The 57,671-nt window shown below is 70.6% G+C and carries 42 protein-coding genes, 2 rRNA genes, 1 other RNA gene and 2 pseudogenes (2 of these 47 cut by a window edge); 18 read left to right on the top strand and 29 right to left on the bottom strand.

Going from position 1 to position 57,671, the window contains the following annotated elements:
• The 6 genes from AS594_RS21325 to AS594_RS21300 all read right to left on the bottom strand — a co-directional run.
• On the bottom strand, nt 1-130 hold the 5' end (the start) of the coding sequence (locus AS594_RS21325) for a zf-HC2 domain-containing protein (protein ID WP_069928557.1). 629 nt of this gene lie to the left of the window's left edge; only the first 130 of its 759 coding nucleotides appear in the window; the start codon lies at nt 128-130; its stop codon lies off the left edge, out of view.
• Nucleotides 127-756 carry a sigma-70 family RNA polymerase sigma factor gene (locus AS594_RS21320; RefSeq protein ID WP_176733104.1) on the bottom strand — a complete coding sequence of 210 codons (630 nt, stop codon included), beginning with the start codon at nt 754-756 and terminating at the stop codon, nt 127-129. The genes AS594_RS21325 and AS594_RS21320 overlap by 4 nt, the downstream gene beginning before the upstream one ends.
• Before the next feature lie 48 nt (nt 757-804).
• The gene (locus tag AS594_RS21315) at nt 805-1,392 is read right to left on the bottom strand and encodes a CGNR zinc finger domain-containing protein (RefSeq protein ID WP_069928556.1); all 588 of its coding nucleotides are present in this window, start codon (nt 1,390-1,392) and stop codon (nt 805-807) included.
• A 126-nt stretch (nt 1,393-1,518) separates the two neighbouring features.
• Nucleotides 1,519-2,703, bottom strand: coding sequence for a uroporphyrinogen-III synthase (locus AS594_RS21310; RefSeq protein ID WP_069930666.1), 1,185 nt, complete (start codon nt 2,701-2,703; stop codon nt 1,519-1,521).
• Nucleotides 2,704-2,817: 114 nt separating this feature from the next.
• Entirely contained in the window at nt 2,818-4,149 is a 1,332-nt protein-coding gene (locus tag AS594_RS21305; RefSeq protein WP_069928555.1) for an MFS transporter, read from the bottom strand.
• A 127-nt stretch (nt 4,150-4,276) separates the two neighbouring features.
• Nucleotides 4,277-5,311 (bottom strand): LysR family transcriptional regulator, encoded by a 1,035-nt coding sequence (locus AS594_RS21300; RefSeq protein ID WP_069932360.1) that lies wholly within the window; start codon nt 5,309-5,311, stop codon nt 4,277-4,279.
• 292 nt (nt 5,312-5,603) lie between these two features.
• Between AS594_RS21300 and AS594_RS21295 the strand changes: the two genes are divergently transcribed.
• Complete coding sequence (locus AS594_RS21295; protein ID WP_420877814.1) at nt 5,604-6,734, top strand: MFS transporter; 1,131 nt, start codon at nt 5,604-5,606, stop codon at nt 6,732-6,734.
• Nucleotides 6,735-6,763: 29 nt separating this feature from the next.
• Here the strand turns inward: AS594_RS21295 and ssrA are convergent.
• The 5 genes from ssrA to ftsE form a co-directional block, all read right to left on the bottom strand.
• Nucleotides 6,764-7,134: a transfer-messenger RNA gene (ssrA, locus tag AS594_RS21290) on the bottom strand.
• Nucleotides 7,135-7,240: 106 nt separating this feature from the next.
• Entirely contained in the window at nt 7,241-7,726 is a 486-nt protein-coding gene (gene smpB, locus AS594_RS21285) for an SsrA-binding protein SmpB (protein WP_069928552.1), read from the bottom strand.
• An 18-nt stretch (nt 7,727-7,744) separates the two neighbouring features.
• Entirely contained in the window at nt 7,745-8,908 is a 1,164-nt protein-coding gene (locus AS594_RS21280; protein ID WP_069928551.1) for a S41 family peptidase, read from the bottom strand.
• Between the two features lie 68 nt (nt 8,909-8,976).
• Nucleotides 8,977-9,894, bottom strand: coding sequence for a permease-like cell division protein FtsX (gene ftsX / locus AS594_RS21275; protein WP_069928550.1), 918 nt, complete (start codon nt 9,892-9,894; stop codon nt 8,977-8,979).
• A 9-nt stretch (nt 9,895-9,903) separates the two neighbouring features.
• Nucleotides 9,904-10,593, bottom strand: a complete 690-nt coding sequence (ftsE, locus tag AS594_RS21270) for a cell division ATP-binding protein FtsE (protein ID WP_069930665.1) — start codon at nt 10,591-10,593, stop codon at nt 9,904-9,906.
• A 258-nt stretch (nt 10,594-10,851) separates the two neighbouring features.
• Between ftsE and AS594_RS21265 the strand changes: the two genes are divergently transcribed.
• On the top strand, nt 10,852-11,046 hold the full coding sequence (locus AS594_RS21265; protein WP_069928549.1) for a hypothetical protein: 195 nt from the start codon (nt 10,852-10,854) through the stop codon (nt 11,044-11,046).
• Between the two features lie 155 nt (nt 11,047-11,201).
• On the opposite strand, the gene AS594_RS46245 is transcribed toward AS594_RS21265, so the two are convergent.
• The 4 genes from AS594_RS46245 to AS594_RS21245 form a co-directional block, all read right to left on the bottom strand.
• Entirely contained in the window at nt 11,202-12,119 is a 918-nt protein-coding gene (locus AS594_RS46245; protein WP_069935228.1) for a hypothetical protein, read from the bottom strand.
• 266 nt (nt 12,120-12,385) lie between these two features.
• Nucleotides 12,386-13,492, bottom strand: a complete 1,107-nt coding sequence (gene prfB / locus AS594_RS21255; protein WP_069928547.1) for a peptide chain release factor 2 — start codon at nt 13,490-13,492, stop codon at nt 12,386-12,388.
• A 70-nt stretch (nt 13,493-13,562) separates the two neighbouring features.
• Nucleotides 13,563-14,816 (bottom strand): serine/threonine-protein kinase, encoded by a 1,254-nt coding sequence (locus tag AS594_RS21250; RefSeq protein WP_069935227.1) that lies wholly within the window; start codon nt 14,814-14,816, stop codon nt 13,563-13,565.
• A 137-nt stretch (nt 14,817-14,953) separates the two neighbouring features.
• Nucleotides 14,954-16,627, bottom strand: a complete 1,674-nt coding sequence (locus AS594_RS21245) for a serine/threonine-protein kinase (RefSeq protein WP_069935226.1) — start codon at nt 16,625-16,627, stop codon at nt 14,954-14,956.
• A gap of 396 nt (nt 16,628-17,023) precedes the next feature.
• Between AS594_RS21245 and AS594_RS21240 the strand changes: the two are divergent.
• From AS594_RS21240 to AS594_RS21225, 4 genes and pseudogenes are all read left to right on the top strand, one after another.
• Nucleotides 17,024-20,229, top strand: a pseudogene (locus AS594_RS21240) (FtsK/SpoIIIE domain-containing protein).
• 169 nt (nt 20,230-20,398) lie between these two features.
• Nucleotides 20,399-21,771: pseudogene (locus tag AS594_RS21235) on the top strand (ABC transporter substrate-binding protein).
• A gap of 84 nt (nt 21,772-21,855) precedes the next feature.
• On the top strand, nt 21,856-23,139 hold the full coding sequence (locus AS594_RS21230; RefSeq protein ID WP_069935951.1) for a carbohydrate ABC transporter permease: 1,284 nt from the start codon (nt 21,856-21,858) through the stop codon (nt 23,137-23,139).
• Nucleotides 23,136-24,038 (top strand): carbohydrate ABC transporter permease, encoded by a 903-nt coding sequence (locus AS594_RS21225; protein WP_069928542.1) that lies wholly within the window; start codon nt 23,136-23,138, stop codon nt 24,036-24,038. The genes AS594_RS21230 and AS594_RS21225 overlap by 4 nt, the downstream gene beginning before the upstream one ends.
• 170 nt (nt 24,039-24,208) lie before the next feature.
• Here the strand turns inward: AS594_RS21225 and AS594_RS21220 are convergent, their stop codons facing one another.
• A complete protein-coding gene (locus AS594_RS21220) occupies nt 24,209-24,823 on the bottom strand; it encodes a TetR/AcrR family transcriptional regulator (RefSeq protein ID WP_069935225.1) in 615 nt (204 codons plus the stop codon).
• Nucleotides 24,824-24,952: 129 nt separating this feature from the next.
• Between AS594_RS21220 and AS594_RS21215 the strand changes: the two genes are divergently transcribed.
• The 3 genes from AS594_RS21215 to AS594_RS21205 are packed head-to-tail and all read left to right on the top strand — an operon-like array spanning nt 24,953 to nt 27,919.
• Nucleotides 24,953-25,918 carry an ABC transporter permease gene (locus tag AS594_RS21215; protein WP_069935224.1) on the top strand — a complete coding sequence of 322 codons (966 nt, stop codon included), beginning with the start codon at nt 24,953-24,955 and terminating at the stop codon, nt 25,916-25,918.
• Nucleotides 25,919-25,925: 7 nt separating this feature from the next.
• Nucleotides 25,926-26,648: an ABC transporter ATP-binding protein gene (locus AS594_RS21210; protein WP_079148722.1), complete on the top strand. Its 723-nt coding sequence runs from the start codon at nt 25,926-25,928 to the stop codon at nt 26,646-26,648.
• A 26-nt stretch (nt 26,649-26,674) separates the two neighbouring features.
• A complete protein-coding gene (locus AS594_RS21205; RefSeq protein WP_069935222.1) occupies nt 26,675-27,919 on the top strand; it encodes a glycosyltransferase 87 family protein in 1,245 nt (414 codons plus the stop codon).
• Between the two features lie 61 nt (nt 27,920-27,980).
• On the opposite strand, the gene AS594_RS21200 is transcribed toward AS594_RS21205, so the two are convergent.
• Complete coding sequence (locus tag AS594_RS21200; RefSeq protein ID WP_069928538.1) at nt 27,981-32,936, bottom strand: NAD-glutamate dehydrogenase; 4,956 nt, start codon at nt 32,934-32,936, stop codon at nt 27,981-27,983.
• A gap of 441 nt (nt 32,937-33,377) precedes the next feature.
• On the opposite strand from AS594_RS21200, the gene AS594_RS21195 reads away from it, so the two are divergent.
• Nucleotides 33,378-33,944: a DJ-1/PfpI family protein gene (locus AS594_RS21195; protein WP_069928537.1), complete on the top strand. Its 567-nt coding sequence runs from the start codon at nt 33,378-33,380 to the stop codon at nt 33,942-33,944.
• Nucleotides 33,945-34,181: 237 nt separating this feature from the next.
• On the opposite strand, the gene AS594_RS21190 is transcribed toward AS594_RS21195, so the two are convergent.
• Together AS594_RS21190 and AS594_RS21185 are read right to left on the bottom strand one after the other, a co-directional pair.
• On the bottom strand, nt 34,182-34,847 hold the full coding sequence (locus AS594_RS21190) for an HAD family hydrolase (protein WP_069928536.1): 666 nt from the start codon (nt 34,845-34,847) through the stop codon (nt 34,182-34,184).
• 123 nt (nt 34,848-34,970) lie between these two features.
• Nucleotides 34,971-35,477 (bottom strand): DUF6912 family protein, encoded by a 507-nt coding sequence (locus AS594_RS21185; RefSeq protein ID WP_069928535.1) that lies wholly within the window; start codon nt 35,475-35,477, stop codon nt 34,971-34,973.
• A 276-nt stretch (nt 35,478-35,753) separates the two neighbouring features.
• Here AS594_RS21185 and AS594_RS21180 point away from each other — a divergent pair, with 276 nt between their 5' ends.
• Entirely contained in the window at nt 35,754-36,263 is a 510-nt protein-coding gene (locus tag AS594_RS21180) for an Rv3235 family protein (protein ID WP_069935221.1), read from the top strand.
• Between the two features lie 79 nt (nt 36,264-36,342).
• Here AS594_RS21180 and secA read toward each other — a convergent pair whose 3' ends face one another.
• The gene (gene secA / locus AS594_RS21175; RefSeq protein ID WP_069928533.1) at nt 36,343-39,180 is read right to left on the bottom strand and encodes a preprotein translocase subunit SecA; all 2,838 of its coding nucleotides are present in this window, start codon (nt 39,178-39,180) and stop codon (nt 36,343-36,345) included.
• A 261-nt stretch (nt 39,181-39,441) separates the two neighbouring features.
• Between secA and AS594_RS21170 the strand changes: the two genes are divergently transcribed.
• Both AS594_RS21170 and AS594_RS21165 read left to right on the top strand, forming a co-directional pair.
• Nucleotides 39,442-40,014: a GNAT family N-acetyltransferase gene (locus AS594_RS21170; RefSeq protein WP_069928532.1), complete on the top strand. Its 573-nt coding sequence runs from the start codon at nt 39,442-39,444 to the stop codon at nt 40,012-40,014.
• Between the two features lie 74 nt (nt 40,015-40,088).
• On the top strand, nt 40,089-41,261 hold the full coding sequence (locus AS594_RS21165) for a winged helix-turn-helix domain-containing protein (protein WP_069928531.1): 1,173 nt from the start codon (nt 40,089-40,091) through the stop codon (nt 41,259-41,261).
• Nucleotides 41,262-41,339: 78 nt separating this feature from the next.
• Here AS594_RS21165 and AS594_RS21160 read toward each other — a convergent pair whose 3' ends face one another.
• From AS594_RS21160 to mtnA, 7 genes are all read right to left on the bottom strand, one after another.
• Nucleotides 41,340-42,095 carry a response regulator gene (locus AS594_RS21160; protein WP_069928530.1) on the bottom strand — a complete coding sequence of 252 codons (756 nt, stop codon included), beginning with the start codon at nt 42,093-42,095 and terminating at the stop codon, nt 41,340-41,342.
• 222 nt (nt 42,096-42,317) lie between these two features.
• The gene (hpf, locus tag AS594_RS21155; protein ID WP_069928529.1) at nt 42,318-43,007 is read right to left on the bottom strand and encodes a ribosome hibernation-promoting factor, HPF/YfiA family; all 690 of its coding nucleotides are present in this window, start codon (nt 43,005-43,007) and stop codon (nt 42,318-42,320) included.
• A 315-nt stretch (nt 43,008-43,322) separates the two neighbouring features.
• On the bottom strand, nt 43,323-44,051 hold the full coding sequence (locus AS594_RS21150) for a ComF family protein (RefSeq protein ID WP_069928528.1): 729 nt from the start codon (nt 44,049-44,051) through the stop codon (nt 43,323-43,325).
• 92 nt (nt 44,052-44,143) lie between these two features.
• The gene (locus tag AS594_RS21145) at nt 44,144-46,030 is read right to left on the bottom strand and encodes an LpqB family beta-propeller domain-containing protein (RefSeq protein WP_069928527.1); all 1,887 of its coding nucleotides are present in this window, start codon (nt 46,028-46,030) and stop codon (nt 44,144-44,146) included.
• Nucleotides 46,020-48,005, bottom strand: a complete 1,986-nt coding sequence (mtrB, locus tag AS594_RS21140) for an MtrAB system histidine kinase MtrB (RefSeq protein WP_079144482.1) — start codon at nt 48,003-48,005, stop codon at nt 46,020-46,022. Before mtrB ends, AS594_RS21145 begins: the two co-directional genes overlap by 11 nt.
• A gap of 1 nt (nt 48,006) precedes the next feature.
• On the bottom strand, nt 48,007-48,696 hold the full coding sequence (mtrA, locus tag AS594_RS21135; RefSeq protein WP_187283109.1) for a two-component system response regulator MtrA: 690 nt from the start codon (nt 48,694-48,696) through the stop codon (nt 48,007-48,009).
• 4 nt (nt 48,697-48,700) lie between these two features.
• A complete protein-coding gene (mtnA, locus tag AS594_RS21130; RefSeq protein ID WP_069928526.1) occupies nt 48,701-49,855 on the bottom strand; it encodes an S-methyl-5-thioribose-1-phosphate isomerase in 1,155 nt (384 codons plus the stop codon).
• Between the two features lie 140 nt (nt 49,856-49,995).
• Between mtnA and AS594_RS21125 the strand changes: the two genes are divergently transcribed.
• Genes AS594_RS21125 through AS594_RS21105 form a run of 5 tightly spaced genes read left to right on the top strand, consistent with a single transcriptional unit; the run spans nt 49,996 to nt 55,392 of the window.
• On the top strand, nt 49,996-51,222 hold the full coding sequence (locus AS594_RS21125; protein ID WP_069928525.1) for a DUF7847 domain-containing protein: 1,227 nt from the start codon (nt 49,996-49,998) through the stop codon (nt 51,220-51,222).
• A 40-nt stretch (nt 51,223-51,262) separates the two neighbouring features.
• Nucleotides 51,263-51,919, top strand: coding sequence for a DUF4129 domain-containing protein (locus tag AS594_RS21120; protein ID WP_069928524.1), 657 nt, complete (start codon nt 51,263-51,265; stop codon nt 51,917-51,919).
• On the top strand, nt 51,916-53,100 hold the full coding sequence (locus AS594_RS21115) for a DUF4350 domain-containing protein (RefSeq protein ID WP_069935220.1): 1,185 nt from the start codon (nt 51,916-51,918) through the stop codon (nt 53,098-53,100). The genes AS594_RS21120 and AS594_RS21115 overlap by 4 nt, the downstream gene beginning before the upstream one ends.
• Nucleotides 53,097-54,071 carry an AAA family ATPase gene (locus AS594_RS21110; protein WP_069928522.1) on the top strand — a complete coding sequence of 325 codons (975 nt, stop codon included), beginning with the start codon at nt 53,097-53,099 and terminating at the stop codon, nt 54,069-54,071. Before AS594_RS21115 ends, AS594_RS21110 begins: the two co-directional genes overlap by 4 nt.
• Before the next feature lie 10 nt (nt 54,072-54,081).
• Complete coding sequence (locus tag AS594_RS21105; protein WP_069928521.1) at nt 54,082-55,392, top strand: DUF58 domain-containing protein; 1,311 nt, start codon at nt 54,082-54,084, stop codon at nt 55,390-55,392.
• A gap of 126 nt (nt 55,393-55,518) precedes the next feature.
• Here the strand turns inward: AS594_RS21105 and rrf are convergent.
• Nucleotides 55,519-55,635 (bottom strand): 5S ribosomal RNA (gene rrf, locus AS594_RS21100).
• Nucleotides 55,636-55,709: 74 nt separating this feature from the next.
• Nucleotides 55,710-57,671: ribosomal RNA gene (locus AS594_RS21095) — 23S ribosomal RNA — on the bottom strand; it runs 1,162 nt beyond the window's last position.

Here is a 57,671-nt window from a genome sequence, read left to right as displayed (position 1 = left end):
CCAACTGGGCGGCGCAGTGCTCGCAGTACGCCAGGTGGGCCTCGAAGGCGGTGGCGTCCGCGTCGTCCAGGATGCCGAGCACGTAGGCGCCGACGGCGTCGTGCTCGGAGTGCCGGTCGTGCGTCGTCATGCCGTCACCCCTCGTTCCTCCAGCGCGAGCTTCATGGAGCGCAGTGCGTAGAAGACCCGGGACCTGACGGTGCCACTGGGTATGCCGAGCACTTCGGCCGCCTCATTGACCGTACGCCCTCTGAAATACGTCTCGACAAGTGCTTCCCGGTGGGCGGGAGTCAAATCGTCGAGCGCGTCGGAGAGCGTCATCAGCCACAACGCCTTGTCGATCTCGTCCTCCGCGGGCATGACCTCCAGCGGTGACGGATCGACCTCCTGCGGCCGGGACTGCCGGCTGCGATGGTTGTCGATGACGATGCGTCGTGCGACCGTCACCAGCCAGGGGCGGACAGAGCCGGTCGCCCGGTTGAGCTGACCGGCGTTCTTCCAGGCACGGATGAGCGTCTCCTGCACGACGTCCTCGGCCCGCTGGCGGTCGCCGGCGACGAGGCGCAGTACGTAGGCGAGCAGCGGCCCGGCGTGTTCGCGGTAGAGGGCCCGCATCAACTCCTCGTCCGGTGTCGGTTTTTCGGCGCGCGGGCGCTCGCTTCTATGTCGCGCCCTGTGCTGACGGCTATCGGCCACGGCCGCATCCTCGCGCACCCGAACCTCCCGGTCGAGACCCTGTCTGGCTCCCTCCCCCATCACTACGCAGGCGTTCGTCGATCGACTCAACGTGATCCGAAAAACTTTTCAGCCGCCGGACCCGGCCGTCGTTCGGCGCCGGTGCCGGGCCACTCGTTCCCGGTTGCCGCACACCTCGCTGGAGCACCAGCGCCTGCGGCGGCCCCTGGACGTGTCGAGGTACAGGCGGCGGCAGTTGTCGCCCTCGCACTGGCGCAGCAGGGCGCGGGCGGCCGGGTCGGTCAGGAGGTCCACCGTGTCGCGGGCGACGGCGGCGAGCAGCGGGGCGCAGGCGGGGGCGTCGCTCAGGGTCCTGCGCCAGGTGCCGTCGGGGGTGCGTACCGCTCGGATGCCGGGAGGTGGGGCGGTGGCGAGGGTGTTGATGTGGCGCAGGGCCCGGAGGGCGGGGCGGCGGGCGAGTTCCGCGTGGGCCAACTCCGTGACGTACGCGCGTACTTCGGTGAACCGGTGGAGCCACTCGTCGTCGACCGCGTCCAGTCGCGTCCCGGCGGGTACGAGACCGGAGCCCACGAGCCACTCCCGCAGGCGCGCGGGGTGGCTGAGCTGCTCGGTGGGGTACGCGCCTGTCGCCACCAGGTCCAGACATGGCCGTCCGGAATCGAACCGCATCTCGCACGAGCCTGTGCCCGCTGCCATGCGCCTGTCACCGCCTCGGGGTTACCGGTGGGTGTCGTCCCCCCAGAGTGCCCGGCGGCGGGGCCGGCCGGAAGGGGAGCGCCCCGAACACGTCCCCTTCCGCACCGTGGACTCGTTCGGGGGCGGCTACGTGTCCGCGTACTTCGTGTCCGCCGACGGGTCCAGCGCCAGGCGGTATCCGCGCTTGACCACCGTCTGGATCAGGTTGGGCGTGCCGAGGGAGGTACGGAGGCGGGCCATCGCCGTTTCCACGGCGTGCTCGTCGCGGCCGGAACCCGGCAGCGCGCGCAGGAGGTCCGCCCGGGAGACGACCCAGCCGGGGCGGCGGACCAGGGTCCGCAGCAAGGACATGCCCGCCGGCGGCACCGGGCGCAGTTCGCCGTCGACCACGACCGCATGGCCCCGGATCTCGATGCTGCGGCCGGCGACCGGCAGGGTGCGGGCGCGGCCCGGCAGTTCGCGGCAGATCAGCTGGACCAGCGGGCCCAGGCGGAACCGGTCCGGCTGGACCGTGTCGATGCCGTGCGCCTGGAGGGGCAGGGCGGTGACGGGGCCCACGCAGGCCGACAGTACGTCGTGGCTCAGCGCCGCGAGGAGGTCCGGCAGCAGACCCCGGTCCTCGGCCCGGGAGAGCAGCGACGCCGCCGCCGGGGCGCTGGTGAAGGCGAGGGCGTCCACGCCGCGGGAGAGCGTCGCGTCGATGAGGCGGTCCAGCGGCGCGATGTCCTCGGGCGGCATCCAGCGGTAGACGGGAACGCCCACCACCTCCGCGCCGCCGGCCCGCAGCGCCTCCACGAAGCCGGGCAGCGGTTCGCCGTGCAGCTGGATCGCGACGCGGCGGCCCGCCACGCCTTCGGCGAGGAGCCGGTCGAGGACCTCCGCCATGGACTCGGAGGTGGGTGACCACTCCTCGGTGAGACCCGCCGCCCGGATCGCGCCCTTGACCTTGGGGCCGCGCGCGAGGAGTTCGACGCCCTGGAGCCGGGCGAGCAGTGCCTCGCCCAGGCCCCAGCCGTCCGCCGCCTCCACCCAGCCCCGGAAGCCGATCGCCGTCGTCGCGATCACGACGTCCGGCGCGTGGTCGATGAGCTGCTTCGTGGTGGCGAGCAGCTCGCTGTCGTCGGCCAGCGGCACGATCCGCAGCGCGGGCGCGTGCAGGACCGCCGCGCCGCGCCGCGTCAGCAGCGTGCCCAGCTCGTCGGCGCGCCGGGCGGCGGTGACGCCCACGGTGAAGCCCGCCAGCGGGCCGTGCTGGGGATCCGGCTGGGGCTCCGGCTGTGCTTCGTCTTGCTTGGCGTTGTTCACGGACATCGCGTACCCGGCTCTCAGTACCGCTGTGCTGGTGATGCGGAGGGCCGAGCCTGTCAACATCACATGACAGACTCGGTTCTTCCGTATTTCCCGGCCGTTACGGACCTGCGCGGCTCACACCTCGGCATACGTGAGCTGCGGCTTCGCCGGTACGGCCACCGGACGCCGAAGGTATACCGCCCAGGTGACGGTGAAGCACGCGGCATAGAAGGCGAGGAAGGCCGCGAAGGCCGCCGTGCCCGTGCCGGCCGTCTGGAAGGACTGGCGGAAGGCGAGGTTGATCGCGAGTCCGCCCAGCGCGCCGACCGCGCCGATGAGCCCCATGGAGGCTCCGGAGAGCCGTCGTCCGTACGCCGCCGCGGCCTCGCCCTCCATGCCCTTGGCCAGCGCCTTGGCCTGGAAGATCGCCGGGATCATCTTGTACGTCGAACCGTTGCCGAGGCCCGACAGGACGAACAGCGCGGTGAAGCCCGTCAGGAAGACCGGCAGGGACTTGGTGGTGGAGGCGTAGACGACCACCGAGGTGGCCGCCGCCATCGCCGCGAAGTTCCACAGGGTGATGCGGGCGCCGCCGAAGCGGTCGGCGAGGGAGCCGCCGAGGGGGCGGATCAGCGAGCCGAGGAGCGGGCCGATGAAGGTGAGCGAGGCCGCCTGGAGCGGCGTACGGCCGAACTGGGTCTGGAGGACCAGGCCGAAGGCGAAGCTGTAGCCGATGAAGGAGCCGAACGTCCCGATGTAGAGGAAGGCCATGATCCAGGTGTGCCGGTCGCGCACCGCCGCCTTCGCCGCCCCCGTGTCGTTGCGTACGGGTGCCAGGTTGTCCATGTAGAGCGCCGCGCACACCGCCGCGACGACGATGAGCGGGATGTACGTGGCCAGCAGGACGCGGGGGTGGGTCGCGCCGGCCACCGCGATGACCAGCAGGCCCATGAGCTGGACCACGGGTACGCCGATGTTGCCGCCGCCCGCGTTCAGGCCCAGCGCCCAGCCCTTCTTACGGAGCGGGAAGAAGGAGTTGATGTTGGTCATGGAGGAGGCGAAGTTCCCACCGCCGACGCCGGTGAGCGCGGCCACCACCATGAAGGTGGTGTACGACGTGCCGGGCTCCATGACGGCGTACGCCGCGCCCGTGGGCAGCAGCAGCATCAGCGCGCTGAACACGGTCCAGTTCCGGCCGCCGAAGCGGGCCACGGCGAAGGTGTAGGGCACGCGGACGACGGCGCCGACGAGGGTGGCGGTGGCGATCAGGAAGAACTTGCCCGCCGGGTCGATGCCGTACTCCGGGCCCATGAAGAGCACCATGACGGACCAGAGGGTCCAGATGGAGAAGCCGATGTGCTCGGAGAGTACGGAGAAGATGAGGTTGCGGCGGGCGATCCGCTCTCCTGATTCCTTCCAGAAGGTCTCGTCCTCGGGGTCCCACTGTTCGATCCACCGGCCTGCCATCACGCGCCTCCACGAGTATTCGGGTCGTGGGGCCGACGCTAGGGACAGCAAATTTCAACCCCGTGCCGTGAGGTGACCGGCGCGCAACCTTGCTCTCACCCCGCCGCGGCGGGTGGTGTGAGCGTTTTCAACTTCTGGACGCCCCGCCGCCCGGCTCCACGCCGGTGGCCGTCCGGCTGCCGGGCCGCGTGCCGGGTCGGGTGCCGGCGAGCATCAGCGACATATCGGCCTCGGGAAGCCAGCCGTCCGCGGGCACGTCCAGCCAGCCGTGCCGCTCCGCCAGGCCGTCGGCGGTCTCGCGCAGCGCGTCGAGCCCCTTGTGACGGAGACCCTTTCGCCAGACGAGCGAGATGGGCGACAGCGGTACGGGGTCCACGATCGGCCGCAGCTCCATACCGGGAACCGCGACGAATTCGGTACTCGCCAGGACCGACCAGCGCCGCTTGCGGACCACCCGGACGAACTCCTCGACGCCCTCGATCTCCGGGAACGGCGCGGCCACCTCGATGCCCCGCCCGGCGAAGAGCCGTTCCGCCAGATCGGTCCACTCGGCGGTGGCCGCGTTGCCGGCCGCCGCGTAGAGGGTCTCCCCCGCGAGCGCGTCCAGCGGCACCTCGTCCAGCGCGGCCAGCGGATGGCCCTCGCAGAGCAGTACGGCCATCCGCTCGAACCGCACCGGCCGGTGCTCCAGCTGGTCGAGCACGGCGGGATCGAGCCCCGCCACCCGCCCCGAGGACACGTCCAGCCGGCCGGCGACGATCGCGGCGGACGCGCCCGTGAGACCGCTGTGGAAGCGGGCCACGAACTCGATGTCGGGCGCGGCCGCCCGCGTCGCCTCCAGCACCTGGTAGGCGGTGCCGACCGACGCGCCGACGTCCACGACCAGCGGCCGCTCGTCGGCGGCCCAGGCCGCGCCCAGCTCGTCGTACGCCGCCAGCACCCGCCGTGCGTACGGCAGGAACCGCTCGCCCTCCGCCGTCAGCGACACGCTCCGGGTGGACCGTACGAACAGCTCCGAGCCCAACTCCCGCTCAAGGCGCCGGACGTCGCGGCTCAGCGCCTGCTGGGCGACGTACAGCCTGGCCGCGGCGCGGGTGAAGTGAAGATCCGCGGCGACCGCCTCGAAGGCGCGCAGCAGGCGGGGCTCGATGTCATGGGGCACGCCGTGAACCTACAACGGGACTGCGTCAATCCGCTCCCAGCAGGTGTTGGACCGCCGACGACCGCCGACGGGAAGCTTGATCCATGCCCCTCCACGAACCCCCTTCCCCTTTCCTGGCCGTGTCCGGCGACGTACTGATCGCCGCGCCTCGCCCCGGCCACCACGTCGGCGCACCGCGACGCCTTGCCCCCGGCCGCCTCTCCCGCCGGTTCTCCCCCTACCGGCGCCTCTTCGCCACCCCGGCGCCCGCGCCTTCACGGCGGGCAATCTCCTGGCCCGCCTCCCGATGGGCATGTTCAGCGTGAGCGCGGTCATGATGATCGCCGGTTCGCGCGGCTCGTACGCCCTGGCGGGGGCCGTCACCGCGGTCGGTCTGGCCGTCACCGCGCTCGTCGCGCCCTGGACGGCCCGGCTCGTCGACCGGCACGGCCAGGCCCGCGTCGCGGTGCCCGCCACCGCCGTCGCGGTACTCGGCTCGCTCGCCCTGCTCCTGTGCGTCCGCCACGGGGCGCCGGACTGGACGCTCTTCGCCGCGTACGCCGCCACCGCCACCACCCCCAACACGGGCGGCATGTCCCGCGCCCGCTGGGCCCACCTGTACCGGGACGATCCGGCGGCCCGGCACACCGCCAACTCCTTCGAGCAGGCCGCCGACGAGCTGTGCTTCATGCTCGGCCCGGTCGCCGCCGCCTTCCTCTGTACGGCGCTCTTCCCCGAGGCCGGCACCCTGACCGGAGCGGTCCTGCTGATGACCGGCGTCGTGATCTTCGCCGCCCAGCGCGCCACGGAACCGCCCGTCGCACCCCGCGCGACGGACACCCGCTCGCCGCTGCGGCTGCCCGGCATGCCCGCACTGCTCGCGGTCTTCCTCGCCACCGGAGCGGTGTTCGGCTCCATGGAGGTCGTCACCCTGGCCTTCGCCGACGGTCTCGGCCACGGCGCCGCGGCGGGCCCGGTGCTCGCCCTCCAGGCAGCCGGGTCCTGTGCGGCGGGGCTGCTGTACGGCTCGGCCCGCCCGGCGGCGAACCCGCACCGCCGACTGCTCGCGTGCGTCGGGGCCATGACCCTGCTGATGTCCCTGCCCCTGCTGGCGGCCTCCACGGGCTCGCTGGCCGCCGTCGCGGGCGCCCTGCTCCTGGCCGGAGCGGCCACCGCCCCCACCATGGTCACCGGCATGACCCTGCTGCAACGCGTCGTCCCGCAGGCCCAGTTGAACGAGGGCATGACGCTGGCCGTCACCGCGCTCCTGGGCGGCATAGCCGCGGGTTCGGCGACGGGCGGCTGGCTGGCGGAACACACGGCCCCGGCCTCCGGCTACGCGGCGCCCGTGGCGGCCGCGGCCCTCGCGCTGCTGCTGTGCGCGGCGGGGCGGCCCACGGCGCAGGGCCGGACGGAACGTACGACAAAGGCCCCGCCGTCCTAGGACAGCGGGGCCTCGGCCTCACATGGGAATTGTGGAGATGGCGGGAATCGAACCCGCGTCCAACGGTGCAGAACCAGGGCTTCTCCGAGTGCAGTCCGCTACGCTTTTCTCGGCCCCGGAGATCACACGGACAAGTCTCCGACGGGCTCAGTCACTGTTTGATTTCCCACCCGATCCCGTGACCGGACCGAGTGGTTTAGTTCCCTTGATGATGCCAGGATCCGGGTCGGGAACACCCCCGGGCTGACACTTCGCTAAGTCGCTACTTAGGCAGCGAGGGCGAAGGAATCGCGCTTGGAATCGGCGATTATTGGTTGCGACATATGGTTAACGAGATCATTGCCGCTTCCTCGACTCGCTTCCCCTGCCTCGACATCCGCTGTCGAAACCGATCATCCCCATGTTTTTTTATCAAGGTGGTGCCGCACCCCGAGGGGCACAAGCGCCATCGTACGTGAACAACGCACGACCGTGCCAGCCTATTCCTGCCGGCCGGCGGCGCGCCCTCAGATCCGCCCGCGCTCCTTGCGCTTGACCGCCGAGATCGCCCGGTTCGTCTCCCGCAGGTCCTGCTTCTCGCGCAGCGTCTGCCGCTTGTCGTACTCCTTCTTGCCCTTGGCCAGCGCGATCTCGATCTTCGCCCGGCCGTCCTTGAAGTACATCGCGAGCGGCACGATCGTGTGGCCCGTCTCCTGCGACTTGCTCGCGAGCTTGTCGATCTCCACCCGGTTCAGCAGCAGCTTGCGCTTGCGGCGCGCGGAGTGGTTGGTCCATGTGCCCTGCGTGTACTCGGGCACGTGGACGTTGTGCAGCCACGCCTCGCCCCCGTCGAGCTGTACGAAGCCGTCCACCAGCGAGGCGCGTCCCTGGCGCAGGGACTTCACCTCGGTGCCGGTCAGGACCATGCCGGCCTCGTAGGTGTCGATGATGAGGTAGTCGTGTCGCGCCTTCTTGTTCTGCGCGATCATCTTGCGCCCTTTTTCCTTAGCCATAGTGCGGCCATTTTCGCACTATGACCCTCCCCCGAGGCCACTCAATACTGTGCGGGCCCGTTCTTCGGCCCGTTCGCTCACCGCGAGGTCCGGGCTGATGCCCCTGCCGTCGACCCTGTGACCGGCGGGAGTGCGGTAGTGACCGACGGTGAGCTCGGCCACGGAGCCGTCCGGCAGGCGGCTCGGCATCTGCACCGAGCCCTTGCCGAACGTGCGCGAACCGACCGTGACCGCCCGGCCGCGGTCCTGGAGCGCGCCCGTGACCAGCTCCGCCGCGCTCATGGTGCCGCCGTCGACGAGCGCCACGACGGGCCGGTCGGTGTCCCCGCCCTGCTCCGCGTACAGCGCGCGCTCCTCGCCCTCCACGTCGTACGTCGCGACCAGCCCGCCGTCGAGGAAGGCCGAAGCGGCGGTGACGGCCTCGGTGACGAGCCCGCCGCCGTTGCCGCGCAGGTCGAGCAGTACGCCGTGGTCCTTCGGTACGGCGCGGACGGCCTCCCGGACCCGCTTCCCCGAACCCCTGGTGAAGGACGCCACCCTGATCATCGTGGCTCTGTCCGCGAGGCGCCGGACGGTGACGGCCTCGGTGGTCAGCCGCGCACGCCGCAGCCGCTCGCTCCACCGGTGCGTACCGCGCTCCAGACCGAGCACGACCGTGCTTCCGGCCTCCTGCCCGCCGTCGCCGCGCAGGAGCTGGACGACCTCGGTGACGGGGCGGTTCTCCACCGGCCGCCCGTCGATCGTGCGCAGCCGGTCGCCGGGCCTGATCCCGGACCGTTCGGCGGGGCCGCCGCGCTGCACCCTGGACACCTCGACGCGGCCGTCCGCGGCGCGCTCGGCCCACAGTCCGACGCCCGTGTACTCGCCGTCGAGCGCCTGCTCGAACTCCTCGTACTCGGACGGGTCGTAGACCGCGCCCCAGCGGTCTCCGCTGCGGCTGACGACCTCTTCGGCCGCCTCCTTGCCGGACTTGCCGTCGGCCATCGCCTGGGCCGCGGCGGCTGCCACCGCTTCCCGGTCGGCCGTGGCCGCGACGGAACGGGCGGACAGCGCCGGGGACTTCTCGTCCTCGCGCCAGCAGTCGGTGGCGGCAGCGGTGACGAGTACGGTCGCGAAAACCAGTGTCAGGGCCGCCCCGCGGCGGACACCGCGGGGCCGAAGAGTGACTTCAGGGCCGGACATGGCGCCGAGTCTAGGACAAACGAAGGGCGCCGCACGGTCGGTTGACCGTACGGCGCCAGGGGCTCATGTCACACCTTGAGGTACTTGCGCAGCGCCACGAAGCCCGCGAGCGCCGGCATCAGCAGGCCGATCGCGATCACCAGCGGCAGCTTGGCCAGCACCGCGTCCCAGCCGATGAAGTTCACGAGGGTCAGCTTCTCGGACAGCGCCAGGCCGTGGTCGATGAGGAAGTACCGTCCCACGAGCAGCATTCCGCAGGCCGCCACGCCGCCGATCAGGCCGGCGAACGCGGCCTCCATGATGAACGGCATCTGGATGTAGAAGCTGGACGCGCCGACGAGCCGCATGATGCCGGTCTCACGCCGACGGCTGAAGGCGGAGACGCGCACGGTGTTGACGATCAGCATCAGCGCGATGACGAGCATCAGGGCCATCACGCAGAGCGCGGCCACGTTCATGCCGTTCATCAGCTCGAAGAGGTTGTCGAGGATGCCGCGTTGGTCCTGGACCGACTGCACGCCGTCCCGGCCGGCGAACGCGGTCGCCACCACCTTGTACTTCTCCGGGTCCTTGAGCTTGACCCGGTACGACTCCTGCATCTGGTCCGGGGTGATGGTGTCGGCCATCGAGGAGTCCCCGAACTGCTCCTTGTAGTGCTTGAACGCCTGGTCTGCCGACTCGTAATCGATCTTCTTGACGATGTCCATCTTGTCGAGGTCGGCGTAGACCTGCTTCTTCTGCTCGGCGGTGACCGCCCCCTTGGCGCACTTGGGGATGGTCTCCGCGTCGTTCTTGTTGCAGAAGAAGATGGAGACGTTGACCTTGTCGTACCAGTAGCCCTTCATCGTGCTCACCTGCTCGCGCATGAGCAGCGCCCCGCCGAAGAGCGCGAGGGAGAGAGCGACGGAGATGACCACCGCGAAGGTCATGGTGAGGTTCCGGCGGAGACCGACGCCGATCTCCGACAGGACGAACTGGGCGCGCATGGCGTCCTTTCAGTGCTGGTAGCCGTAGACGCCGCGAGACTGGTCGCGCACGAGGCGGCCACCCTCGAGTTCGATGACGCGCTTGCGCATCTGGTCGACGATCTGCTGGTCGTGGGTCGCCATCACCACAGTGGTGCCGGTGCGGTTGATGCGGTCCAGCAGCTTCATGATGCCGACGGAGGTCTGCGGGTCGAGGTTTCCGGTCGGCTCGTCCGCGATCAGCAGCATCGGGCGGTTGACGAACGCCCTCGCGATCGCCACGCGCTGCTGCTCACCACCGGAGAGCTCACCGGGCATCCGGTCCTCCTTGCCGCCGAGGCCGACGAGATCGAGGACCTGGGGCACGGACTTGCGGATCTCTCCACGCGACTTGCCGATGACTTCCTGCGCGAACGCGACGTTCTCCCCGACGGTCTTGTTGGGGAGAAGGCGGAAGTCCTGGAAGACGGTGCCGAGCTGGCGCCGCATCTGCGGCACCTTCCAGTTGGACAGGCGCGCGAGGTCCTTGCCCAGGACGTGCACCTGGCCGTGGCTGGCGCGCTCCTCACGCAGCAGCAGCCGCAGGAAGGTTGACTTACCGGAGCCGGAAGAGCCCACGAGGAAGACGAATTCGCCCTTCTCTACCTCCAGGGAAACATCCCTGAGGGCGGGGCGGCTCTGCTTCGGGTAGGTCTTGGAGACGTTGTCGAATCGGATCACGGTGCACCACGGTCGCCGGGAGTAGGTGAGCGTGACCATACGCGACGCGGACGGGGCCGCGCAGTCGGCGTCCTGCGATGGGCGATTTATCACGGATCGGTGCTGCATTACGACCGGATCGGAGCGGCCGTAACCCGGCGGGGCGCGCCGGAACCTGTGGGAGCTGGCACAGTGGTAGGGGGAACGGTCACGTTCCCTTGAGCGTTGGGCGAGAGAGCGCGTGCAGGCGGCTCCCGCCGCGCGGGAGGAGGAAAGCGCATGACCTATGACCGACTGGTGTGCGCGAACTGCGCGGCCCCGGTGAATCAGGGCCGCTGCCCGGTCTGCCGGGCCAACAGGGCGAGGATGCAGCAGGAGGGCGGCCCGCTGGGCGGGCTGAGCCCCGCGATGCTGCTGGCGATCGTGGCGCTGCTGGTAGCGGCGGTGGCCCTGCTGGTGCACCAGACCGCGTAGGACCGTCCTGACCGGCCCGTCCCGCAACCTACCGCTGGGTACGCTGGCTTTTGCCGCCCGTAACGCTGCCCCGGCCCCTCTGAGGGCCGGCGGAGACAGGAGAGGGGCCCGGGAGCGCTGAGCGCTCCCGGGCCCCTCCTGTGCGTCTAGCCGGTTCAGGCGACCGTACGGCCGCTGACCAGGCGCGGGAGCATACGGAAGCCGATGCCACCGGCGATCATCGTCGCGGCACCGACCAGCAGGAACGAGGTCTGGGCGGCGCCCGTCGCGGCGAGCTCCTCCTTGGCCTTGCCCTGCTCGACCGGCTTGGAGCCGGCGCTGTCGGTGTCGGTGTTGTCCTCGCACTCGGCGCCCTCGAGGTCGAGGGTGCAGGTACCGGCGTCACCGTCGGAACCGCCGTCGGTACCACCGGTCACGGTGCCGGCGTCGTCGCCGCCGCCGTTCCCGCCGTTCCCGCCGTTCCCGCCGTTCCCGCCGTTGCCACCGTTCCCGCCGTTGCCGCCGTTCCCGTTGCCGCCGTTCCCGTTACCGCCGTTGCCGCCGGTGCCGTTCCCGCCATTGCCGCCCGGGTCGGTCGGGTCAGAGGGGTCCGTCGGGTCCGTGGGGTCGGTCGGGTCCGTGGGGTCGGTCGGGTCGACCGGGTCCGTCGGGTCCGTGGGGTCCGTCGGGTCGACCGGGTCCGTCGGGTCCGTGGGGTCCGTCGGGTCGACCGGGTCCGTCGGGTCCGTGGGGTCGGTCGGGTCCGTGGGGTCCGTCGGGTCGGTCGGGTCGACCGGGTCCGTCGGGTCGACCGGGTCCGTGGGGTCCGTCGGGTCAACCGGGTCCGTCGGGTCCGCGGGGTCGGCCGGGTCGGCAGGGTCTGCCGGGTCCGCGGGATCGGCCGGGTCCGCCGGGTCGGCGGCGATGGAGACGTCGACGCCCTCCTTGTCGACGCTGGCGTCGGCGCTGAGGCCGGCCACGTCGACGCCGATGCCGACGGCCGAAGCGGCGCCCGCGGCGGTCAGCGAAGCACCGGCGGCGATCACCGCACCGGCTGCTATACGCGCAACGCGGATCCGCGTCTTCTTGGTCATCTGCTTGCTACCCCCAGTAGCTGAATTCGTCAGTGGAGCAGCGCAAGGGGCGACAGACACTGGGGGTTGTAACTTCCCCCGGTCACACACGCCCCAGAGATACGCATGCCGCGCGTCAGCTTTGCCACTTTTAAAGGGAGCGTCAAGCGCGTTGCGTACGCGATGTCCGTATTGCAGCTACTTGACCGCCGTACGAGCATACGACTGTGACACAAACGGCAACTGCCGCCTCAAGGGCGGCAGTTACTGTGTCGACAAAGCGAGTATTACTTCTCCTGCTGCTTGCGCCAGCGAATACCGGCTTCCAGGAAGCCGTCGATCTCGCCGTCGAGCACCGCCTGCGGATTGCCGACCTCGAACTCCGTACGCAGGTCCTTGACCATCTGGTACGGGTGCAGGACGTACGAACGCATCTGGTTGCCCCAGGAGTTGCCGCCGTCGCCCTTGAGCGAGTCCATCAGCGCCTGCTCCTCCTGGCGGCGGCGCTCGAGGAGCTTCGCCTGGAGGACGTTCATGGCGCTCGCCTTGTTCTGGATCTGGGAGCGCTCGTTCTGGCAGGAGACGACGATGCCGGTCGGAACGTGCGTCAGACGGACGGCGGAGTCGGTCGTGTTCACGCCCTGACCACCGGGACCGGACGCGCGGTAGACGTCGACCCGCAGCTCGGACTCGTCGATCTCGATGTGGTCGGTCTTCTCGACCACCGGCAGCACCTCGACGCCCGCGAAGGACGTCTGGCGGCGGCCCTGGTTGTCGAAGGGGGAGATCCGGACCAGGCGGTGCGTGCCCTGCTCCACGGAGAGCGTTCCGTAGGCGTACGGCGCCTTGACCACGAAGGTGGCGGACTTGATGCCGGCCTCTTCCGCGTACGACGTCTCGTAGACCTCGGTGGCGTAGTTGTGGCGCTCGGCCCAGCGCAGGTACATGCGCATCAGCCGCTCGGCGAAGTCGGACGCGTCGACGCCACCGGCCTCGGCGCGGATGTTGACGAGAGCCTCGCGCTCGTCGTACTTGCCGGACAGGAGCGTCCGTACTTCCATCTCGTCAAGCGCCTTGCGGACGGAGATCAGCTCGGCCTCCGCCTCCACGAGGGTGTCGGCGTCGTCCTCCATCTCGGCGAGCTCGAAGAGCACCGAGAGATCGTCGATGCGGCTCCGGAGCGCCTCGGTCTTGCGCAGCTCGGCCTGGAGGTGGGAGAGCTTGCTCGTGATCTTCTGCGCGGCCTCCGGGTCGTCCCACAGGGACGGGGCCGCGGCCTGCTCCTCGAGCACGGCGATATCGGCCCTCATCCTGTCGAGGTCCAGGACGGCCTCGATCGACCCCATGGTCGAGGAGAGGGACTTGAGCTCTTCGGATACATCGACGACTGCCACGGGTCCAGCGTAACGGCTGGGCGGCCGTACGTTCCCCTCCCCCGGGAGAGCGCCTTGTCACTCCCCCGGGCTACGGCTGGGAGGGAGCGGACTGCTCCGTGTCCTGCGGGGCCGGCTCCTGCCCCTCCCCCGTCGCCGCCAGCCAGCCGCCCACTCCTATCGCGGCGGCCACCAGGACGGCGGCGCCGCCGAGGACCAGGCGCCGCCTGCGCACGGCCTCCGGCTTGTTCCGGGCCGAGCCGGGGCGGCGCTGGCCCGGGGCCCGGGGGGCGCGCGCCGTGCCGTGTGCGCCGCCGGCCAGCTCGTCGGGGCCGGGGACGCGCATGCTCGTGTGGGTGTCGCGGTTGGAGTCGGGGGCGGAGCCCGGCACCAGGGGTACGGCGCCGCGGCGGCGCGGCGCGTCGGCCGCGGCCTGCTGGGTTTCGTCGTACGACGGGTACGCCGGGTACTCCGCCTCCTCGTCCTCGGCGCCCGGCTCGTCCACGTCCAGCGGCGGCATTCCCGCCAGGAGCGGGAGCTGGTCGCGCAGCCGGGCGGAGAGCTCGGAGGCACGCAGCCGGGAGGCCGGGGCCTTGGCCAGGCACTGGACGAGGAGCTGCCACAGCTCCTCGGGGATGCCGGGCAGCGGCACGACCGTCTCGGTGACATGGCGGCGCAGTACGGCGCCGGGGTGGCCGCCGCCGAAGGGGGTGAAGCCGGCGAGCAGCTCGTACAGGACGGTCGCCAGGGCGTAGATGTCGACGGCGGCGCGGGGCGGCAGGCCCTCGACGATCTCGGGGGCGAGGTAGTCGGGCGTACCGATGATCTTCGTCGCACGGGTGCGGCGCGGGGTGTCGATGAGCTTGGCGACGCCGAAGTCGGTCAGCAGCGCGGGGTGCGCGCCGCCGGGGCCGAGCGGCCCCTCCATGTCCAGCAGGATGTTCTCGGGCTTCACGTCGCGGTGCACGACACCGGCCGCGTGCGCGGCGGCGAGCCCGTCGGCGACGTCGGCGGCGATCGCGACGGCCGCCTCGGGCGCCAGGCGCCGCTCGCGGTCGAGCCGCGTGCGCAGATCCGTACCCCGGACGAGATCCATCACGAGCGCGAGGTCGTTGCCGTCCACGACGAGATCGCGCACGGCGACGACGCGGGGGTGGTCGAGTCCGAGCAGCGCGGTGCGCTCCTGGACGAAGCGTCCGACGAGCTCCTGGTCGGACGCGAGGTCCTGGCGCAGGAGCTTGATGGCGACGGGCCCCTCGGGTCCCTCACCGAGCCACACCGTGCCGGCACTGCCCCGCCCCAGGATCTGGTGGGCCGTGTACCGGCTGCCGATTTTCCGTGCCAAGACTGCTCCCTCAGCGGCTGACGGTCGCCCTGAGGCTACGCGGCTGACGGGGCGTCCGGTGCCGCGTATGGCGTCAACCTCGACTTCTGGGGGCGAAATCAGCCCCCAGAAGTCGACAAATCAACGAACTCGCGCACTTACGCGCCGGTGGAACCGCCAAGATCCTTCACAAACTTCGTCACGCTGTCGATCACGTCACCGATCTGGGCGAAGAATCCCTTGGTGGTGCCGATCCACTCCTGGAGCCCGGAGAACTCCCAGATCAGCCAGGACCCCACGAACAGCAGCAGGAGCGTGAACAAGCACCCCTTCAGGCAGCCGAGACCGGGGATCCGCATGGGGTTGGCGCTGCGCCTGCGCGGCTCACGGGGCTCGCGCGGCGGACGCGGGGCCGGCTGGGCGGGCTGCTGCGGCGGCGCGTACCGCTGCTGCGGGGGCGGCGCCTGGGGCTGCTGGTGCTGCGGCGGCGGCGCGTACCTCTGCGGCTGCGGCTGCGGGCGGCGCTGCTGCTGGCGCTGAGGGGACTGCTGCTGCGGCGGCTGCTGCTGCTGCTGCTGCGGCTGGCGCTGGGGGCGGCGGCGCAGCGGGTCCTGGCTGGGGTCGAGGTACTGGACCTGCGTCTGCTCGTTGCGGTCGCGTGCGGCCCGCAGCTGGTTCTGCCAGGGGTGCGGGTCCTCGGGTCCCGGGCCACCGGGTGCGCCGTCGGGGCGCGGCGGTACGGGCGGCATGACGGCGGTCGGGTCGGCGGCTCCGGGGCCGCCGTACTGTCCCGCGCCGTACTGCGGCGCGCCGGTCGACGGCAGGACGCTGGTCGCGGCGGACGGGTCGTACGATCCGGCGTTGCTCGGCAGGACCTGGGTCGGGTCGGCGGCGCCGGGGGCCTCGGGGACCGGTGCGGGCGCCGGGTCGGGGGCGAGCAGCGCGCCGACGCCCATGGCCGCTTCGACCTGGGCGGACGACGAGTGCACGCCGACACCGGCCGCGACGGTGCGCAGGGCGCGGGCGAGGTTCTCGGCGCTGGGACGCTCGTCCGGTTCCTTGCGCAGGCAGCGCTCGATGACCGTCCACAGGGGCTCGGGGACGGTGGTGGGCCGGCGCGGCTCCTCGCTCAGATGCCGGTGCAGCACCTCCAGCGCCGTACCCCCCGCGAACGGCGGGCGGCCGGTGACCAGCTCGTACAGCAGGATGCCCGCGCCGTAGATGTCGACGGCGGACGTCTGCGGACGTCCTTCCGCCGACTCCGGGGCGACGTAGGCCGGCGTCCCGACGAACTCGTGCGTCCGGGTCAGCCCCGGAGAGTCCGCGAGGCGCGCGATGCCGAAGTCGGTGAGCATCGGGTGCATCTGCCCGTCGCGCTCGTCCAGCAGCACGTTGGCGGGCTTGAGGTCGCGGTGCACGACGCCGTCGGCGTGGCTGGCGGCCAGCGCGTCCGCGATCTGCGCGGTGAGCAAGGAGGCGGCGACCGGCGAGAAGGGGCCGTTCTCCCGCAGGTAGCGATGCAGATCGGGCCCGTCCACCAGATCCATCACCAGGGCGAGCAGGTCGCCCTCCACGACGAGGTCGCGGGTCCGCACGATGTTGGGGTGCGTCAGCCGCAGAAGCACGGAGCGCTCGCGCAGGAACCGCATCACCACATCGGCGTCGTTGGCGAGCTCCTCCTTGAGGACCTTGATCGCGACGGTCTCGCCGGGCTGGCCGGCCACGGCCGCCTCGGCGCCCGCGGTCTCACGCTGGCGGGCTCGCCAGACGGTGCCCGTGGCGCCGCGCCCGAGCGGCTCCTCGAGCAGGTATTTACTGCCGACCGGCCGCACGTCATGCGCTCCCTGCTGCTCGTGTCCTCGTGGTCCTGCCCCGTTGCGGGCGCTCGGCCCGTAGTTCCGACCCACTGTAGTGCCGCCCGGCCGCCTCCGACCGGGGCGCGTACCGAGGGTAGACGCGCTCCCCGCGCGGATGGTTGCCGCAGGTGCGTGCCGCATATGTCAAAGCCTGCACTTTTACGCCCACAGCCGACCATTCAAGATCACTTGGAGGTGGCCGCCGGGCGTGTTGTCGTTGGCAGGTGCGAGGATGCCTCCAGCACGGACTGTGGGGTCGGGAGCCCCTCGTCGCGTGCCGACCTGTACCGGACGACGCGTCCGTGCCGGGTGGGGGGAATCACAGGGCGGCACCCCTGCCGGGCATCGCGCGCAGAAGGGACCGCTGACGCGATGCAGATCCGGCTGACCGTCCTCGCGCCGCGCGCGCACAGTACGCGCGGCACCGAGGCCCCCGAGGGACGTGTGTGCGACGTGCTCGTCACCGCGCCCGCGGGAACCGCGCTGGCGGCGGTCGCCTCCGGCCTGGCCGCCGCTGTCTCCGGTCCCGGCTCCCCTCCGGAGACGACGGGCGCCGTAGTGGTCTACGCGGGGCGGGAGCGCCTCGACGCCCAGCGCTGCGCCCTGGGCGAGCCCCCGCTGGTGGACGGCGCGGTCCTCTCCCTCCACGCCCCCGCGCCCGAGCCGGAGAACGCGCCGGACTCCCCGGCCCGGCTGCACGTGACAGCGGGACCGGACGCGGGCGGCGTGCACCTCCTGCACCACGGCCAAATCCGCGTCGGACGCTCCGCCGAGGCGGACGTACCGCTCGACGACCCGGACGTGTCACGGCTGCACTGTGCGGTGACCCTGACGCAGGACGGTCAGGTCACGGTCGCGGACCTCGGCTCCACGAACGGCACGTCACTCGACGGCGAGGACGTCACCGAACACCCGGTCCCGCTGCCCCCCGGCGCGCTGCTGCGGGTGGGCGAGTCGGCCCTGCGCCTGCTCACCGGCCACCGCCCCGCCCCGCTCCCGACCACGCCCGACGGCGAGGGCCACCTGCGCCTGTCCGGCTCGACGGAGCCCCGCCCCGCGCCCGTGCAGCACCAGCCCACCCCGCCGACGTACACCGACCGCCGCCAGACGCCGGCGGGCCGCAGGGTCTCGGCCCACCCGTCGCAGCCCGTCCCCCCTTCCCCCGGAGCACGTCCCGCGATGCCGGGAGGGGACGGGCCGGGGAGCTCCCCGCGGGGTGCCGGACACAACGCGCCCGAAGAAACCACCCCCCAGGACGTTCGGCACCCGGGGGACGCCCCGGCGCGGCACCGGCCCCGGAGCCCTCGCCGAGCCCCGGCAGCGCCACGGCGGCCCCGGCCCCCGAGCCCCCGCCGAACCGTCGTGGCGGCATAGGGGCCTGGGCCCGCCGCCTCACCGGCGGCAGGCCGGGCCCCGTCGACGAGTACGCCCCCGCCGAGGCCACCCCCCTCGGCATGCCCCCGGCCGGCGCCGGAACCGCACCCGGCGCGGCCACCACGCCCCTGCCCGACGCCTGGCCGGACCCCGCCGCTCTCCTGCTGACCGCGCTGGGCCCCGGCCCCCGCCTGTGGGAGCGCGACCCGTCCCACCCCGAAGCACTCGTACTGCGCCTGGGCACGGCCGACCGGCCCGCTCCCGACGGAGGACGTCCGCTGCCGGCCGTGCCGGTGACCGTAAGCCTGCGCGAGGTGGGCTCGCTGGGCCTGGCGGGCCCCCGCGCCCGCCTCGCCGGGCTGGCCCGGTCGGTCGTCGCGCAGCTCTCGGCGCTGCACTCCCCCACCGACCTGGAAATCGTGCTGATCGCCACCGACCGGGCCAGGCCACCGCGGGACCGCACCGCCGAGTGGGCCTGGCTGGGCTGGCTGCCGCACCTGCGCCCCGCCCGCGGCCAGGACTGCCGGCTGCTCCTGGCGTACGACCGCGACCAGGCCACGGCCCGGCTGGCGGAGCTGCTGCGCCGTACGGAAGAGGGGCACGCGCCGGAAGGCCACACGGTCGTGATCGTCGACGGCGATCCGGGTTCCGCCGCGCTGCGCGAGTCCACCGCCCGGCTGGCCGCGACCGGCGCGGCCCACGGCATCCACCTCGTCTGCCTGGCGGAGACACCCGCCGCCTCCCCCCTTTCCCCGGTCGCGGCGACGTACGAGGCCGCCTGCACCGCTTCGCCCGCGTTCCGCGAGTGCGGAGCGGCGGGCCTGCTCAGCGGCGACGTGGCCACTGCCCTGCGGCTGCTGCGTACGGCGGGCGGGGAACCGGCCGGTCACGGCACGCTGGCGGCGGTGGACGCGGTGTCCGCGCCCTGGGCGGAGCGATTCGCGCGGGCGCTCGCCCCGCTCCGGCCGGACGGACACGCGGCGGGGACCCCGGACCGCGCCACCCGCCCCGGTCGCGCCACGGCCCTGCCCCCGTCCGCCCGCCTCCTGGACGAGCTGGGACTGGCCAGAGCCACCCCCGCCTCCCTGATGGCCCGCTGGGCGGCGGCGGCCGACGACGGCCAGGCACCCGGCGCCACCCGCGCCTGGGCGGTGCTCGGCGCGGGCCCGCGCGGCCCGCTGTGCGTGGACCTGACCGCCGAAGGCCCGCACCTCCTGATCGAGGGCCCGGCGGGCAGCGGCCGCACGGAGCTGCTGCGTTCCGTCGCGGCGTCGCTCGCGGCAGCGGCCCGTCCCGACCGTCTGGGCCTCGTCCTGGTCGACGGCGCCGGCGGCGAGCGGGGCGAGGGTCTGCGCGCCTGCACCGAGCTGCCGCACGTCTCCACCCACCTGGTGGCGTCCGATCCCGTCCGCATGAGGGAGTTCGCCCAGGCGCTGGGCGCGGAGCTGAAACGCCGCCACGAGCTGCTGGGCAGCCTGGGGTTCGCCGAGTGGCACACGCGGCGTGAGGTCTCGGGCCGGATGATCGGCCAGCGCGCGCCCAGCGCCGCCGAGCAGAACGGCGACCTGGACTCGGCGCCCAGCGGCACCCTGCGCCTGCGCACCACGACGTCCCGGGAGCGCCAGGCCCGCGCCGACACCGAACCCTCACCGCTCCCCCGCCTCGTCGTCCTGGTCGACGACCTCGACGCGCTGGTCGCCCCCGCCCTCGGGAGTACGGGCAGGCCCGCGGCCGGTTCGGTGGTACGAGCCCTGGAAGCGGTGGCCAGGGAGGGCGAGCGGCTCGGCGTACATCTGGTGGCCACGTCCGCCAGGCCCGACCGTACGGCGGACACCGAGCTGGCGCGCGGTGCGCGGCTGCGGGTGGTCCTGGACCCGCCGCCCCCGGCGCCGTCACCCGACGAGCCCGCCCCCGGCCGGGGCCGGCTGCTCCGTCACCACAGCGGCGACGCGGCCGAGAGCCCCGCGGCGACCCCGTTCCAGTCCGGCCGGGTGACCGGCCGCATCCCCCGTACGGCAACACTGCGCCCCACCGTCGTCCCCCTGGAGTGGGAGCGGATGGGCGACCCGCCGACCCGCCGCCCGGTTCGCGAACTGGGCAACGGGCCGACGGACCTCGCGCTGCTGGCCAGTGCCCTGGACCGGGCCGCCCGCACGGTCAACGCGACCCCGCTGCCGCCCCTCGGCGCTCCCCACGAGGGCTGACTCAACGTCACGAGCCGATCACGATCACCCGGTTGACACGGAAGGCACTATTGCCCGGGCCGACCGCCGGGCGTAGGACTGAGCCACGGGACAGCTAGACCGGCATCGGCGCCAGTGGTTCTCCGAGGGCTGCGCCGGTCCGTACGCGCACAGGAGAGACGGGGCAGGCATGCGCACAACTCTTCGCACACACCGGGGTCGCAGGGCTCGAAGGGCCGCGCTGGCGATGATCGCGGCGAGCACCCTCGCCCTCACCGCCTGCGGCGGCGACAACGACAAGGACAAAGGCAACGAGGGAAGCGGGGCCACGACACCACCCGCGTCCTCCGTCGAGCTCCCCGAACTGAACGGCGAGGAGGTCCAGGTCGCCGCGGTCTGGACGGGGCCTGAGCAGGAGAACTTCACCAAGGTCCTCGACGAGTTCGAGAAGCGCACGGGCGCGAAGGTCACCTTCGTCCCGGCGCAGGACCCCATCGTCAACTTCCTCGGCACCAAGATCGCGGGAGGCTCGCCCCCGACGTGGCGATGCTCCCGCAGGTCGGCGCGCTCCAGCAGGCCGTCGAGCGCAAGTGGGCGAAGCCGGTCGACGCGGCGACCCAGGCGCAGCTGGACAAGAACTACTCGCAGGGCTGGAAGGACATCGGCGCTGTCGGCGGCAAGCAGTACGGCGTGTACTTCAAGGCCGCCAACAAGTCGCTGGTCTGGTACAACGCCCAGGCGTTCGAGGACGCGGGCGCCGAGGAGCCGAAGACCTGGAAGGACTTCCTGGCCACCGCCGAGACGATCTCCGCCTCCGGCGTCCCCCCGGTGTCCATCGGCGGCGCGGACGGCTGGACCCTCACCGACTGGTTCGAGAACATCTACCTCTCCCAGGCGGGCCCCGAGAAGTACGACCAGCTGGCCAAGCACGAGATCAAGTGGACGGACCCGTCCGTGAAGGACGCGCTGACCACGCTCGCGCAGCTGTTCGGGAAGAAGGAGCTCATCGCGGGCGGCCAGGACGGCGCGCTGCAAACCGAGTTCCCCGCGTCCGTCACCCAGACGTTCGCCGAGGACCCGAAGGCCGCGATGGTCTTCGAGGGCGACTTCGTCGCGGTCAACATCGCGCAGACGAAGGCGAAGATCGGCACCGACGCCAAGGTGTTCCCGTTCCCGGCCGTCGACGGTGAGTCGCCCGTCGTGACCGGCGGCGACGCGGCCGTGGCGCTCAAGGACTCCAAGGGGGCCAAGGCGCTGCTGACCTTCCTGGCGTCGACCGACGCCGCGAAGATCTGGGCCGGGGAGGGCGGGTTCGTATCGCCGAACAAGTCCCTGGACGTGGCGGCGTACCCCAACGACGTGCAGCGCGACATCGCGAAGGCGCTGATCGCGGCGGGCGACGACTTCCGCTTCGACATGTCGGACCAGGCCCCGCAGTCGTTCGGCGGCACGCCGGGCAAGGGCGAGTGGAAGGCGCTCCAGGACTTCCTGAAGAACCCGAAGGACATCGCGGGGACCCAGCAGCGGCTGGAGTCCGACGCGGCCAAGGCGTACAAGAGCTGACGGGTTGACGCGATGACGTCAGCGACCGCGGGGGGCGCCGCGAAGGTCACGCCGCCCCCCGCAGACAACGGCAAACGCAAGAGCGTGACGGGCACACGCAAGACCATCGCGGTCGGCTTCCTGCTGCCCGCGCTCGTGCTGCTCGGCGCGCTCGTGGTCTACCCGATCGGGTACTCGGTCTACCGGTCCTTCTTCGACAAGTCGGGCGACAGCTTCGCCGGGCTCGACAACTTCGTCGAGATCTTCACCGACGACACCATCCTGACCGCCGTCAAGAACAACGCGATCTGGGTGGTCGTCGCACCGGCCGTCTCGACCGCGCTGGGGCTCATATTCGCCGTACTCACCGAACGCATCCGGTGGGGTACGGCGTTCAAACTGCTGGTCTTCATGCCGATGGCGATCTCGATGCTGGCCGCCGGCATCATCTTCCGTCTGGTGTACGAGCAGAATCCGGAGCGCGGGGTCGCCAACGCCGTCGCGGTGAGCGTCCACGACATGTTCTCCGAGTCGGCGGGCTTCCCGAAGGCCCGCCCGCTGCCGGTCCATCCGCTGGAGGCGGGCGGCGGCGGCTCCTTCGTCACCAAGCAGCCGGTCAGGGCGGGTGAGCCGGTCCTGCTGCCGCTGATCGGCGTCCCGCCCGCCAAGATGCCGGGCGACGCGGAGACCGCCGCGCCGGCCGGGACCGAGCCGGACAAGGTCACCGGCACCGCCTGGCTGGACTTCACCAGGGGCGGCGGCGGCAAGCCGAACGCCATCGACCCCAAGGAACTCGGCCTCAAGGGCATCAAGGTCGAGGCGGTCAAGGACGGCAAGGTCGTGGACTCGGCCACGGCCGGCGCCGACGGCACCTTCACCCTCTCCTCCGAGGCGGACGGAGCCGAACTCCGCTTCCCGGCCTCCAATTTCCGTGAGCCCTACAACGGCGTCGACTGGCTCGGCCCGAGTCTGGTGACACCCGCCATCATCGGCAGCTACGTGTGGATGTGGGCGGGCTTCGCGATGGTGCTGATCGCGGCCGGCCTCGCGGGCCTGCCGCGCGAACTGCTTGAGGCGGCCCGCGTCGACGGCGCCAACGAGTGGCAGGTCTTCCGCCGCGTCACGGTCCCGCTGCTGGCGCCCGTCCTCGCGGTGGTGCTGGTCACCCTCATGATCAACGTACTGAAGATCTTCGACCTCGTGTTCATCATCGCGCCGGGGTCGTCCCAGGACGACGCGAACGTACTGGCGCTCCAGCTCTACCGCTCGTCGTTCGGCACGGACGCGGACCCGGGCATCGGCAGCGCCATCGCCGTACTCCTCCTCCTGCTGGTCGTCCCGGTGATGCTCTTCAACATCCGCAGGATGCGAAAGGAGAGCCGCCGATGACCACCACGGCCCCCACGACCGGCACCGGCCAGGGCCCCGCCCGGCCCAAGCAGTCCCTCGCCGGGCGGATCGCGGCGCGCGCGAGCGGCGGCGCGGTGAGCGTCTTCCTCGTCCTGGTCGCGCTGTTCTGGCTGATGCCGACGATCGGGCTGCTGTTCTCGTCGCTGCGCAGCCCCACGGACATCGCGGAGACGGGCTGGTGGAAGGTCTTCACCGCCCCCTCCGAACTCACCCTCGACAACTACGCCAATCTCCTCGACAACAACACGATCGTCGACTCCCTGTTCAGCACGATCATGATCACCGTTCCGTCGACCCTGCTGGTCGTGGTGATCGGCTCGCTGGCCGGCTACGCCTTCGCGTGGATGGACTTCCCGGGACGCGACTGGTGGTTCCTGGTGGTCGTCGGCCTGCTGGTGGTTCCGGTGCAGGTCGCGCTCGTACCCGTCTCGGAGCTGTTCGGCAAGATCGGAATCTTCGAGACGACGGCGGGCGTGGTCCTCTTCCACGTCGCCTTCGGCCTGCCCTTCGCCATCTTCCTCCTCCGCAACTTCTTCGCGGAGATCCCCAAGGAACTCCTGGAGGCGGCGCGGCTCGACGGCGCGGGTGAGATCCGGCTCTTCACGCGCGTGGTGCTGCCGCTCGGCGGCCCCGCCATCGCCTCGCTCGGCATCTTCCAGTTCCTGTGGGTCTGGAACGACATGCTGGTCGCGCTGATCTTCGCCGACTCGGCGAACCCGCCGATCACGGTGGCGCTCCAGCGCCAGGTCCGGCAGTTCGGCAACAACATCGACATCCTGGCGCCCGGCGCCTTCATCTCGATGGTCATCCCGCTGATCGTCTTCTTCGCGTTCCAGCGGCAGTTCGTGTCCGGTGTGATGGCCGGCGCGGTGAAGTAGGCGCGCCGCACCGCCCACGACGCGCGCCCCACCGCCCACGACGGCGGCCCGGTCCCCGCGACCGGGCCGCCGTCCGGCTGTCCGGCCGTCCTGACCGGCAGGCGCCGTACGGCCGTCCGGCGGGCGGTCCCGCCGCCCGCGCGTCGCCCGGAGCTCCGCCCCGGGACGCGTCAGGCTTTGAGCGCGGCGACCGCCGACGCCGCGAGGTCGTCGAGATATCCGGCGGGCAGCGGGGTGCGGACCACCACGAGCCGCCAGTACAGCGGCCCGACGATCAGGTCCAGCGCCCGGTCCACGTCCGCCCCCTCGGGCAGCTCGCCGCGCGCGACCGCCTCCCGTACGACACCGGCGGCGACGCCGTGCTGTCCGTCGAGGAGCGCCGACTTGACCGCGTCGGCGATCTCCGGGTGCCGAGCCGCCTCGACCAGCAGATCCGGGACCACCTGTGAGGCGACGGGGTGCCGCAGCGCGTGCGCGGCCACTTCGAGCAGGGCCCGTACGTCGCCGTACAGCGAACCGGTCGCGGGCGCGGGCAGCCCCTCGGCCGCGACGGCGGAGACGAGGTCCAGGACGAGGGCGAGCTTGGACTTCCAGCGGCGGTAGACGGCCGTCTTGCCGACGCCGGCCCGGCGGGCGATGCCCTCGATCGACATACGGGCGTACCCGACGGCGGCCAGTTCCCCGAAGACGGCGGTGCGGATGGCGTCGGTGACGTCCTCCCGGAGCACGGCGGCTCCGGCGGGGGCGCGGCGGGGCTGCGTGGTCGGTCGCGGGTCGGCGCTCATGCGGTACAGCTTAGCGGCGCGACGCAACGGTTGCGTTTCGACGTACGAGCGCCCTACTGTCACCGTAGCGACGATACGGACCCGTCCCGTCGTCAGCGCCACTTCCGCCGCCGACCGAAGGCCGCCGACATGCCCCTGCGCACGAAACCTCCCGTACGCCCCCCGACGCCCGCCGCCGCATCCGCGGGACCCGCCGGACCCGCCGCCACCCGACCCGGCCCGTCCTCGGCCGACCTCGCCGCGCTCGCCGCCCGTCACGGCCTCACCGAGAGCGGCGCCCGCCCCTCACTGCCCGCCTACACGCGCCTTTTGTGGGGCCGCCGCCACTTCGTCACCGCGTTCGCCACCGCGCGGCTGACCGCGCAGTACAGCGGGGCCAGGCTCGGCCAGGGCTGGCAGATCATGACCCCGCTGCTCAACGCGGCGGTCTACTACTTCGTCTTCGGCGTCCTGCTCCGCACCAAGGACGGGGTCACCGACTTCGTCCCGTTCCTGGTCACCGGCGTCTTCGTCTGGACCTTCACCAGCAGCACCGTCCTGGCCGGCACCCGCGCCCTCACCGGAAACCTCGGCCTGGTCCGCGCCCTGCACTTCCCGCGCGCCTCCCTGCCCGTCGCGTACGCCGTCCAGCAGCTCCAGCAGCTGCTCTTCTCGATGGCCGCGCTGGCGGTGATCCTGTGCTGCTTCGGCCAGTTCCCCCGGCCGGCCTGGCTGCTGGCGCTGCCCGCTCTCATCCTCCAGTCGCTGTTCAACACGGGTCTGGCGCTGGTCATGGCCCGGCTCGCGTCCCGGACCCCGGACATCGCCCAGCTGATGCCCTTCGTCCTGCGCACCTGGATGTACGTCTCGGGCGTCATGTGGAGCGTCGGCCACCTCCTGCGGAGCGACCGGCTGCCGCACCTGGCGGCCGTGGCACTGGAGTGCAATCCGGCCGCCGTCTACATCGACCTGATGCGCTTCGCCCTCATCGACAGCTTCCCCGCCGCCCAACTTCCCCCGCACGTCTGGGCCGTCGCGACGGGCTGGGCGCTCCTCGCGGGCGTGGGCGGTTTCCTCTACTTCTGGCAGGCGGAGGCGACGTACGGCCGTGGCTGAAAATCACATGGGACCGGCGCCCACCGTCATCGCGGACGACGTCCACATCACCTACACGGTCCAGGGCGCGAGCGGCTCCCGGGAAGTGCATGCCGTCAAAGGCGTCACCTTCGTCGCACACAAGGGTGAGGCCATCGGCCTGATCGGCTCCAACGGGTCCGGCAAGTCGACCCTCCTCAAGGCGGTCGCCGGCCTGCTTCCGCCCGCGCGCGGCCGCCTCTGGACCCGGGGCCGGCCGTCCCTGCTCGGCGTCGACGCCGCCCTGATGAACGACCTGACCGGCGAACGCAACGTGGTCCTCGGCGGCCTGGCGATGGGCATGACGCGCCGCCAGATCCGTGAGCGCTACCAGCAGATCGTCGACTTCTCCGGCATCGACGACAAGGGCGACTTCATCACGCTGCCGATGCGCACGTACTCCTCCGGCATGGCCGCCCGTCTGCGTTTCTCGATCGCCGCCGCCAGGACCCACGACGTACTGATGATCGACGAGGCGCTCGCCACCGGTGACGCGGCCTTCCAGCGCCGCAGCAGGGCCCGCGTCGCCGAACTCCGTGCGGAGGCGGGCACCGTCTTCCTGGTCAGCCACAACAACCGGACCGTCACCGAGACCTGCGACCGGGCCCTGTGGCTGGAGGCCGGCGTCCTGCGGATGGACGGCCCCGCGAAGGAGGTCGTCGCCGCCTACGACGACGAACAGACAAGGAAAGGAAGAAAGTCGAAGAAATAGGGCATAGATGGCTAAAGTGCGCGGTGATGACGACCGACCAGATCGCGGCCTCCGACGCGAACACCGCCCCCGGCTCCCCCACTTCCGACGCCGCCGCTCGCCGTTTCGCCTGCGCACTCGCCGCCGTCTGGCTCACCACCCGCCTCGTCATGCTCGCGCTGCTCGCCCAGCCCCTGGCCGCCTTCGACGTGGGAACGATCAGCGGCGAGGTCCACCGCATCTACTACGGCTGGTACGGGCAGCTCGCCCGCGGCGACTTCCCCCTCGACGACGTCATGTGGCAGTACCCGCCCGGCGCGGCCCTGGTGATCCTCGGACCGGGCGCGCTGCCCTGGCTCACGTACTTCCAGGCGTTCCTCGTCCTCACCCTGGCCGCCGACGCGCTCGTCGCCCTCGCCCTGGCGCGCGCCGGACGGCGGCCCGGCCGCAGCACGGCCGGTGCGTGGCTGTGGGTGTGCGCGCTGCCGCTGCTCCTGCATCTGCCCCTGGTCCGGTACGACGTCCAGGTCACCGCACTCGCCGTACTGGCCCTGCTCGCCCTGCGCCGCCACCCGCCCGTCGGCGGCGCGCTGGCCGGGCTCGGCGCCCTGGTAAAGGTCTGGCCGGCCCTCACGCTCCTGGGCGCGCCCCGTGGACGTACCACCAGGAACGCCTGGCTGTCGGCCGCCGCCGCGGCGGCGGCGCTGCTCGCCGTGCTCGCCTTCGGCTTCTCGCACACGCTCGGTTTCGTGCGCCAGCAGGGCAGCCGGGGCGTGCAGATCGAGTCGATGGCCGGAACCGTGCTGTCCCTGGGCCGGCTCGCCGGCTGGCCGGGTACGGTCGCATACCGTTACGGAGCCATGGAGCTGACCGGGCCGTACGTCTCGGCCCTCGCCCACGCGTCCCTCCTCCTCACGGCCGCCGCCTTCGGCTGGCTGCTGGTGTGGCGGATCAGGGCGCGGCGCTGGACCCCGGCCACCCCCTTCGACGCCGCGCTGGCCGCCGTGCTGCTGTTCACCGTCACCAGCCGTGTGATCAGCCCGCAGTACCTGGTCTGGCTGCTCGGCCTGGCCGCTGTCTGCCTCACCTCGCGCGCCACCACCCAGCGGCCCGTCGCTGCGCTGCTACTGCCGGCCGCCGCCGTGACCGCGCTCGCCTACCCGGTGCTGTACGACGACGTCGTGTCGGGTACGCCGCTGGGGTGCGCGGTCATGGTCGTACGCAACCTCCTGCTGATCGCCGCCGCCCTCCTGTCCTGCCGCAGGCTGTGGACGTCTTCCCGGGGCGCGTGACGAAGGGGCGCCCCGCACCGTTTCGTTCCGGTGCGGGGCGCCCCTCGTGCTCAGGTGCGGGTCAGACGCGCGTACGCAGCATCGTGCGCATGGTGCGCATGGCCACGGACAGGTTCGCCAGGTCGAACGCGTCCGAACCCTGGATCTCCTCCAGCGTCGTGCGCGCCCGGGTCAGGATCGCCGCGTTCTTCTCCTCCCACGCCTTGAAGCGCTCCTCCGGTGCGGAGGCCCCGTTGCCCACGGACAGCACGTCCTGCGTCAGGCCGGCGTGCGCCGCGTAGAGGTCCTCGCGGATGGAGGCACGGGCCATGGACTGCCAGCGGTCGGCCCGCGGCAGCTCGATGATCCGGTCCATCAGCTGGGTGATGGACAGCCGGTCGGCCAGGTCGTAGTACACCTCGGCGACCTGCATCGGCGTCTTGCCGGTGCGCTCCGCGATGGCCACGATGTCCAGCGCCGGGAAGGCCGACGAGAACCCGGCCACCCGCAGCGCCAGCTCCTCCGGGACCCCCGCGTCCGTCAGCTCGTCGAGGATGCCCTGGTACCACTCCAGGTCCGCGCCGCGCAGCAGCTTCGGCAGCTCGTCCCAGACCCGCGCGACACCGTCGCTGAAGAACTCGATGGTCTCGGCGAGCTGGAGCGGCTGCGGCCGGTTGCCCAGCAGCCAGCGCGTACCGCGCTCGACGAGCCGGCGCGAGTGCAGCCGGATCCGGGTCTGGACGTCCGCCCCGACCTTGTTGTCGAGCGCCTCCACGGCGTCCCAGACGTCGCTGAGCCCGAAGATCGCGCGGGCCGCGAACTGCGCCCGTACGACCTCCTCGATCGACGCCCCGGTCTCCTCCCGCAGGCGGTGCAGGAACGTCGAGCCACCGGTGTTCACGGTGTCGTTGACCAGCACCGTCGTGATGATCTCGCGGCGCAGCGCGTGCGCGTCGATCTGCTCGCCGAACTGGTCGCGCAGCGCCTTGGGGAAGTACGCGTGCAGCAGGGTCCGCAGGTGCGGGTCGTCCGGCAGGCCGGTGTGGATCAGCTCGTCCGCCACCGTGATCTTGGTGTACGCCATGAGGACGGCGAGCTCCGGCTGGCTCAGGCCGCGGCCCGCGCTCAGCAGTTCCCGGATCTGGCGGTCGGTGGGCAGGAACTCCAGCGGGCGGTTCAGGTGCCCGTCGCGCTCCAGCCGGCGCATGAAGCGCTGGTGGGCGTGGAGCAGGGAGGGCGCCTGGGTGACGGCGTTGGCCAGCGCCGTGTTCTGCGCGTAGTTGTTGCGCAGGACCAGCGAGCCGACCTCGTCGGTCATCGTGGCGAGCAGCTGGTTGCGCTGCTTGACGGTCATGTCGCCGTCCGCGACGAGCCCGTTCAGCAGGATCTTGATGTTCACCTCGTGGTCGGAGGTGTCCACGCCCGCGCTGTTGTCGATGGCGTCGGTGTTGATCCGGCCGCCCTCGCCGCCGGCGCCGCGCCGGGCGAACTCGATGCGGCCGAGCTGGGTCGCGCCCAGGTTGCCGCCCTCGCCGACGACCTTGACCCGCAGGTCCTCGCCGTTGACGCGGATCGCGTCGTTCGCCTTGTCGCCGACGTCGGCGTTGGACTCCGCCGAGGACTTGACGTACGTACCGATGCCGCCGTTCCACAGCAGGTCGACCGGCGCCTGGAGGATCGCCTTCATCAGGTCGGCCGGGGTCATCTTCGTGATGCCCCGCTCGATGCCGAGCGCCTCGCGGATGTGCGAGTTGACCGGGATCGCCTTGGCGCTGCGCGGGTGGACGCCGCCGCCCGCGGACAGCAGGTCGGTGTTGTAGTCGGCCCACGAGGAGCGCGGCAGCTCGAACAGACGGCGGCGCTCGGCGTACGACGTGGCCGCGTCCGGGTTCGGGTCGATGAAGATGTGCCGGTGGTCGAAGGCGGCGACCAGGCGGATGTGCTCGGAGAGCAGCATGCCGTTGCCGAAGACGTCGCCGGACATGTCACCGACGCCGACGACCGTGAAGTCCTCGTTCTGCGTGTCGTGGCCGAGCTCGCGGAAGTGCCGCTTGACGGACTCCCACGCGCCGCGGGCGGTGATGCCCATGCCCTTGTGGTCGTAACCGACCGAGCCGCCGGAGGCGAAGGCGTCACCGAGCCAGAAGTTGTACGCGACCGCGATCTCGTTGGCGATGTCGGAGAAGGTCGCCGTGCCCTTGTCGGCGGCGACGACGAGGTACGTGTCGTCCTCGTCGTGGCGCACGACGTCCCTCGGCGGCACGACCTCGCCCGCCACCATGTTGTCGGTGATGTCGAGCAGCGCCGAGATGAAGGTCTTGTACGAGGCGATGCCCTCGGCCATCCACGCGTCACGGTCGACGGACGGGTCCGGGAGGTTCTTCGCGACGAAGCCGCCCTTGGCGCCGACCGGCACGATGACGGTGTTCTTCACCATCTGCGCCTTGACCAGGCCGAGCACCTCGGTACGGAAGTCCTCACGCCGGTCGGACCAGCGCAGACCACCGCGGGCGACCTTGCCGAAGCGCAGGTGGACGCCCTCGACGCGCGGCGAGTACACCCAGATCTCGTACGCCGGGCGGGGCGCCGGGAGGTCCGGGATGGCCTGCGGGTCGAACTTCATCGACACGTAGCCGTGCGGCTCACCGGTCGCGGCCTTCTGGAAGAAGCTGGTCCGCAGCGTCGCCTTGATGACCGTCAGGAAGGACCGCAGGATCCGGTCCTCGTCGAGGGAGGCGACCTGGTCGAGCGCACCGTCGAGCTCTTCGAGGAGCCCGTCGATCAGCTCGGTGCCGGCGATCTGCCTCTCCGGCGACATCCGCGCCTCGAAGAGCGAGATCAGCAGCCGGGTGGTGTGGACGTTGTTGCGGAGGGTGTCCTCCATGTAGTCCTGGCTGAAGGTGGAACCGGCCTGACGCAGGTACTTGGCGTACGCGCGCAGCACCATCGCCTGCCGCCAGTCCAGGCCGGCGCTCAGGACGAGGGCGTTGAAGCCGTCGTTCTCGGCCTGCCCGGTCCAGACAGCGGAGAACGCCTCTTGGAAACGCTCACGCGCGTCGTCGGCGAGGTGGCCGTCATTGCCGTTCGACTTGGGCATGCGCAGGCCGAAGTCGTAGATCCAGGCGTGCGTGCGGTCGGCGCAGCGCAGCTCGTACGGGCGCTCGTCGACGACCTCGACGCCGAGCCGCTGGAGCACGGGCAGCACGGCCGACAGGGAGACCTGCTCGCCGATCCGGTAGATCTTGAAGCGTCGCTCGTTGGGACCGGCGCCCACCGGCTCGTACAGGGAGAGCGAGAAGCTGTTGCGGCCGTGCGTCAGCTGTTCGAGGTGGACGAGGTCGGCGACGGCGGCACGCGGCGAGTGGTCGGCCTTGTAGCCCTCGGGGAAGGCGTGACCGTACCGGCGCAGCAGCTCGGCGGCGCGCTCCTCGCCCAGCTCCGCGTTCATGGCCTCGGAGAAGCCGTCGGCCCAGGAGCGGGCGGCCTCGACGAGCCGGCCCTCGATGCGCTCGGTGTCGGCGTCGGTGAGGCCGGGCAGTTCGGTGCCCGGCGGAACGCGGACGACGAAGTGCAGGCGCGAGAGGATCGACTCCGTGTTCCAGGCGGTGAAGTCGACGCTGATGCCGCCGAGCTCCTCCTTGAGGATGTCGATGAGCCGCAGCCGCACGGCGGTGGTGTACCGGTCGCGGGGCAGGTAGACGAGGGCCGAGTAGTAGCGCCCGTACTCGTCCTGGCGCAGGTAGAGCCGCAGCCGGCGCCGCTCCTGGAGGTACAGCACGCTCGTCACGATGGACGTCAGCTGGTCGACGGGCGTCTGGAAGAGCTCGTCGCGCGGGTACGTCTCCAGGATCTGGAGCAGGTCGCGGCCGTCGTGGCTGTTGGGCGAGAAGCCGGCGGTCTCCAGCACCTCCGCGACCTTGCGGCGGACGACGGGGACGCGGCGTACGGACTCGGTGTACGCGGCCGAGGAGAACAGACCGAGGAAGCGCCGCTCCCCGACCACGTTGCCGTCGGCGTCGAACTTCTTCACACCGACGTAGTCGAGGTAGCTGGGCCGGTGCACGGTCGAGCGGCTGTTGGCCTTCGTCAGTACGAGCAGCTTGTGCTCGCGGGCCTTGGCGCGGACGTCGGCGGGCAGGCGGCTGAAGGACGGGCTGACCGGGTGGTCCTCGGTGCCGCTGTGGTGCGGGTCGGAGCGCAGGATGCCGAGGCCGGTGCCGGGGACGGCGGACAGCGCGTCGTCGGCCGTCAGCTCGTACTCGCGGTAGCCGAGGAACGTGAAGTGGTCGGCGGCCAGCCAGCGCAGCAGCTCGCGCGCCTCCTCGACCTCCTGGTCGCGCAGGTCGTCGGCGGTGGGCTCGCTCGGCAGCTCTTCGGCGATGCGCAGCGCCGAGTCGCGCATCTTCTCCCAGTCCTCGACGGCCTCGCGGACGTCGTTCAGGACGCGCAGCAGGTCGGCGGTGATCTGCTTGAGGTCGGAGCGGTCGGTCTCGCGGTCGATCTCGACGTGGATCCAGGACTCGACGCACGCGTCGTGCGGCAGCTTCTCGTCCCTGCGCCTGCCGTCGGCGGAGATGACCTCGATCAGCCGTCCGGTGAGATCGCGGCGCACGGTGACCTGCGGGTGGATCACGACATGAATGCCGCGGCCCTGGCGGGACAGCTCATTGGTGACGGAGTCGACGAGGAAGGGCATGTCGTCGGTGACCACCTCGACGACGGAGTGGCTGCACGTCCAGCCGTTCTCCTCGACGGTCGGGGTGTGCACCCGGACGTTGGCGGTGCCCTGCGGGCGGTTCTCCGCCAGCCGGTAGTGCGAGAGCGCCGCACCGAACACGTCGACCGGGTCGCGGTCGGCGAGGTCTTCGGGGGCCGTGTGCAGGTAGTAGCGCTGGAGGTACGCGAGGAGGGTGTCCCGGTCGGGAGTGCCTGCACTCGTGGACCCAGTCGAAGGTTGCCCCCCGGCCGGGCTGTTCTCAGCTACCCGGGCCGCCCGTACGAGCAGCTCGGCCTTGGCTTCGTCCAGCTTGGTCTGCATGTCCTCTGGCTCCTGTCGCGCGCCGTTGCGTGACGTAGGGGGTGAAGAAAGATGGCACAACGCCACGACGCGGGGTATCCGGTCGGTTCGACGTTATGCCGCGATGAGAGATACCCGTGACGTTATTGGCCATTTTTGACGGCCGACCGGGGTTTCGGGGACCAGCGATCGCCCGGGCACGGTGGTGCTCCGGGCGCATGCCGGGGGCCTCACTGCCCCGAGGGCTATCGCGCTGATCACGGCACCAGGCTATCCCCCCGCACGGGGGGCCCGTCATGTCCGATCGGTGTACAAAACCAGCCGAGAAGTTTGACACTCTGGACAGCGACGGCACGGCGTGGGCCTGGCAGCGGATCGGCGGGGCGCCTTGGCAAAGGGCGTCGGCGGGTGCACGTTGAACCGGACGGCACGGCACGGCCCGCCCGAGGGGAGCACACAGCCATGGCACCCAAGATCCTCATCGTGACCGGCGACGCAGCGGAATCGCTGGAGGTCCTCTACCCGTACCAGCGCCTGCGCGAGGAGGGGTACGAGGTCCACATCGCGGCCCCGGCCCGCAAGAAGCTCCAGTTCGTGGTCCACGACTTCGAGCCGGGCTTCGACACGTACACCGAGAAGCCCGGTTATACCTGGCCCGCCGACCTGGCGTTCTCGGAGGTCGAGCCCAGTCAGTACGCCGCCCTGGTGATCCCCGGCGGACGGGCGCCGGAGTACCTGCGCAACGACCTGGAGCTGCGCAAGATCCTCAAGTCGTTCTTCGACTCGGACAAACCGGTGGCACAGATCTGCCACGGTCCGCTCCTGACGGCCGCGGTCGACGGCCTGGCGGGCCGCAGGGTCACGGCGTACCCGGCCCTGGAACTGGACATGCAGGCGGCGGGGGCGACGTTCCAGGACGCGGAGGCGGTGGTGGACGGCACCCTGGTCTCTGCCCGCGCCTGGCCGGACCACTCGGCCTGGATGCGCGACTTCCTGAAGATCCTCCGCACGAAATCCCCGGCGACGTAGAACACCGCCCGGTCTGCCTCGCCCCCCGGTCTACCTCACCCCCCCGCCACCTGCCCACCCCCGGCACACCTCAGCCCGTCCGGCGCTTGAGGACCGGGGGACGGGGCGGAGCCCCGGTTGGGGAAGGGGCGGCTCGGGTCGGGTCGGGTCAGGGCGGGTCGGATCAGGGCGGGTCGGGTCGGGTCGGGGCGGTGGAGAGTGCCGCAGGCACGCATCGCGCAGCGGGGGCGGCGGATGTCACGCCGTCCACCGCTCGGCCAGCTCCACCGCCTCGGCAAGCGTGTCCACCACCGGCACCCCGGCCGGCTCCAGGCTGGCCCGGCTGTGCGAGCCCCCGGTGTAGAGCACCGCCCGCGCCCCCACGTGCGCCGCCGCCACCGCGTCGTCGACCGCGTCGCCGATGACCACGACGTGTTCCGGCGCGACACCGCCGAGCGCCGCGATGTGGCGGGCCATGTGCGCCGCCTTGCTGCCGCCGGAAGGCCCGGTGCGCCCGTCCACCCGCACGAAGTGACGCTCGATGCCGTACTGCCGCACCACCGGCAGCAACTGGTCATGCCCGTACATGCTCAGCAGCGACTGACTGCGCCCGGCGGACCGCCACTCCACGAGCAGCTCCTCCACGCCCTGGGCAAGCGCACACACCACCCGCAGCTCGGTGTAGTGCCGGTGGAACGCCTCGTCCATGGCCAGCCACTCGGCGTCCGTCGGCAGCCGCCCCATCAGCCGCTCGTAGAAGCGGGGAATGGGTACGCAGTACAGCTCCCGGTACCGCGCCAGCGTGATCGGCTCGATGCCGATCTCCGCGAAGGCCGCGTTCGTCGCCCCGATGACCGCACTGATGTCGTCGAGCAGCGTGCCGTTCCAGTCCCAGACGAGATGCGTCGTCGTGTACTTCCCCATTCCAAGAAGGTACCCACCGGGTACGACAACGCAGACACGCCGACCAGGACCAAAAACCGGCACCGGCCCACCGGGCCCGCCGACTCACCCGGCTCCCGGCTCACCCGGCGCCCGGCGACTCGATCAGCCGATCAGATGGGGGATCTCCTGCACCCCGAACCAGAGCAGCTCGTGGTCCTCCGCCCCGTCCACCGTGAACTGGGCGTCGTCGTCCCCGTGGTCCGCCGCCCCCAGCGCCGCGGCCGCCGCCGTCACGTCGGCCTCCGCGTCGTCCGCGTCGACGTGCACGGCGGCCGCCTTCTTGAGCGGCACGGCGGAAGCGATCCGCACCTCGCCGACGCCGGCGGAGTCCAGCCCCCGGTCCGGGTCGGCGACCGCGTCACCGTCCGGTACGTCGACGGCCACGACGACCCGCCGCCGCGCGGCATCCGGATCTCCGGCCAGCAACCGCAGGGACGCCGCCGCCGCCCGGTTGAGCGCGGCGTACTCGAGCTCCTCGATGTCGTCCGACACGTACCACTCACGCAGCCCCGGCGTCACGGCGTAGGCCGTCAGCGGCCCGGGGCCGAGCTGTCCCGCCTTGTGCGCCTCAGCGAGACCGGAAAGGGTCAGGGGGACGTAGACGCGCATTGGCAGGCCGCTTTCGTAGTCGGGACGGCCTCAAGGATACGTACGGAGTCCCCCTTCGGGGTGGTGGTCCCCGCCCTCCGCGACGTCCACCCGATGAACCGCCCGTCGGCCGTCGGCCGCCCCAGGACTGCCTCTCGTCACCCGGATAGGTGATTCTGTCGGCCGCCGTCTCCCACGGCCACCTCGCCTTGCTGCCGCCTCCCATGCCCCGTAAAAGATCAACAGCGGAAGTTACTGCCCGGTATCCCGCCGGGCCGCCAGAGCGGGGGCACAGAGATGCACAAGGACAGGACCCGGCCGCAGGGACGCCGCGACCCGCGCAGGCCCGGCGCACCGGGCTCCAGGGCGGCCACGGCCCGCCCCACCGCCGCACCCACCCCCAGGCCGGCGACGACGGCGGCGGCTGCTGTTGCCGCGCCCACGGCACTCCGCCACCCGCACCGCCCGACCCCGCACGAACAGTTCGCGGAGCGCCTCCTGGCGGTGCTCAGCGGCCGCCGCCCCGTCCACTGGATGCTCGGCCACACCATCGGTGAGGCGTACGAGCAGCTCGTCCAGCTCGCTCCCCGGACCCCGCTGCGCACCCGCGGCACCCTCCCCGTCGTCCGCACCTGCGGCGGCTTCCACCCGCGCCCCGGCGTGGTCGAGGCGTTCGCGAGCATCGCGGCGGGCGAGCAGGTGCGGGCGATGGCGTTCCGCCTGGAACAGGGCCGCGACCTGCGCTGGCGCTGTGCGGCCGTCGAACTGGGCACCGCTCCGACGTCCCCCGCCTGCACCCCGGCGTGAACGCACGCGCGACACAGCCGGGGCCGGACACCGCATCGGTGTCCGGCCCCGGCCGAGAAAGCGGTTCGTACCCGCGCGCCTACTTCTTACGGCGGCGGCTGCCGCCCTTCTGCGCCTTGCGCCGCTCGGCACGCGTCATGCCGTCCGACTCGGACCGCGCGGGCCCGTCACCGTTGTCGAAGTCGCCCTCGATCACGCCGCCCTCGCCGTCCACCGTGGGAGCGGAGAAGTGCAGCCGGTCGGGCCGCTGCGGGGCGTCGAGCCCCTTCGCCCGGATCTCCGGACGGCCGGCGCCCGCGGGCACCGCGTCTTCCTTCCGCAGCGACGGCTTGCCGCCGACCGCCTGATCCGGCACGGCCGCCTGCACCGGAACCTCCTCGACCTGCTGCTCGACCTGGACCTCCAGGTTGAACAGGTAGCCGACGGACTCTTCCTTGATGCCGTCCATCATGGCGTTGAACATGTCGAAGCCCTCGCGCTGGTACTCGACCAGCGGGTCCTTCTGAGCCATCGCGCGCAGGCCGATGCCCTCCTGGAGATAGTCCATCTCGTAGAGGTGCTCGCGCCACTTGCGGTCCAGGACCGACAGCACGACGCGCCGCTCCAGCTCACGCATGATGTCGGAGCCGAGCTGCGCCTCCCGCTCGGCGTACTGCTCGTAGATGTCGTCCTTGATGGACTCGGCGATGAACTCGGCGGTGATGCCCGCGCGGTCGCCCGCCGCCTCCTCCAGCTCCTCCACGGTGACCTTCACCGGGTAGAGCTGCTTGAAGGCGCCCCACAGCCGGTCGAGGTCCCACTCCTCGGCGAAGCCCTCGACGGTCTCCGCCTGGATGTACGCGTCGATGGTGTCGTCCATGAAGTGCCGGATCTGCTCCTGGAGGTCCTCGCCCTCCAGGACCCGGCGGCGCTCGCCGTAGATGACCTCGCGCTGCCGGTTGAGCACCTCGTCGTACTTCAGGACGTTCTTGCGGGTCTCGAAGTTCTGCTGCTCGACCTGCGACTGGGCGGAGGCGATCGCCCGCGTCACCATCTTGTTCTCGATCGGTACATCGTCCGGCACGTTCGCCATCGACATCACGCGCTCGACCATGGCCGCCTTGAACAGACGCATCAGGTCGTCGCCCAGCGACAGGTAGAACCGGGACTCGCCCGGGTCTCCCTGACGGCCGGAGCGGCCGCGCAGCTGGTTGTCGATACGACGCGACTCGTGCCGCTCGGTGCCCAGCACGTACAGCCCGCCGAGCGCCTTGACCTCTTCGAACTCGGCCTTGACGGCCTGCTCGGCCTTCTCCAGGGCTGCGGGCAGCGCCGCGGCCCACTCCTCGATGTGCTCCTCCGGGTCGAGGCCGCGCTGGCGCAGCTCCGCCTCGGCGAGGTCGTCCGGGTTGCCGCCGAGCTTGATGTCCGTACCACGGCCGGCCATGTTCGTTGCAACGGTGACGGCGCCCCTGCGGCCGGCCTGGGCGACGATCGACGCCTCACGGTCGTGCTGCTTGGCGTTGAGGACCTCGTGCTGCACGCCGCGCTTGGAGAGCTGCTGCGAGAGGTACTCCGACTTCTCCACGGAGGTCGTGCCGACCAGGATCGGCTGGCCCTTCTCGTGCTTCTCCGCGATGTCGTCGACGACGGCGGCGAACTTCGCGACCTCGGTGCGGTAGATCAGGTCGGACTGGTCGGCGCGGACCATCGGCCGGTTCGTCGGGATCGGCACGACGCCCAGCTTGTAGATCTGGTGGAACTCGGCGGCCTCGGTCATGGCCGTACCGGTCATGCCGGAGAGCTTGTCGTAGAGGCGGAAGAAGTTCTGGAGGGTGATCGTGGCGAGCGTCTGGTTCTCGTCCTTGATGTCCACCCCTTCCTTCGCCTCGATCGCCTGGTGCATGCCCTCGTTGTAGCGGCGGCCGGCGAGGATACGGCCGGTGTGCTCGTCGACGATCATGACTTCGCCGTCGATGACGACGTAGTCCTTGTCCTTCTTGAACAGTTCCTTGGCCTTGATGGCGTTGTTCAGGTACCCGACGAGCGGCGTGTTGACCGACTCGTAGAGGTTGTCGATGCCCAGCCAGTCCTCGACCTTGGCGACGCCGGGCTCGTGGATGGCGACGGTGCGCTTCTTCTCGTCGACCTCGTAGTCGCCGGTCTCCTCGATGCCCTTGAGCGGGTTCCCCGGCTCGCCCCGCTTCAGGCGGACGACCAGCTTGGCGAAGTCGCCGTACCACTTGGTGGCCTGGTCGGCCGGGCCCGAAATGATCAGCGGCGTACGGGCCTCGTCGACCAGGATCGAGTCGACCTCGTCGACGATCGCGAAGTTGTGGCCGCGCTGGACGAGCTCGTCCTTGGACCACGCCATGTTGTCGCGCAGGTAATCGAAGCCGAACTCGTTGTTCGTGCCGTACGTGATGTCGCAGTTGTACATGTCACGGCGCTGGGCCGGCGACATGTTGGCAAGGATGCAGCCGACCTCGAGGCCGAGGAACTTGTGGACCCGGCCCATCATCTCGGAGTCGCGCTCGGCCAGGTAGTCGTTCACCGTGATCAGGTGGACGCCCTTGCCGGACAGCGCGTTCAGATAAGCGGGCAGCGTGCCGACGAGGGTCTTGCCCTCACCGGTCTTCATCTCGGCGACAAATCCGAGATGAAGGGCGGCGCCACCCATCATCTGGACGTCGTAATGGCGCTGGCCGAGAACGCGCTTGGCTGCCTCGCGGACGGTCGCGAAAGCCTCGGGGAGCAGGTCGTCCAGGCTCTCACCGTCGGCGTACCGCTGCTTGTACTCATCGGTGAGCGCACGCAACTCGGCGTCGGAGAGGTTGACGAAGTCCTCTTCGATGGAGTTGACCTGGTCCGCGATGCGGTGCAGTTTGCGCAGGATCTTGCCTTCGCCTGCACGCATGAGCTTGTTGAAGACGGACACTGAGGCTGGTCTCCTTGCCGGTCGGGCCTGTGCACTGGGTCATGTAGGGACTCTGGCGCGGGCACGGCAGGTGGTCCCCACCGCATCGGCCATCGTAAGCGAGGACCCCGCCACGCCGGGAGGTCCGCCCGCAGGAAGGCCCACTGTTACCCGCAAAGAGAACGGACAGGGGGCCCGGAAGGTGCCGGGCCATCCCGAAAACGTACGGCGCACCCGCCGGAAGCTCTGGCGCGCCCCGGCCGCCGAGCCGAGAATCAGCCGATGGAGCCCATCATCCTCACCACCGAGCGTCTCCTGCTGCGCCCCTTCGAGCCCGCTGACACGGAAGCCGTCTTCCAGGCGTGTCAGGACCCCGGCATCCAGCGCTGGACAACGGTCCCCTCGCCGTACGAACGCGAACACGCGGAGGGCTTCGTCGGCCGGATCGTGCCCGACGGCTGGCGCCTGGGATCCCTGTACGCCTTCGCCGTGCTCACCAGGGACAGCGGCGAGCTGGCCGCGGCCGTCTCCTCGATCATCCGTGACGAGGGCGTGGCAGAGATCGGGTACTGGGCGGCGAAGCCGCACCGCGGCCGCGGCTACGTCACGGAGGCCGTTCGGGCGGTCGCCCACTGGGCCTTCACGACGGTGGGGGTGGAGCGCCTGGAGTGGCGCGCCGAGGTCGGCAACAACGCGTCTCGCGCGGTGGCCGAGAAGGCCGGCTTCGTCGTCGAGGGCATCCAGCGCTCCGGGATCGTGAACAAGGGCGTACGCCGCGACAGCTGGACCGGCGCGCTGCTCCCGTGCGACCTCGGGCTCCCGTCGGCAGGCCCGTACCTGCCCGCGAGGATCTGAAGCCACCGTCCGGACGGACAGCCCGTGACCACGGGCCAGGGCCTGTTGTCAGTGTCGGCCCCTAGGCTGCCGCCATGACCAGTCTGCTGCCGCCCGCCGCCTCCCTGTCCGCCGACGAAGCCCGGAGGATCGCCCTGCGCGCCCAGGGCTTCCTGGGTGCGCCGGACCGGCGCGGCGGGGTGCGCGGCGTGCTGCGCCACCTGGGCGCGGTGCAGCTCGACACGATCTCCGTGCTGGCCCGGTCGCACGAGCTGATTCCGTACGCCCGGCTGGGCGCCGTGGGCCGCACCGCCGTCGAGACCGCCTACTGGACCGGCGCTCACGCCTTCGAGTACTGGTCGCATGCCGCCTGCATCCTGCCCATCGAGGAATGGCCGCACTTCGCCTTCCGCCGCCGTGCCTACCGCGACCGCCCGCAATGGCACCACGACCTCCCGGACAGCGCGTACGAAGCGGTGATCAAGCAGCTGCGGGCCGAAGGACCGCTGACCGCAACGCAATTGGGCGGCGCGAAGAACGGCGGGGAATGGTGGGACTGGTCGGCGTCGAAGGTCGCCGTCGAGCGGGCGCTGATGTACGGCGAAGTGGTGTGCACCGAACGGCGCGGCTGGAAGCGCGTCTACGACCTGGCGGAGCGCGCCGTCCCGGACACCGTCTACCACGACGACCTGGATGACACCGAGTGCCTTCGGCGGCTGGTCCGGCTGGCCGGCCAGTCGCTCGGCGTCGGCACGCGCGCCGACATCGCGGACTACCACCGTCTCAAGGGCGAGCAGGTCGAGGCCGTGATCGCCGACTCGGGGCTCGTCCCGGTCGAGGTCGAGGGCTGGGCCAAGCCCGCCTGGGCCGACCCCGAGGCGCTGGCGAGCGTCCCGCGCGGCCGCCACCGCACGACGCTGCTGTCGCCGTTCGACTCCCTGATCTGGGACCGCCCCCGCACCGAGCGGATCTTCGGTTTCACCCACCGCCTGGAGGCGTACGTCCCCAAGCCCAAGCGGATACACGGGTACTTCGCTATGCCGCTGCTCGCGGGCGGCCGGCTGCTGGGCCGGGTGGACCCGGCGCGCGAGGGGAAGACGCTGGTGGCGCGCCAGGTCTCGCTGATGGGCTCCAAGGCGGTCCGGCCGATGGCCGAGGCCCTGGTCGAGGCGGCGGAGTGGGTCGGCTGCACGAACGTACGACTGGAGCGCGTCGACGGACCGGACCTGCGCGAGCCGCTGACCGCCGAACTGGCCCGCCTCGTCTGACTCCGAGCCGCGGACCGGCCGCCGCTACCTGGCCTCGGGCGGGCCCGGGCCCCACCCGTTCCGGCCCTCGACCCCCGCCTATCTGATCTCCAGGATCTTCTCCCGCATCGCGTAGACCACCGCCTCCATCCTGGAGTGCAGCTGAAGCTTCTCCAGGATGTTGCGCACGTGGTTCTTCACGGTGTTCTCGGAGATGAACAACTCCTTCGCGATGTCGCGGTTGTTCATACCGGTGGCGACCAGCTTGAGGACCTCGAGCTCCCGCTCGGTCAGCCGCGGCGCCGGGACCAGCCGGCGCTCGTCGGTGCGCTGGATCATGGACTTGAACTCGGTGAGGAGCTTGGACGCCATCGACGGACTGATCTGGGACTGCCCGTCGGCCACGGCGCGGATCGCGGTGGCCACCTCGTCCGTGGAGATCTCCTTGAGGAGATACCCGGTCGCACCCGCCTTGATCGCGTCGTAGAGGTCCGCCTCCTCATCGCTGATCGTCAGCATGATGATCTTCGCGCTCGGAGCCACCTCCTTGATCGAGGTGCACGCCTCGATGCCGCCGCGCTTGGGCATCCGTACGTCCATCAGCACGATGTCGGGCAGCAGATCGGCCGCCTTGTCCACGGCCTCCGCGCCGTCCGCGGCCTCGCCGACGACCTGGATGTCCTCCTCCTGCGCGAGGACGATCTCCAGCCCCCGGCGGAACAGGGCGTGATCGTCCACGACCAGCACCCTGATGGGCTCCTTGCGCGCCCTCCCGCCATCCGTACCGGGACCGCCGGAACCGTCGGCGTCCTCCCTGTCGGACTCGTCGTGCACCGGACCGAAGCTGTCCGCCATCGTTCCTCCCCCTGAAGGCCGTGGCCCGAAATTCATGAGCTGCCCCAACCACAGTGTGCAGAGCACCGATTGGCTTGCGACGCCATGATTTCATGCCCTGACGACGGGGCGGTGATCCTGCGGGCGCACGGTGGTGCCCCTGGGGGGCGCACAGGCGCTCCAGGGACACCACCAAAGAGGGATACGGCGCGCTGCCCCGGTTGGTTCAGCGTGCCTGGCGAATCACCCGCCGAGTGCACCGCCGGCGCCGCCCGCCTCGGATTCGGCCAAGGGGTCGGTCGTCAAGTGGATGACACCGTAGTCGTAGGCGTGCCGCCGGTAGACGACACTGGGCTCCTTCGTCTCGGAGTCGACGAAGAGGTAGAAGTCGTGCCCGACCAGCTCCATTTCGTAGAGCGCCTGGTCGAGCGTCATCGCTGCCGCGACATGTGTCTTCTCGCGGACCACCAGCGGCCCTTCGCCCTGCACTTCGAGCGATCCGATCCTGGTGGTGGGGATGGTCGGCGCGGGTTCGTCCGCGACCAGTACCCCGTTGCCGTTGATGGCCGCGGCGCCCTGCACCGTGGTACCGACCTCGGCTGCCGACAGCCTGCCGCTGCCACGACGTGTGTGTCGCTTGTCGTGCTGCTTGCGCAGCCGCGCCTCCAGCTTTCCCGTGGCGAGGTCGAGTGCCGCGTACGGGTCGCCGGCCGACGCCTCCGCCCGGATGACCGGGCCACGGGAGTGAAGCGTGATCTCCACACGGTCGGAACGGTCGGCCTGCCGCGGATTGGGCTCCTTGGACACCTCAACGTCCAGGCTGATCACCTTGCCGTCGAGCTTCTGGATCTTGTCCAGCTTCAGCTTCTCGGCCACGTGCTTGCGGAACCTCTCGGGCACCTCGGTCTTGCGGCCCTTGACGACGATGTCCACGCAGAACTCCGTTCCTGGATAGCCCCGCTACAACGGCGGAGCGTCTCCCTTTCGCACCAGGTTCCGGTGTTCACCGGAACCTCGGACTTGGTGACTTTCACCTCCTCCTCCCCAGTCGACAAGGTCCCCACCCCATCGACTTCGGGTCGAAGGAAAAACCCGAAGCGCAGCCGTTCCAACAAGTGAGGCACAGGCTCTGCCTTTCCTCACAACCGAACATAGCTCGCCCGGACGGGTGTCGGCACCCGCTACCGGCGCGTACCTCCATTCAAGTGCTTTTCCCCTCTCTCTACCTGCAACGTTCCGAGTTCCCCGTCAGTTCCGGTTTATTACGAACGACAGCGACGGTGCGGCGACCACAGCCGCTCTCACCTGTCCGGATGCGAAAATCGGCCGTTCTGCGACGGCACTCAGTGCCCGGGCCGCCTCCGCGAGTGAAGCCCCCGTTGTCATGACATCGTCCACCAGCACCGCCCTGCCGCCCTCCAGGAGCCGTCCGCCGCCGACGACGACCTCCAGGGCCCCCGCCAGGTTCGCCGCCCGCTCAGGGGCGCTCAGGCCCGCCTGATCGCTCACCGCACGCCACTGCCGGAGCACCGCCGACACCCGGGCCGGCACCCCGGCGCTCCGCAGCCGGCTCGCGGCGGCCCGTGCGATCCTGCGCACCGGATCGTGCCCGCGGGCCCGGACGGCACTGCGCGCGGACGGCACCGGTACGAGCAGCAGCGGACCCGCAGCCCCGCCCGGCGAGGCGGCCGCCGAGGACCGCACCGCGCCCGCCAGTGCGCCCCCGAGCGCCCACGCGAGCTCCAGTGCGCCCCGCTCCTTGTGCCCGAGCAGCACGGCCCGTACCGCGTCCTCGTAAGGAGCGGCGGCGTGGACGAGCGGCAGACCCGGCGGCTCCGGCCAGGGACGCGCACGGCGCGGCCCGGCTCCGTACAGCGCCTGCTCGCACTCCGCGCACAGCAGCGCGCGCGGCCTGCCGCAGCCGCCGCACGCGACCGGCAGCACCAGACCGGCGACCTCCCGCCACCATCCGCGCATGGGCTCCACTGTGCCCGGCGGCGCCCACAGCAACCACCCCTGTGGACAAGGGTGGACAACTGGTGAACAACTCGATCAGGAGTGACAGGAAGCTATCCGGGATAGACCGGGTACGACCCCTTGCTGACCACGGTCTTCCAGTTCGCGCCGGGCGGCAGCCGCACGATGCCGTCCTCCAGCGAGTGCGCCAGCAGCGGCAGCCGGTCGTCGTCCGCCGAGGCGACCGCCGTCACCCGGTTCGCGCCCGGCACCGACTGGGCGTCCGACGTCGAACCGTCCGTCTGGAGATAGCGCAGCTGCTGCACACCGCCGGACTCACGGCCGACCACCACGAGGCGGCTGCGGCCGGCCCAGGACACGGCCGTCACTTCCTCCATCTGCGGCGCGATGGGCCGCAGATCGGCGACGGACACCTCCGGCTTGCCCTCCGGTCCGTGCCGCTCGATCCGGCCGAGCTTCAAGGTCGTCCGGCCGTTCTCAGACACCAGCAGCGCTATCCGGACACCGTCCGCCGACACCTTCAGCGCCTCGATGCGAGCACCGTCCAGGCCGTCGACGACCTTGACATCCCGGGCCTCGCCCTCACCGCCGGCCAGCCGCAGCAGCCGGGGCTGGCGCGGGTCCCGGTCCGCCACCCACAGGTCGCCCCGGCCGTCCCAGCTCGGCGCCGAGAGCCGGTCCTTCTCCTGCTTGGCGCTGCTGGTCAGCACGGGCTCCACCGGCTCGCTGTCCGAGACCACGGAGGCCACATACATCGAGCGCGCGTCCTGCGAGATCCCCGCCGCGTGCCGTTCCATGCGCGACACCGCGACCGCGCCGAGGCGCCGCTCACCGCTGCCGAGCGGCCCCGGCACGGGCTCGGCCTCCTCCTCGGCGCCGGTGTTGTCCTCGCTTCCCACCATCCGTACGAGACGGTGTTTCGTGTCGAGGAAGTACTGGTAGTCCGGGCTCCCCGAGGCACGTTCCGGAGCGAAATCCTCCGCCTGGTCCCCGCCGAGGACGCACAGGGTCGAGCCGTCCGACCGCTGCAACTCCACCTGTCCGACCCGGTACGACGTCAGGTCCCGCAGCGTGAAGAGCAGTTGGGCGGCCATCTCCCGGCACCGCTTCTGCCCGACGTTGGACGCCTTCCCGTTGAGCGGCACCTTGAGCACGTTGCGGTCGTCGAACGCCAGCGACTTGGCACCGTCCTCCAGCTTCAGCGCCGTACCGGTGGGGAAGCTCGAACCCACCACCGGCTTCAGCCAGTTCGTCGGGCCGCTCAGCAGCGCCTCGACCGTCTGCGTCACCTGGTCCATCTGCGTCTGCGGGTCCGTGCGCTTGCGCACGTACACCGGGTCGGCGACCAGCCACGGGTGGGCGGCGCCGGTCCGCTCCGACGACGTACCGGAAGCGAAGTAGTACTTGTTGACGGAGTGATAGATGCGCTCGAAGTCCGACTCACCGAGGACGAGGCCCTGCGGCAGGCCGTCGATGCGCCATTCCTTGCCGTCCGGCCCGTTCTGCCTGCTGAGATAGACCGTCTCGTGGTACGAGCGATTGACCGGCTGGTACGCGCGCTGCTCGTTCACCTCGGCGATCTTCGTGCCGGTCAGCGCGTACGCGTACGTTCCGTCCTCGCGGTCGTTGACCCGCTGGTCCTGGGGCACCGGGCCGTTGTCGAGCACGGTGACCTGGGTGGGGTCCCACTGCTCGGAAGCCTTCTTGGTCAGGTACTTCCGAGCGGTGGCGAACTGCGGGTCGTCCCCCGTCATCGCCTCCAGGAAACCCTCGACGATCTCATTGGGCTGCGCCCCCTTGCGCGGCGCCATCCCGTACACCCGCACCTGGGAGTCACCGCGCGGGGAAGCCTCCACGGCCTCCACGTCGCCGCTGTCCGGCATCGACGCACAGCCGGCCAGGAGCAATCCACCGCACCCCAGCAGCACCGTCGTCCGCGGCACCCGCCACCGGTCGCCACGCCTACGCTCAGTGCCCACGGGTGATGTCCTTCCGATCCGCCTGCGATGCGCCGTCCGCGTCGCCCGTCGGGCGCGCCACCACCCGGGCACCGTTGCCGGGCAGCGCCGTCGGGTCGGCCGCCGGCGCCGCACGCGGCGGCACGGGCAGCGGCGAGCGGTCGGCGCCCGGCTGGGCCGGCACCGTCGCGAGCCGGTTGGCTCCGCCGCCCGGCCGATCCCCGGTCACCCGGCTGTCGGCCTGCGCGCGCTCGCGCGCACGCCGTGAATCCTCGGGCTCCAGCGGAATCGGGGAACCGCGCAGCGACTCGTCCGCCGTACGCGGCAGAGTCATCCGGAACTGCGATCCGCCGCCCGGCTCCCCCCACGCCTGCAACCAGCCACCGTGCAGCCGCGCGTCCTCCACGGCGATGGACAGACCGAGGCCCGTACCGCCGGTGTGGCGCGCACGCGCCGGATCGGCCCGCCAGAACCGGTTGAACACCCGGGTCGCCTCACCCGGCTTCAGTCCGACGCCGTAGTCACGGACCGCGACGGCGACCGCGCCGCCCGCGGCACCCAGCCGGACCACGACGTCCCGGCCCTCACCGTGCTCGACGGCGTTGACGACGAGGTTGCGCAGGACGCGCTCCACCCGCCGCGCATCGGCCTCCGCGACCACGGGCTGCTCGTCACCGGTCACCCGTATCCGGGTGCCCTTGCGCTCCGCCAGCGGCTCGGCGCCCTCGATGACCCTGCGTACGACCTCACGCAGGTCTATCGGCTCCGCCTCCAGAGCCGCCGCCCCCGCGTCGAACCGGCTGATCTCCAGCAGGTCGGCGAGCAGCGACTCGAAGCGGTCCAGCTGCCCGGCGAGCAGCTCGGCGGACCGAGCCGTCACGGGGTCGAAGTCGGAACGCGCCTCGTGGATGACGTCGGCGGCCATCCGTACGGTCGTCAGCGGCGTGCGCAGCTCGTGCGAGACGTCGGAGACGAAGCGCCGCTGGAGCCGGGACAGCTCCTCCAGCTGCTGGATCTTGACCTGCAAGTTCTGGGCCATCTTGTTGAAGGCTTCACCGAGCCGCGCGATGTCGTCCTCGCCCGTGACCTTCATACGTTCCTGGAGCCGGCCCGCGGACAGCCGCTCGGCGACCCCGGCGGCCATGCGCACGGGCGTGACGACCTGCCGTACGACCAGCCAGGCGATGCCGCCGAACAGGACGACGACGAACACGCCCGCGGTGGCGAGCGTGGTCTTCACCAGGCTCAGCGACTCCTCCTCCTGCGTCAGCGGGAAGAGGTAGTAGAGCTGGTACGGCTGGCCGCTGTTGTCGTTCAGCTGCTTGCCGATGACCAGACCGGGCTCGGGTTCCTGCTCGTCGGTGTAGGTGATCCGTACGAAGGCCTTGTGCGCCTTCCCCGTCCCCTGGTCGATCTCGTCCCGCAGCTTCTGCGGCACGCTCGCACTCTGGTTCACACCACCCGAGACGCGCGGCCCGCGATTGCTGGAACTCTCGTCGTCCGAGTTGGCACTCAGCGCCACCACATGGAACGCCTGACGGCCGCCGCTGGCCAGCTGCTCGACCAGCTCGGTCCTCCAGTTCGTGGAGTTCCGCGCGGTGGCCCTGGCCTCGGCGCTGTCGCTCGCACCGGTTCCCGCGACGGTACGGGCCTTCTCCTCCGCCACGTCGAAGCCACCGGCCGCCTGACTCTGCGCGGCCTCCTGCTTCGCGTCGAGCAGACCGTTGCGCACCTGCCACATCACGACGAACCCGAGCAGCAGCACCACGCCGAGCGACATCACCAGCGAGCCGACGACCACCCGCAGCTGGATGTTGCGACGCCACAGCCGCAACGACGGCAGCAGCGGCCGGCGCACCCAGCGCGCGAAGAGCCGCAGGGCCGGACCACTCTGCAGAAAGCGTCCGGCCCTGGACGTCCTTCGCCGAGGAACGGCAGCCCGCTCCGTACGGACTCCCGGCCCCCCCGGCATCGGAGCAGCGCTGCCTAGGGTCATATCAGCTGGGTCCGGCCTTGTAGCCGACCCCGCGGACGGTCACGACGATCTCCGGCCGCTCCGGGTCCTTCTCGACCTTGGAGCGCAACCGCTGGACATGGACATTGACCAGCCGGGTGTCCGCGGCGTGGCGATAGCCCCACACCTGCTCCAGCAGCACCTCGCGGGTGAACACCTGCCAGGGCTTACGGGCGAGCGCGACCAGCAGGTCGAACTCGAGCGGGGTCAGGGCGATGGACTGCCCGTCCCGCTTCACGGAATGACCGGCCACATCAATGACCAGATCCCCGATTGCCAGCTGTTCCGGCGCCGGCTCCTCCGACCTCCTCAGTCGCGCCCTGATACGGGCGACGAGCTCCTTGGGCTTGAACGGCTTGACGATGTAGTCGTCAGCACCGGACTCCAGCCCGACCACCACATCTACGGTGTCGCTCTTGGCGGTGAGCATGACGATCGGCACCCCGGACTCGGCCCGGATGAGCCGGCAGACTTCGATGCCGTCCCGTCCGGGCAGCATGAGATCCAGCAGCACCAGGTCAGGCTTGGCCTCCCTGAAAGCGGCCAGTGCCTTGTCGCCATCCGCTACGAACGACGGCTCAAAACCTTCACCACGCAGCACAATGCCGAGCATCTCGGCCAGTGCGGTGTCGTCGTCGACGACAAGGACGCGTCCCTTCATAAACGACATCATCCCATTAGCTAATCGTTACCTGGCGTGACCTGGCACACAGCTCCGCCAGTGCGGCCCCCGTGACCGGGGAAATTGCACCCTGCTCCGTGACGATCGCGGTCACCAGTTCTGGCGGCGTGACGTCGAAGGCCGGGTTGTACGCCTGGGTCCCCAGTGGCGCCACAGGCATCCCGACCCCGATTCCGGCATCAGATCCAGCCACCGAAACCGACGGCACCGTGAACTCTGTCACCTCCTGGCCCGACCGCTGCTCCACCTCGATGGAGGCACCGTCCGGAGTACCGAGATCCACCGTGGTCACAGGCGCGACCACGATGAACGGAACGTGGTGGTACTTGGCCAGTACCGCGAGCGGATAGCTCCCCACCTTGTTCGCCACCGAACCGTCGGCCGCGATCCGGTCCGCCCCGATGAGGACGGCGTCCACCTCACCCGCGGCGAAGAGCGAACCCGCGGCGTTGTCCGTGAGCAAGGTGTACGCCATGCCGTGCCGGGCCGCCTCGTAGGTCGTGAGCCGGGCCCCCTGGAGCAGCGGGCGCGTCTCGTCGACCCACAGCCTGCGCAGCCGGCCCGTCCGGTGCGCGGCCAGCGCCACGGCGAACGCCGTGCCCTCGCCGCCCGAGACCAGAGCCCCGGTGTTGCAGTGAGTGAGGATGCGGTGCCCGCCTCCGGGCAGCAGCTCCTCCAGGAGAGCCAGCCCGTGCGCCGCCATCCGCACACTGGCCTCGGCGTCGGCCCGGTGCAGCTCCCGCGCCGCGGCCAGCGCCGCAGCGGCGGCCCGCCCACTGTCCGCACCCTTCTCGACCGCCGCCCGGTACGCCGCCGCAGCGTGCCGCACCCCGGAGCCGAGGTTCACGGCGGTGGGCCGCGCCCGCTCAAGCAGCCCCACGGCCTCGTCCACGTCGTAGCCCCGCGCGGCGGCCAGAGCCACCCCGTAGGCGCCCGCGAGCCCCAGCACAGGCGCGCCGCGGACGGCGAGCGACTGGATGGCCTGCACCAGGGCAGGCACGTCCGTACAGACCAGCTCGACTTCCTGGGCGGGGAGCCGCGTCTGGTCGAGCAGCACCAGCACGGGCCCCTCGGGCGGCTCCTCCCAGCGCAGCGTAGGGAGCGCGGGCGGCTCGGCGCCCGCTGGGAATTGCGCGTCCTGATCAGCCATCTGCCCAGTCTGCCCGCTGAGACCCCGACAATTGAAGGTGCGCACGAGATACGGGGCCCCGTTCGCCGACAGGTGCCCCATGACACGATAGCTGCCAACCTGCCGCCGCGACCGCGGACGGGCACCGTGAAGGAGCGACCATGAACGAGTCTCCGGGCTGGGCCTCGCCCGGATCCGCCCCCTCCGACGGCCAGGAACCGGGCGTTCCCCGGCCGGCCGAGCCCACCGACCACAGCGACGCCTCGTCGAAGTGGTCGAAGGAGCAGCCGCCGGCAGGCCAGTGGTCCGCGCCCAGCGGCTCCGGCACGCCCTCGGGCCCCCCGCGGCAGCCCACGCCGAACTGGGGCGGCAGCCCGCAAGGAGGCCACTGGGGCGGTCCTCCGCCGGCTGCCAAGCCCGGGGTGATTCCCCTGCGGCCGCTCAGCGTCGGCGAAATCCTCGACGGAGCGGTGTCGACCCTGCGCGCCCACTGGCGCACCGTCCTCGGCATCACGGTCACCGTCGCGGTGATCACTCAGATCTGCGACATCCTGATCCAGCGCTACCTGCTCCCCGCACCGGCCGAGGTCGACCCGAACGCCACGCCGTCCGAGGCCCTCAGTCAGTCGTTCGACGTCGTGCGGAGCACTCTGGTCAATTCGGCCCCCACCTTCGCGATCACGCTCGTCGCCACCCTCTTCACCACGGCGCTGCTCACCATGGTGATCAGCCGCTCCATCCTCGGCCGCCCGGTGACGCTCGCCGACGCCTGGCGCGAGGCCAAGCCCCAGCTGGCACGACTGCTCGGTCTGACCCTGCTGCTCCCTGCCATCGCCTTCGCGATCATGACGGTCGGCGTTCTGCCGGGCATGCTCCTCGGCGGCCCGGCAGGCATCGCCCTGTCGCTGTTCTGCGGCCTCGCGGCCTTCGTCGTCGTCCTGTGGCTGATGATCCGGTTCAGCCTCGCCTCCCCGGCGCTGATGCTGGAACGGCAGAGCATCAAGAAGTCCCTGAGCCGCTCGGCCAAGCTGGTCGGCGGAGCCTGGTGGCGGATCTTCGGCATCACGCTGCTCACGTTGCTGCTGACCTTCATCGTGTCGATGATCATCGCCGTACCGTTCGGCCTCATCGCCTACGCAGCGGACGACGGCCTGAGCAGCCTGTTCGCCGGGGAGACTCCCGAATTCGGCTGGCCCTTCCTGATCATTACCGGCATCGGCGCCGTGATCGCCGCCTCGATCACCTACCCGATCTCCGCCGGCGTGAGTGTCCTGCTCTACGTGGACCAGCGCATCCGCCGCGAGGCGCTGGACCTCGAACTCGCCCGCGCCGCCGACATCCCCGGCTACGGCCCTCAGCAGTCCACCGACACCACACCCGGGAGCTGATGCGGTGTCCACAGCGGGGGGCAGGACAACAGCGGCGAGCATGTGGGCTCGCACCAGTGACGACGTACCGGTGGACATCCCGCGCGTCCCGGCCCGCGAGGCCGCGGAACGCGAACTGTCCAAGCCGATGTACCACGAGAACGACCCCAGCGTCCTCCAGCGCGCCATCGACCGCTTCCTGGAATGGGTCAACGACCTGTTCACCGCGGCGTCCGGAGCCACCCCCGGAGGTACGGTCGGGCTCGTCGTGATCGTCGTACTCGTCGTCCTCCTCGCCGCCGGCCTGTGGCTGCGGCTCGGCACCCCCCGGCGCACGCCTGCCTCGGAGGGGACGCTGTTCGAAGAGGGCCCGCGCAGCGCGGCCGAGCACCGCGCCGCCGCCGAGGCACACGCCGCAGCGCACCGCTGGAACCAGGCCGTCCAGGAACGGATGCGGGCCGTCGTACGGTCCCTGGAGGAACGCGCTCTCCTGGACCCGCGCCCCGGCCGCACGGCGGACGAAGCCGCCGCGGAAGCCGGAAAGTCCCTTCCCGGCCATGCCGGCCGACTGCGCACCGCTGCCCGCGAGTTCGACGACGTCACGTACGGCGGCCGCACGGCCGACGCCCAGGCGTACCAGCGACTGAGTGCACTCGACTCTGAAGTCGAACGGACAAAGCCCCTGCTCAGCGGTGCGGTCCAGAGGGCTGCCGGATGACCGCGACTCCCGCCCCCGCCACCTCGTCCTCCGTCACGGCCCGCCAGCTCTGGACACGCTCCCGGGGTGTCCTCCTGGGGCTCGCCGTCATCCTGGTCGCCGGCATCGCCATCGCCGCCGTACGTTCCGGCGACCACCACGGCCGACTCGACCCGCGCTCGGCGGACCCTCTCGGCAGCCGCGCCGTCACCGAACTGCTCAAGGCCCGCGGCGTGAGCACCCGTGTGGTCACCACCCTCGACGAGGCCACCGCCGCGGCGACCGGCGGCACCACTCTCCTGGTCACAGCCCCCGACCTCCTGACGCACAGCCAGCAGACCCAACTCCGCACCACAATTGAGGACTCCGCGTCTCGTACGGTGCTTCTCGCCCCCGGCACCTCCTCCGTCCCCACGCTGGCCCCCGGCGTACGCGCCGAGAAGCGCACCGGCGTTTCGCCGCGCTCTCCCCAGTGCTCGCTGCCCGCCGCCCTCCGCGCCGGCGATGCCGAAACCGGCGGAGTCCGCTACACCACCGAGGCCACGGCCGCCGACGCCTGCTACCTCAGCGACGGCCTCGCCACGCTCCTGCGCGTACCGCACTCGGCCGGCAACGACACCGTGCTGCTCGGCGCTCCCGACATCCTCTACAACGAACGCCTCGGCAAACAGGGCAACGCCTCGCTCGCCCTCCAACTGCTCGGCTCCCGGCCTCATCTCGTCTGGTACCTCCCCTCGCTGGGCGACGCCTCCGCCACCGACGGCGGCGAAAACAGCTTCTACGACCTCGTTCCTCCCGGCTGGGTCTGGGCGACACTCCAACTCGCCCTCGCCGCCGCACTCACCGCGATCTGGCGCGCACGCCGGCTCGGTCCCCTCGTCACCGAACAGCTCCCCGTAGCCGTCCGTGCCTCCGAGACCACCGAGGGCCGCGCACGTCTTTACCGCAGGGCCGAAGCCCGCGACCGCGCAGCCTCAGCCCTGCGCTCGGCAACCCGCACCCGCCTCCCCCCCCTTCTCGGCGTACCCGCCTCCCGGGCCCACGCCTCCGACGCCCTGCTCCCAGCCGTCTCATCCCACCTGCCGACGACGGGCCGGGACCTCTCGTCCCTGCTCTTCGGCACCGCTCCCGCCGACGACGCCGGCCTCATCCGCCTGGCAGACGAACTCGACGCCCTCGAAAGAGAGGTACGCGCTTCATGAGCGCCCAGCCCGCAGAGACCCCAGACAGCGCCCGCGCCTCCCTCGAGGCCCTGCGCACCGAGATCGCAAAGGCCGTGGTCGGCCAGGACCCCGCTGTCACAGGACTCGTCGTAGCCCTGCTCTGCCGAGGCCATGTCCTGCTCGAAGGAGTACCGGGAGTAGCGAAGACGCTCCTGGTCCGCGCACTGGCGGCATCCCTCGAACTGGACACCAAGCGCGTCCAGTTCACCCCCGACCTCATGCCCAGCGACGTCACCGGATCGCTGGTCTACGACGCCCGCACCGCCGAATTCTCGTTCCAGCCGGGCCCTGTCTTCACGAACCTCCTCCTCGCGGACGAAATCAACCGCACGCCCCCCAAGACCCAGGCATCGCTCCTGGAGGCCATGGAGGAGCGCCAGGTCACCGTTGACGGCACGCCCCGCCCCCTGCCCGACCCCTTCCTGGTCGCCGCGACCCAGAACCCCGTGGAGTACGAGGGCACTTACCCTCTTCCCGAGGCCCAACTGGACCGCTTTCTCCTCAAGCTCACGATCCCTCTGCCGTCCCGCGAGGACGAGATCGGCGTTCTGACGCGCCACGCCGAGGGCTTCAACCCCCGCGACTTGCACGCAGCGGGACTACGCCCCGCCGCCGGGCCCGCCGACCTTGAAGCGGCCCGCGCCGCAGTCGCCAAGACAGCGGTCTCCCCAGAGATCACCGGCTACGTCGTCGATATCTGCCGTGCCACCCGAGAATCCCCCTCGCTCACTCTCGGTGTCTCGCCCCGAGGCGCCACCGCCCTGCTCTCCACCGCTCGCGCCTGGGCCTGGCTCACCGGCAGGGACTACGTCATCCCCGACGATGTGAAGGCCCTGGCACTTCCCACCCTGCGCCATCGCATCCAGCTCCGGCCCGAGGCCGAGATGGAAGGAGTCACCGCAGACTCCGTCATCACTGCGATCCTCACCCACGTCCCCGTCCCCCGCTGAGGCGATCACTGTGGCCCTCACCGGACGCACCGCACTCCTCGCGGCACTCGGCGCGATCCCCATCGGCATCCTCGCGCCGAACTGGTCCGGGGTCCTCGCCGTGAACGCTCCCCTCACACTCGCAATTGTGTGCGACTACGCTCTGGCGGCGCCAGTGCGAAAGCTCCGTTTCACCCGAAGTGGTGACACGTCAGTTCGCTTGGGTGACGCGGCTCAAGTCCAGCTGACCGTCACCAACCCGTCCGGCCGCCCCTTGCGCGCTCAGCTCCGTGACGCCTGGCCGCCCAGCAGCTGGCCGGCAGGCACCGAGCAGGCAGCGTCCCGCCACGAGCTCGTAGTCCCAGCCGGAGAACGGCGCCGTCTCACCACCGCACTGCGCCCCACCCGTCGGGGTGACCGCCACTCCGAACGCATCACCGTTCGCTCGTTCGGGCCGTTGGGCCTGGCGGCACGCCAGGGCAGTCACGCCGTCCCCTGGACGGTGCGCGTGCTTCCCCCCTTCGCCAGCCGCAAGCACCTGCCCTCCAAACTGGCCCGCCTCCGGGAACTCGACGGCCGAACAAGCGTCCTCACGCGCGGCGAAGGCACCGAATTCGACAGCCTTCGCGATTACGTTCCGGGTGACGACACGCGCTCCATCGACTGGCGCGCCACCGCCCGGCAGAACACCGTCGCCGTACGCACGTGGCGTCCGGAACGCGACCGCCACATCCTGATCGTCCTCGACACCGGCCGCACTTCGGCCGGCCGCGTCGGTGACGTGCCGCGCCTGGACGCCGCCATGGACGCGGCTCTCCTTCTCGGGGCTCTCGCTTCGCGAGCGGGCGACCGGGTCGATCTGCTGGCCTACGACCGCCGCATCCGCGCCCAGGTTCAGGGCCGCACGGCAGGCGATCTCCTGCCTGCCCTGGTCAACGCACTGGCCCCGTTGGAGCCGGCGCTGGTGGAAACCGACGCCCGCGGTCTCAGCGCAACCGCTCTGACCAACGCCCCTCGCGGTTCCCTGATCGTGCTGCTGACGGGCCTGGACGCCACTCCGGTCGAAGAGGGCATCCTCCCGGTTCTCCCGCAGCTCACCCAGCGCCACACGGTGCTGGTAGCCGCGGTGGCCGACCCCCGCGTCGACCAGATGGCAGCCGGACGCGGCACATTGGACGCCGTCTACGAAGCCGCAGCCGCTACGCAGGCCCAGGAACAGCGCCGCCGCACGGCGGAGAAACTCACCCGCCACAACGTCACGGTCGTGGACGCCACCCCCGACGACCTGGCCCCGGCTCTCGCAGACGCATACCTCGCCTTGAAGGCAGCCGGCCGCCTGTAGAAAAAAGGCGGCCAGCCCAGCACGAGACCCATATCCATACGAGTGAAAGGCTCCGCCACCCGGCGATCGAGCCTTGAACGCAGAAAAGCCCCGCACCATAAGGTGCGGGGCTTTCCCACAATAATTGTTCGGCGGCGTCCTACTCTCCCACAGGGTCCCCCCTGCAGTACCATCGGCGCTGAAAGGCTTAGCTTCCGGGTTCGGAATGTAACCGGGCGTTTCCCTAACGCTATGACCACCGAAACTCTATGAAGTTGAACAAACCGGAAACGGCACAGTTCGTTACTTCAGAACTAACACAGTGGACGCGAGCAACTGAGGACAAGCCCTCGGCCTATTAGTACCAGTCAGCTCCACCCGTTACCGGGCTTCCACATCTGGCCTATCAACCCAGTCGTCTACTGGGAGCCTTAACCCCTCAAAGGGGGTGGGAATACTCATCTCGAAGCAGGCTTCCCGCTTAGATGCTTTCAGCGGTTATCCTTTCCGAACGTAGCCAACCAGCCATGCCCTTGGCAGGACAACTGGCACACCAGAGGTTCGTCCGTCCCGGTCCTCTCGTACTAGGGACAGCCCTTCTCAATATTCCTACGCGCGCAGAGGATAGGGACCGAACTGTCTCACGACGTTCTAAACCCAGCTCGCGTACCGCTTTAATGGGCGAACAGCCCAACCCTTGGGACCGACTCCAGCCCCAGGATGCGACGAGCCGACATCGAGGTGCCAAACCATCCCGTCGATATGGACTCTTGGGGAAGATCAGCCTGTTATCCCCGGGGTACCTTTTATCCGTTGAGCGACAGCGCTTCCACAAGCCACTGCCGGATCACTAGTCCCGACTTTCGTCCCTGCTCGACCCGTCGGTCTCACAGTCAAGCTCCCTTGTGCACTTACACTCAACACCTGATTGCCAACCAGGCTGAGGGAACCTTTGGGCGCCTCCGTTACTCTTTAGGAGGCAACCGCCCCAGTTAAACTACCCATCAGACACTGTCCCTGATCCGGATCACGGACCGAGGTTAGACATCCAGCACGACCAGAGTGGTATTTCAAGATTGACTCCACACACACTGGCGTGCATGCTTCAAAGTCTCCCACCTATCCTACACAAGCCGAACCGAACACCAATATCAAACTGTAGTAAAGGTCCCGGGGTCTTTCCGTCCTTCTGCGCGAAACGAGCATCTTTACTCGTAGTGCAATTTCACCGGGCCTATGGTTGAGACAGTCGAGAAGTCGTTACGCCATTCGTGCAGGTCGGAACTTACCCGACAAGGAATTTCGCTACCTTAGGATGGTTATAGTTACCACCGCCGTTTACTGGCGCTTAAGTTCTCAGCTTCGCACGCCCGAAAGCGCACTAACCGGTCCCCTTAACGTTCCAGCACCGGGCAGGCGTCAGTCCGTATACATCGCCTTACGGCTTCGCACGGACCTGTGTTTTTAGTAAACAGTCGCTTCTCGCTGGTCTCTGCGGCCACCCCCAGCTCACGGAGTAAATCCGATCACCAGTGATGGCCCCCCTTCTCCCGAAGTTACGGGGGCATTTTGCCGAGTTCCTTAACCATAGTTCACCCGAACGCCTCGGTATTCTCTACCTGACCACCTGAGTCGGTTTAGGGTACGGGCCGCCATGAAACTCGCTAGAGGCTTTTCTCGACAGCATAGGATCATCCACTTCACCACAATCGGCTCGGCATCAGGTCTCAGCCTTAACGAGGGACGGATTTACCTACCCCTCGGCCTACACCCTTACCCCGGGACAACCACCGCCCGGGCTGGACTACCTTCCTGCGTCACCCCATCGCTTACCTACTACCACCTTGGACCGGCGGCTCCACCACTTCCCTTTGCCCGAAGGCTCCAGGACGGCTTCACGGCCTTAGCATCAATGGATTCGATACTGGGCGTTTCAAAGCGGGTACCGGAATATCAACCGGTTGTCCATCGACTACGCCTGTCGGCCTCGCCTTAGGTCCCGACTTACCCTGGGCAGATCAGCTTGACCCAGGAACCCTTAGTCAATCGGCGCACACGTTTCTCACGTGTGTATCGCTACTCATGCCTGCATTCTCACTCGTGAACCGTCCACAACTCGCTTCCGCGGCTGCTTCACCCGGCACACGACGCTCCCCTACCCATCCCACGGGCGTTGGCCCTTAATGCTGGAATGACACGACTTCGGCGGTACGCTTGAGCCCCGCTACATTGTCGGCGCGGAATCACTTGACCAGTGAGCTATTACGCACTCTTTCAAGGGTGGCTGCTTCTAAGCCAAC

This window comes from Streptomyces agglomeratus (genome assembly GCF_001746415.1).
Classification (GTDB): Bacteria; Actinomycetota; Actinomycetes; order Streptomycetales; family Streptomycetaceae; genus Streptomyces; species Streptomyces agglomeratus.
This window is presented reverse-complemented; position numbering and strand designations above follow the sequence as displayed.

Coding starts and splice junctions, on each gene's coding strand:
- AS594_RS46245 (WP_069935228.1), bottom strand. CDS start 12,119: ATGACCAAGAAGACGCGGATCCGCGTTGCGCGTATAGCAGCCGGTGCG.
- mtrB (WP_079144482.1), bottom strand. CDS start 48,005: ATGACCCTAGGCAGCGCTGCTCCGATGCCGGGGGGGCCGGGAGTCCGT.
- AS594_RS21200 (WP_069928538.1), bottom strand. CDS start 32,936: ATGCAGACCAAGCTGGACGAAGCCAAGGCCGAGCTGCTCGTACGGGCG.
- AS594_RS21185 (WP_069928535.1), bottom strand. CDS start 35,477: ATGCGCGTCTACGTCCCCCTGACCCTTTCCGGTCTCGCTGAGGCGCAC.
- AS594_RS21180 (WP_069935221.1), top strand. CDS start 35,754: ATGCACAAGGACAGGACCCGGCCGCAGGGACGCCGCGACCCGCGCAGG.
- ftsX (WP_069928550.1), bottom strand. CDS start 9,894: ATGCGCGCCCAGTTCGTCCTGTCGGAGATCGGCGTCGGTCTCCGCCGG.
- smpB (WP_069928552.1), bottom strand. CDS start 7,726: ATGGCTAAGGAAAAAGGGCGCAAGATGATCGCGCAGAACAAGAAGGCG.
- AS594_RS21150 (WP_069928528.1), bottom strand. CDS start 44,051: ATGCGCGGATGGTGGCGGGAGGTCGCCGGTCTGGTGCTGCCGGTCGCG.
- AS594_RS21170 (WP_069928532.1), top strand. CDS start 39,442: ATGGAGCCCATCATCCTCACCACCGAGCGTCTCCTGCTGCGCCCCTTC.
- AS594_RS21115 (WP_069935220.1), top strand. CDS start 51,916: ATGACCGCGACTCCCGCCCCCGCCACCTCGTCCTCCGTCACGGCCCGC.
- AS594_RS21320 (WP_176733104.1), bottom strand. CDS start 756: ATGGGGGAGGGAGCCAGACAGGGTCTCGACCGGGAGGTTCGGGTGCGC.
- mtnA (WP_069928526.1), bottom strand. CDS start 49,855: ATGGCTGATCAGGACGCGCAATTCCCAGCGGGCGCCGAGCCGCCCGCG.
- AS594_RS21110 (WP_069928522.1), top strand. CDS start 53,097: ATGAGCGCCCAGCCCGCAGAGACCCCAGACAGCGCCCGCGCCTCCCTC.
- AS594_RS21220 (WP_069935225.1), bottom strand. CDS start 24,823: ATGAGCGCCGACCCGCGACCGACCACGCAGCCCCGCCGCGCCCCCGCC.
- AS594_RS21225 (WP_069928542.1), top strand. CDS start 23,136: ATGACCACCACGGCCCCCACGACCGGCACCGGCCAGGGCCCCGCCCGG.
- mtrA (WP_187283109.1), bottom strand. CDS start 48,696: ATGATGTCGTTTATGAAGGGACGCGTCCTTGTCGTCGACGACGACACC.
- AS594_RS21165 (WP_069928531.1), top strand. CDS start 40,089: ATGACCAGTCTGCTGCCGCCCGCCGCCTCCCTGTCCGCCGACGAAGCC.
- AS594_RS21315 (WP_069928556.1), bottom strand. CDS start 1,392: ATGGCAGCGGGCACAGGCTCGTGCGAGATGCGGTTCGATTCCGGACGG.
- AS594_RS21210 (WP_079148722.1), top strand. CDS start 25,926: ATGGGACCGGCGCCCACCGTCATCGCGGACGACGTCCACATCACCTAC.
- AS594_RS21310 (WP_069930666.1), bottom strand. CDS start 2,703: ATGTCCGTGAACAACGCCAAGCAAGACGAAGCACAGCCGGAGCCCCAG.
- AS594_RS21190 (WP_069928536.1), bottom strand. CDS start 34,847: ATGGGGAAGTACACGACGACGCATCTCGTCTGGGACTGGAACGGCACG.
- AS594_RS21205 (WP_069935222.1), top strand. CDS start 26,675: ATGACGACCGACCAGATCGCGGCCTCCGACGCGAACACCGCCCCCGGC.
- AS594_RS21195 (WP_069928537.1), top strand. CDS start 33,378: ATGGCACCCAAGATCCTCATCGTGACCGGCGACGCAGCGGAATCGCTG.
- AS594_RS21160 (WP_069928530.1), bottom strand. CDS start 42,095: ATGGCGGACAGCTTCGGTCCGGTGCACGACGAGTCCGACAGGGAGGAC.
- AS594_RS21280 (WP_069928551.1), bottom strand. CDS start 8,908: ATGTCCGGCCCTGAAGTCACTCTTCGGCCCCGCGGTGTCCGCCGCGGG.
- AS594_RS21215 (WP_069935224.1), top strand. CDS start 24,953: ATGCCCCTGCGCACGAAACCTCCCGTACGCCCCCCGACGCCCGCCGCC.
- AS594_RS21295 (WP_420877814.1), top strand. CDS start 5,604: ATGTTCAGCGTGAGCGCGGTCATGATGATCGCCGGTTCGCGCGGCTCG.
- AS594_RS21120 (WP_069928524.1), top strand. CDS start 51,263: ATGTGGGCTCGCACCAGTGACGACGTACCGGTGGACATCCCGCGCGTC.
- AS594_RS21265 (WP_069928549.1), top strand. CDS start 10,852: ATGACCTATGACCGACTGGTGTGCGCGAACTGCGCGGCCCCGGTGAAT.
- AS594_RS21305 (WP_069928555.1), bottom strand. CDS start 4,149: ATGGCAGGCCGGTGGATCGAACAGTGGGACCCCGAGGACGAGACCTTC.
- AS594_RS21125 (WP_069928525.1), top strand. CDS start 49,996: ATGAACGAGTCTCCGGGCTGGGCCTCGCCCGGATCCGCCCCCTCCGAC.